At 62.2% G+C, this 45,957-nt stretch carries 44 protein-coding genes (1 of these 44 only partly in view); 22 read left to right on the top strand and 22 right to left on the bottom strand.

Features of this window, described 5'->3' with window-relative positions:
• The 3 genes in view from J1N02_RS12920 to J1N02_RS12930 are tightly spaced (at most 10 nt apart) and all read left to right on the top strand, a layout consistent with a single transcriptional unit that may run on beyond the window.
• Positions 1 to 287, top strand: partial view of an FMN-binding negative transcriptional regulator gene (locus tag J1N02_RS12920; protein ID WP_027608230.1) — the 3' portion only. The gene continues 352 nt to the left of window position 1, outside the view; the window shows 287 of its 639 coding nt (coding positions 353-639); its start codon lies off the left edge, out of view; it ends in the stop codon at positions 285 to 287.
• Positions 284 to 730 (top strand): GNAT family N-acetyltransferase, encoded by a 447-nt coding sequence (locus tag J1N02_RS12925; RefSeq protein ID WP_027608229.1) that lies wholly within the window; start codon positions 284 to 286, stop codon positions 728 to 730. Before J1N02_RS12920 ends, J1N02_RS12925 begins: the two co-directional genes overlap by 4 nt.
• Before the next feature lie 10 nt (positions 731 to 740).
• On the top strand, positions 741 to 1,421 hold the full coding sequence (locus tag J1N02_RS12930) for a GNAT family N-acetyltransferase (protein ID WP_027608228.1): 681 nt from the start codon (positions 741 to 743) through the stop codon (positions 1,419 to 1,421).
• A gap of 3 nt (positions 1,422 to 1,424) precedes the next feature.
• Here the strand turns inward: J1N02_RS12930 and J1N02_RS12935 are convergent, their stop codons facing one another.
• Positions 1,425 to 2,324 (bottom strand): homocysteine S-methyltransferase family protein, encoded by a 900-nt coding sequence (locus tag J1N02_RS12935; RefSeq protein WP_421147396.1) that lies wholly within the window; start codon positions 2,322 to 2,324, stop codon positions 1,425 to 1,427.
• Positions 2,325 to 2,436: 112 nt separating this feature from the next.
• On the opposite strand from J1N02_RS12935, the gene J1N02_RS12940 reads away from it, so the two are divergent.
• From J1N02_RS12940 to J1N02_RS12955, 4 genes are all read left to right on the top strand, one after another.
• On the top strand, positions 2,437 to 3,258 hold the full coding sequence (locus J1N02_RS12940) for an ABC transporter substrate-binding protein (RefSeq protein WP_027608226.1): 822 nt from the start codon (positions 2,437 to 2,439) through the stop codon (positions 3,256 to 3,258).
• Between the two features lie 29 nt (positions 3,259 to 3,287).
• On the top strand, positions 3,288 to 4,058 hold the full coding sequence (locus J1N02_RS12945) for an amino acid ABC transporter permease (RefSeq protein WP_027608225.1): 771 nt from the start codon (positions 3,288 to 3,290) through the stop codon (positions 4,056 to 4,058).
• Positions 4,059 to 4,224: 166 nt separating this feature from the next.
• A complete protein-coding gene (locus J1N02_RS12950; RefSeq protein ID WP_421147397.1) occupies positions 4,225 to 5,535 on the top strand; it encodes an autotransporter outer membrane beta-barrel domain-containing protein in 1,311 nt (436 codons plus the stop codon).
• Between the two features lie 108 nt (positions 5,536 to 5,643).
• Positions 5,644 to 6,813 carry a hypothetical protein gene (locus J1N02_RS12955; RefSeq protein WP_027608223.1) on the top strand — a complete coding sequence of 390 codons (1,170 nt, stop codon included), beginning with the start codon at positions 5,644 to 5,646 and terminating at the stop codon, positions 6,811 to 6,813.
• A gap of 66 nt (positions 6,814 to 6,879) precedes the next feature.
• Here the strand turns inward: J1N02_RS12955 and oadA are convergent, their stop codons facing one another.
• Positions 6,880 to 8,688, bottom strand: a complete 1,809-nt coding sequence (gene oadA, locus J1N02_RS12960; RefSeq protein WP_027608222.1) for a sodium-extruding oxaloacetate decarboxylase subunit alpha — start codon at positions 8,686 to 8,688, stop codon at positions 6,880 to 6,882.
• A gap of 11 nt (positions 8,689 to 8,699) precedes the next feature.
• On the bottom strand, positions 8,700 to 10,115 hold the full coding sequence (locus J1N02_RS12965) for an acetyl-CoA carboxylase biotin carboxylase subunit (protein ID WP_027608221.1): 1,416 nt from the start codon (positions 10,113 to 10,115) through the stop codon (positions 8,700 to 8,702).
• A 195-nt stretch (positions 10,116 to 10,310) separates the two neighbouring features.
• Between J1N02_RS12965 and J1N02_RS12970 the strand changes: the two genes are divergently transcribed.
• Positions 10,311 to 11,285 carry a LysR family transcriptional regulator gene (locus J1N02_RS12970; RefSeq protein WP_027608220.1) on the top strand — a complete coding sequence of 325 codons (975 nt, stop codon included), beginning with the start codon at positions 10,311 to 10,313 and terminating at the stop codon, positions 11,283 to 11,285.
• On the opposite strand, the gene J1N02_RS12975 is transcribed toward J1N02_RS12970, so the two are convergent.
• The 3 genes from J1N02_RS12975 to J1N02_RS12985 form a co-directional block, all read right to left on the bottom strand.
• Complete coding sequence (locus J1N02_RS12975) at positions 11,215 to 11,412, bottom strand: PA3496 family putative envelope integrity protein (RefSeq protein ID WP_098480691.1); 198 nt, start codon at positions 11,410 to 11,412, stop codon at positions 11,215 to 11,217. The two genes, J1N02_RS12970 and J1N02_RS12975, sit on opposite strands and share 71 nt — an antisense overlap.
• Positions 11,413 to 11,636: 224 nt before the next feature.
• Positions 11,637 to 12,503 (bottom strand): transcriptional regulator HexR, encoded by an 867-nt coding sequence (hexR, locus tag J1N02_RS12980; RefSeq protein WP_010168370.1) that lies wholly within the window; start codon positions 12,501 to 12,503, stop codon positions 11,637 to 11,639.
• 161 nt (positions 12,504 to 12,664) lie between these two features.
• Positions 12,665 to 15,538: an EAL domain-containing protein gene (locus J1N02_RS12985; protein WP_414887654.1), complete on the bottom strand. Its 2,874-nt coding sequence runs from the start codon at positions 15,536 to 15,538 to the stop codon at positions 12,665 to 12,667.
• 279 nt (positions 15,539 to 15,817) lie between these two features.
• Here J1N02_RS12985 and uvrD point away from each other — a divergent pair, with 279 nt between their 5' ends.
• From uvrD to J1N02_RS13000, 3 genes are all read left to right on the top strand, one after another.
• Complete coding sequence (gene uvrD, locus J1N02_RS12990) at positions 15,818 to 18,001, top strand: DNA helicase II (protein ID WP_027608218.1); 2,184 nt, start codon at positions 15,818 to 15,820, stop codon at positions 17,999 to 18,001.
• A 189-nt stretch (positions 18,002 to 18,190) separates the two neighbouring features.
• The gene (locus J1N02_RS12995; protein ID WP_027608217.1) at positions 18,191 to 19,060 is read left to right on the top strand and encodes a Tim44 domain-containing protein; all 870 of its coding nucleotides are present in this window, start codon (positions 18,191 to 18,193) and stop codon (positions 19,058 to 19,060) included.
• Positions 19,061 to 19,193: 133 nt separating this feature from the next.
• Complete coding sequence (locus J1N02_RS13000) at positions 19,194 to 19,601, top strand: SMI1/KNR4 family protein (RefSeq protein ID WP_017739032.1); 408 nt, start codon at positions 19,194 to 19,196, stop codon at positions 19,599 to 19,601.
• Positions 19,602 to 19,676: 75 nt separating this feature from the next.
• Here J1N02_RS13000 and J1N02_RS13005 read toward each other — a convergent pair whose 3' ends face one another.
• Positions 19,677 to 21,440, bottom strand: coding sequence for a cation:proton antiporter (locus tag J1N02_RS13005; RefSeq protein ID WP_027608216.1), 1,764 nt, complete (start codon positions 21,438 to 21,440; stop codon positions 19,677 to 19,679).
• A 291-nt stretch (positions 21,441 to 21,731) separates the two neighbouring features.
• Here J1N02_RS13005 and J1N02_RS13010 point away from each other — a divergent pair, with 291 nt between their 5' ends.
• Positions 21,732 to 22,217 carry an acyl-CoA thioesterase gene (locus tag J1N02_RS13010; RefSeq protein WP_003177014.1) on the top strand — a complete coding sequence of 162 codons (486 nt, stop codon included), beginning with the start codon at positions 21,732 to 21,734 and terminating at the stop codon, positions 22,215 to 22,217.
• 54 nt (positions 22,218 to 22,271) lie between these two features.
• Here J1N02_RS13010 and pdxY read toward each other — a convergent pair whose 3' ends face one another.
• The gene (pdxY, locus tag J1N02_RS13015) at positions 22,272 to 23,144 is read right to left on the bottom strand and encodes a pyridoxal kinase PdxY (RefSeq protein ID WP_065926771.1); all 873 of its coding nucleotides are present in this window, start codon (positions 23,142 to 23,144) and stop codon (positions 22,272 to 22,274) included.
• Between the two features lie 117 nt (positions 23,145 to 23,261).
• Here pdxY and J1N02_RS13020 point away from each other — a divergent pair, with 117 nt between their 5' ends.
• Positions 23,262 to 23,657, top strand: a complete 396-nt coding sequence (locus J1N02_RS13020) for a DUF3301 domain-containing protein (RefSeq protein ID WP_065926772.1) — start codon at positions 23,262 to 23,264, stop codon at positions 23,655 to 23,657.
• On the opposite strand, the gene J1N02_RS13025 is transcribed toward J1N02_RS13020, so the two are convergent.
• From J1N02_RS13025 to dksA, 4 genes are read right to left on the bottom strand one after another with little or no spacing between them, the layout of a single operon-like run.
• A complete protein-coding gene (locus J1N02_RS13025) occupies positions 23,651 to 24,613 on the bottom strand; it encodes a CobW family GTP-binding protein (RefSeq protein WP_421147398.1) in 963 nt (320 codons plus the stop codon). The two genes, J1N02_RS13020 and J1N02_RS13025, sit on opposite strands and share 7 nt — an antisense overlap.
• A 44-nt stretch (positions 24,614 to 24,657) precedes the next feature.
• Positions 24,658 to 25,302 (bottom strand): DUF1826 domain-containing protein, encoded by a 645-nt coding sequence (locus J1N02_RS13030; RefSeq protein WP_027608212.1) that lies wholly within the window; start codon positions 25,300 to 25,302, stop codon positions 24,658 to 24,660.
• Positions 25,302 to 26,507, bottom strand: a complete 1,206-nt coding sequence (zigA, locus tag J1N02_RS13035) for a zinc metallochaperone GTPase ZigA (protein ID WP_414887655.1) — start codon at positions 26,505 to 26,507, stop codon at positions 25,302 to 25,304. The genes J1N02_RS13030 and zigA overlap by 1 nt, the downstream gene beginning before the upstream one ends.
• Before the next feature lie 27 nt (positions 26,508 to 26,534).
• Complete coding sequence (gene dksA / locus J1N02_RS13040) at positions 26,535 to 26,939, bottom strand: RNA polymerase-binding protein DksA (protein WP_065937939.1); 405 nt, start codon at positions 26,937 to 26,939, stop codon at positions 26,535 to 26,537.
• A 126-nt stretch (positions 26,940 to 27,065) separates the two neighbouring features.
• Between dksA and J1N02_RS13045 the strand changes: the two genes are divergently transcribed.
• Complete coding sequence (locus J1N02_RS13045) at positions 27,066 to 27,434, top strand: glutamine synthetase (RefSeq protein WP_421147399.1); 369 nt, start codon at positions 27,066 to 27,068, stop codon at positions 27,432 to 27,434.
• On the opposite strand, the gene J1N02_RS13050 is transcribed toward J1N02_RS13045, so the two are convergent.
• Entirely contained in the window at positions 27,431 to 28,642 is a 1,212-nt protein-coding gene (locus tag J1N02_RS13050) for an N-acetylmuramoyl-L-alanine amidase (protein ID WP_027608208.1), read from the bottom strand. The two genes, J1N02_RS13045 and J1N02_RS13050, sit on opposite strands and share 4 nt — an antisense overlap.
• Positions 28,643 to 28,770: 128 nt before the next feature.
• On the opposite strand from J1N02_RS13050, the gene folE2 reads away from it, so the two are divergent.
• From folE2 to J1N02_RS13085, 7 genes are read left to right on the top strand one after another with little or no spacing between them, the layout of a single operon-like run.
• The gene (folE2, locus tag J1N02_RS13055; RefSeq protein ID WP_027608207.1) at positions 28,771 to 29,661 is read left to right on the top strand and encodes a GTP cyclohydrolase FolE2; all 891 of its coding nucleotides are present in this window, start codon (positions 28,771 to 28,773) and stop codon (positions 29,659 to 29,661) included.
• Positions 29,658 to 30,326 (top strand): metal ABC transporter ATP-binding protein, encoded by a 669-nt coding sequence (locus tag J1N02_RS13060; protein ID WP_414887656.1) that lies wholly within the window; start codon positions 29,658 to 29,660, stop codon positions 30,324 to 30,326. Before folE2 ends, J1N02_RS13060 begins: the two co-directional genes overlap by 4 nt.
• Positions 30,326 to 31,192, top strand: a complete 867-nt coding sequence (locus J1N02_RS13065) for a metal ABC transporter permease (RefSeq protein WP_027608205.1) — start codon at positions 30,326 to 30,328, stop codon at positions 31,190 to 31,192. Before J1N02_RS13060 ends, J1N02_RS13065 begins: the two co-directional genes overlap by 1 nt.
• Positions 31,193 to 31,203: 11 nt before the next feature.
• Positions 31,204 to 32,082 carry a metal ABC transporter substrate-binding protein gene (locus J1N02_RS13070; protein WP_414887658.1) on the top strand — a complete coding sequence of 293 codons (879 nt, stop codon included), beginning with the start codon at positions 31,204 to 31,206 and terminating at the stop codon, positions 32,080 to 32,082.
• A complete protein-coding gene (gene hisI / locus J1N02_RS13075; RefSeq protein ID WP_027608203.1) occupies positions 32,079 to 32,492 on the top strand; it encodes a phosphoribosyl-AMP cyclohydrolase in 414 nt (137 codons plus the stop codon). Before J1N02_RS13070 ends, hisI begins: the two co-directional genes overlap by 4 nt.
• Positions 32,489 to 33,049, top strand: a complete 561-nt coding sequence (locus tag J1N02_RS13080; RefSeq protein WP_027608202.1) for a DapH/DapD/GlmU-related protein — start codon at positions 32,489 to 32,491, stop codon at positions 33,047 to 33,049. Before hisI ends, J1N02_RS13080 begins: the two co-directional genes overlap by 4 nt.
• 3 nt (positions 33,050 to 33,052) lie before the next feature.
• The gene (locus tag J1N02_RS13085; protein ID WP_414887659.1) at positions 33,053 to 34,390 is read left to right on the top strand and encodes a dihydroorotase; all 1,338 of its coding nucleotides are present in this window, start codon (positions 33,053 to 33,055) and stop codon (positions 34,388 to 34,390) included.
• On the opposite strand, the gene J1N02_RS13090 is transcribed toward J1N02_RS13085, so the two are convergent.
• Positions 34,387 to 34,908 carry a DUF3617 domain-containing protein gene (locus tag J1N02_RS13090; protein ID WP_421147400.1) on the bottom strand — a complete coding sequence of 174 codons (522 nt, stop codon included), beginning with the start codon at positions 34,906 to 34,908 and terminating at the stop codon, positions 34,387 to 34,389. The genes J1N02_RS13085 and J1N02_RS13090 overlap by 4 nt on opposite strands.
• A gap of 130 nt (positions 34,909 to 35,038) precedes the next feature.
• Here J1N02_RS13090 and cls point away from each other — a divergent pair, with 130 nt between their 5' ends.
• Positions 35,039 to 36,478, top strand: a complete 1,440-nt coding sequence (gene cls, locus J1N02_RS13095) for a cardiolipin synthase (protein ID WP_108573491.1) — start codon at positions 35,039 to 35,041, stop codon at positions 36,476 to 36,478.
• Between the two features lie 41 nt (positions 36,479 to 36,519).
• Here cls and cfaB read toward each other — a convergent pair whose 3' ends face one another.
• From cfaB to hflK (J1N02_RS13135), 8 genes are all read right to left on the bottom strand, one after another.
• Positions 36,520 to 37,704, bottom strand: a complete 1,185-nt coding sequence (gene cfaB / locus J1N02_RS13100) for a C17 cyclopropane fatty acid synthase CfaB (RefSeq protein WP_027608198.1) — start codon at positions 37,702 to 37,704, stop codon at positions 36,520 to 36,522.
• 87 nt (positions 37,705 to 37,791) lie between these two features.
• Complete coding sequence (locus J1N02_RS13105) at positions 37,792 to 38,580, bottom strand: putative DNA-binding domain-containing protein (RefSeq protein ID WP_414887660.1); 789 nt, start codon at positions 38,578 to 38,580, stop codon at positions 37,792 to 37,794.
• Positions 38,571 to 39,416, bottom strand: coding sequence for a DUF692 domain-containing protein (locus J1N02_RS13110; protein WP_027608196.1), 846 nt, complete (start codon positions 39,414 to 39,416; stop codon positions 38,571 to 38,573). The genes J1N02_RS13105 and J1N02_RS13110 overlap by 10 nt, the downstream gene beginning before the upstream one ends.
• A 66-nt stretch (positions 39,417 to 39,482) precedes the next feature.
• Positions 39,483 to 39,734, bottom strand: coding sequence for a membrane protein (locus J1N02_RS13115; RefSeq protein WP_027608195.1), 252 nt, complete (start codon positions 39,732 to 39,734; stop codon positions 39,483 to 39,485).
• Positions 39,735 to 39,850: 116 nt separating this feature from the next.
• Complete coding sequence (locus J1N02_RS13120; protein WP_092355971.1) at positions 39,851 to 41,737, bottom strand: cation-translocating P-type ATPase; 1,887 nt, start codon at positions 41,735 to 41,737, stop codon at positions 39,851 to 39,853.
• Positions 41,734 to 42,768 (bottom strand): protease modulator HflK, encoded by a 1,035-nt coding sequence (hflK, locus tag J1N02_RS13125; RefSeq protein ID WP_092355974.1) that lies wholly within the window; start codon positions 42,766 to 42,768, stop codon positions 41,734 to 41,736. The genes J1N02_RS13120 and hflK (J1N02_RS13125) overlap by 4 nt, the downstream gene beginning before the upstream one ends.
• Positions 42,765 to 43,751, bottom strand: a complete 987-nt coding sequence (hflC, locus tag J1N02_RS13130; protein ID WP_027608192.1) for a protease modulator HflC — start codon at positions 43,749 to 43,751, stop codon at positions 42,765 to 42,767. Before hflC ends, hflK (J1N02_RS13125) begins: the two co-directional genes overlap by 4 nt.
• Positions 43,752 to 43,763: 12 nt before the next feature.
• Positions 43,764 to 45,668, bottom strand: coding sequence for a protease modulator HflK (gene hflK / locus J1N02_RS13135; RefSeq protein ID WP_092355977.1), 1,905 nt, complete (start codon positions 45,666 to 45,668; stop codon positions 43,764 to 43,766).
• Positions 45,669 to 45,957 lie beyond the last annotated feature (289 nt).

Here is a 45,957-nt window from a genome sequence, read left to right on the forward strand (position 1 = left end):
CCGATGCCGAGCGCCTGCTCGGCGTGGTCAGCGCCCTCACTGACCGCCACGAGGACAATCGCGCCCAGCCATGGAAGGTCAGCGACGCCCCGGCTGATTACATTGACGGCATGCTCAAGGCCATTGTCGGCTTCAGCCTGCCGATCGAGCGCCTGATCGGCAAACGCAAACTCAGCCAGAACCGCAGCGCGGCGGACATCGCCGGCGTGCGCGACGGCCTGGCCGCCAGCGCCGATATACGCGACCAGACCCTCGCGCGCTTTATTCCCCAAGGAGTTTCAGAATGAGCCAGATCGAGATCCGCCAGGTCACCGCAACCGACCACGCCGCCTGGCTGCCGCTGTGGCAGGCGTACTTGACGTTCTACAACACCGAACTGCCGGACGCCGTCAGCCAAAGCACCTGGCAGCGCCTGATCGATGCCCATGAGCCGACCCACTCTGCGCTGGCCTGGCAGGACGGCAAGGCGGTGGGCATGGTCAACTTCATCTACCATCGCTCCAACTGGAGCATCGAAAACTCCTGCTACCTGCAGGATCTGCTGGTGGACCCGGCCCAGCGCGGCACCGGTGTCGGCCGTAAACTGATCGAGTTCGTCTACGCCACTGCCAAGGCCGACGGCTGCTGCAAGGTGCACTGGCTGACCCACGAGACCAACGCCACCGCGATCCAGCTCTACGAGCGCATCGCCGAACGCCCTGGCTTCATTCAATTTCGCAAAGGTCTTTAAGGAGCGCAGCATGTCCACTTCCCTCGCCGACTGGAAAGGCGCCCCGGCGCCCACCGCGCAACTGCTCGAAGGGCGCTTTATCCGCCTGGAAAAACTCGATCCGGCCCGCCACGCCGACCAACTGTGGCAAGCCCTCGAAGGCCCCGGCGCCGACCCCAAGTTGTGGGATTACCTGCCTTACGGCCCGTTCGCCGAACGCGCCGCGTTTGATGCGTGGTTGAACAACCATGCGGCGAACAGCGACCCGTATTTCTTCAGCGTGGTCGACCGTGCGTCCGGCCAGGTGCAGGGCATCCTCAGCCTGATGTCCATCGTCCCGGCCCAGGGCCGTATCGAAATCGGGCATGTCACCTTCGGCGCGCCGATGCAGCGCTCACCCAAAAGCACCGAGGCGGTGTACCTCCTGGCCAAATACGCGTTCGAACAGGGTTACCGCCGCCTGGAGTGGAAGTGCAACAACGGCAATGCCCGCTCCAAATATGCGGCGGAGCGGTTGGGGTTCAGCTTTGAAGGGGTGTTCCGCCAGCATATGGTGGTGAAGGGGCAGAACCGCGATACGGCGTGGTATTCGATTTTGGATTCGGAATGGCCGACGGTGGGCGCGGGGTTTGAGGCGTGGTTGTCGGAGGCGAACCAGGCAGGTTCCGGGCAGTTGAAGGGCCTGGCGGAGTGTCGCCGCCAGGCGCTTTAAGGCTTACCCCAGCTTCTGGGCCAGCACCGCAATATGCTCCGGCCCGATCCCGCAGCACCCGCCCAAGTGGCTGGCACCGCGCTTTTGCCAGTCCGCGGCCCACTGCAGGTAGCCCGGCGGGTCGAGATCTTCGCGCAAGGGATCCAGGCCGTCGTTGGCCGTGGCTTCCTTGGGCTGGGGCGGGAAGGCATTGGCATAGGCGCCGATCTGAATCGCCACGCCCAACCGTTCGAAGGTCTGGCGTGCGGCATCGATCGCCGCGCCGATCACTTCCGGCTGGCTGCAATTGAACAGCAACACTTGCACGCCCAACTGCGCGGCGGCTTCGGCCGCGTCCGCCACCGGTTCGCCGGAGCGCAGGCGCGGTACTTCGTCGGTGTCTTCGTCTTTCAAGGTGAAAGACAGCCAGAACGGCTTGCCATCCTTCGGCAGGCCCGCATGAATCGCCCGCGCTTCGACGATTGAGCTCTGGGTCTCCGCCAGCCACAGGTCGACATGGGGTGCCAGGCCCTGCACCAGTGGCGTCAACAACTCAGACTCGCGCTGCGGCTCGAACAGATCAGGCCGATACGAACCAAACAACGGCGGCAACGAGCCGGCCACACGCACGGCCTTGCCCGAAGCCTGCACCGCCCGTCTGGCCAATTCACCCGCCAGCGCCGCCAGGGCCTGGCCTTCGGCAGCAAAGCGCGCCTCGCCGATATGGAACGGCACCACCGCATAGCTGTTGCTGGTAATCACGTTGGCGCCACTGTCGATATAGGCCGCATGCACCGCCTCCACCGCCTGCGGTGCTTCGCTCAATGCCAGCGCGGACCACTCCGGCTGCCTGAAGGGCGCACCGCGGCGTTGCAGTTCACGGCCCATGCCGCCGTCCAGAATTACTGTGCTTACTGCGCCCATATGCTTTTTACTCATAAGCTTATGAAAATAACTCACTATGAGAGTCGTTCTTATAACTATTTAATACGTTCCGTTCGGTTCATAACAACCTCTTTTTTATTCAGGTGCCTCCTTGAAACTTAAACCGCTATTGGCCTTGGGCCTGACGATACTGGCTGCCTCCACCCAAGCCTTTGGCGGCGCGACCCTGGACCGGGTTGAGAAGAAAAAAGAACTGGTGGGCGTGCTGATGGAAAGCTACCCGCCGTTCTCGTTCCTCAACGAGCAAAACCAGCTCGACGGCTTCGATGTCGATGTGGCCAAGGCTGTCGCGCAAAAGCTCGGTGTGAAACTGCGCCTGGAAACGCCGTCGTGGGACGTGATCGCCGCCGGCCGCTGGAGCGGTCGCTATGACATCTGCATCTGCTCGATGACCCCGAGCAAGGCCCGCGCCGAGGTCTTCGACTTCCCGGTGGAGTATTACGCCTCCCCTGCCGTGATCGTGGTCAATGCCAAGGATGACAGCATCCACGGCGCCAAGGACCTGAGCGGCAAGAAAGTCGGCCTCACCAGCGCCTCCAGCTACGAGAGCTACCTGAACAAGAACCTGGTGATCGAAGGCGCCGAGGACACCCAGTTGCAGTACCCGTTCGAGAACGTGCAGATCGCCCCGTACGACACCGATAACGTCGCCTTCCAGGACCTTGGCCTGGGCGCCGGTGTACGCCTGGATGCAATCCTCACCAACCTGGTCACCGCCCAGCCGCGCCTGAACGAAGACAAACGCTTCAAGCTCGCCGGCACGCCGCTGTACGCCGAACCCAATTCGGTCGCCATCGAAAAAGGCGACGCCCAGTGGGACGCCAAGGTGCGTGAGGTATTTGCCCAGTTGAAACAGGACGGCACCCTGAGCAAACTGTCGCAAAAATGGATCGGTGCCGATATCAGCCAATGAGTGTTCCCCCAAAACCTGCGCGCGCCCTGCTGGGCTTTCGCACGCGGCTTTACCTGACCTGGGCGGCGCTGTTCGCCCTGTTTGCCAGTTTCTTCCTGAGCTTTGACCTGAAGTTCTCGATCATTCTCGACAAGCTGCCCAACCTGGTCGGCCTGCACCTGGCACCCAATGGCTTCCTGCAAGGCGCAGCGCTGACGCTGTTCCTGTGCCTGTGTGCGATTGCCGCCTCGTCGGTGCTGGGCTTTATCACCGCGCTCGGGCGCCTGTCCAAAAGTGCCGTGGCCTTTGGTATCGCCAGCTTCTACGCGTCGTTTTTCCGTGGCACGCCGTTGCTGATCCAGATCCTGCTGATCTATCTGGGCCTGCCGCAGCTGGGCCTGGTGCCGGGCGCCATCGTCGCGGGGATCATCGCGCTGTCGCTGAACTACGGCGCGTACCTGAGCGAGATCTTCCGCGCCGGCATCCTGGGCGTCCCTCATGGACAACGGGAAGCCGCATTGGCCCTGGGCATGCGCGACAGTGCGATCTTCTGGCACGTCACCCTGCCCCAGGCCATGCGCACCATCGTCCCGCCGGCGACCAACCAGTTCATCTCCATGCTCAAGGACTCGTCGCTGATCTCGGTGATGGGCGTGTGGGAAGTGATGTTCCTGGCGCAATCCTACGGGCGCTCCAGCTACCGTTATATCGAGATGCTCACCACCGCTGCGATCATTTACTGGGTGATGTCCCTCGGCCTGGAACTGATCCAGGCACGCATGGAGCGGCACTATGGCAAGGGGTATGCGAGGCGAGAGTGAGGTCATTGAAGTCACTATCGCCCTCAGGCTTACTGCGCCAATCGAGCTGAATTTTTATCGCATCGGACTAGAGACATCTCCCGCAAACACGCGGTGCTTGGCCTGACAGTTATCCCCCGGGTGCCCCGCTAAATTCCCCGCCTCATACATCAGGAGGTGGGTTTACATGCCACTCATTCAGAAACAACTCGTACTCGCCATCACGCTCGCGCTGGGGGCCACCTGTGCTCAGTACGCACAGGCCCGTGAAGACATGCAACCCGACAGCGAGTGGTTCGAACAGATTGCGAAACATCACCAGAAAACTCATTTCGACCCGGCCACTCCCACCCCCGAAGACTTCTATTTCATCGACCGAGCCAACAGTCGTAACGGCCTGAGCGTTGCCCGCGTGCTGGACTCGGCAGTGGATGCCGCGCTGGCATCGGAGGAGTTGAGTGACTGGGAAAAGTACCAGCGTGAAAACTACGGGCGGTACTTGAGCAGCCTGGAGCCAGGTCGCTTGGGTATGCTGCTGGAGCAATTGGCCGGCAGCCAGAACGCCAACCTGGGCACGGCCACTCAAAACAGCATGAAACGCTGGCACGCCAGCCTGCTGACAGCCATACGCCAATTGGATAACCACACCGGTGAGGACGGGCGTGTCTGGGTCCAAGGCCTGGCCAGCAGCGGTGCCCTCGATGCCCAACACGGCAGCGCCGGCTTGAAACAAAGCAGCCAGGGCCTGTTGCTGGGTGCAGATGGAGCAATCGATGACGCCTGGCGGGTCGGCGTGGTGGGCGGCAAGTCTGGCAGCGACCTGAGCGCCCGGCATTTCAACGGTGAAGTGGACAGCTGGCACCTGGGCGCCTATGCGGTGCGCCAGGACGGTCCATGGGCTTTACGCCTGGGCGCGCTGTACAGCAGCCATTCCGGGCAGAACACGCGCAGTGTGGACTTCGACTTCATCGATTACCGCGAACGCCTCACGGGCAAGTACAAGGCCCAGAGCCAGAACGCATTCGCCGAACTGGGCCATCGGTTCGTCACCGACGGCTTGCATGCCGAACCGTTTGCCGGAATCGGCTTCCAGCGGTATCACCGTGACCGCTTCTCCGAGAAAGGTGGCCATAGCGCGTTGAACGTGGGCACCCAAACCCAGCAAAACCTCAGCAGCACCTTCGGCCTGCGCTTGAGCCGCGACATCGCAGTGGCCGACCGGATCACCCTCAAGCCGCACCTGAGCGTCCATTGGAAACACTTGTATGGCGACACCAACAGCCGCGTACGCCAATCCTTTGCCAGGGAAACCCGCGAGGACTTCAACAGCGCGTTCAGCATCGGCGGTACCTCGCTGGACCGAGATAACCTGGCCTTGCGCACGGGGCTGGACATGCGTCTTTCGGAGCACCAGACCCTGAGCATCGCGTACACCGCCGAAGTGGGCGACAACAGCCGCAACCATGGACTAATGGGCCAATGGCAAAGCGCGTTTTAAGACAGAAACTGAAGAACCTTCACACTCACACAGGTCTTGAAGGCTGACATTAAGCACCACTTTTTGCTGGCTACACTCCGGTCTCCTATACAAAAGAGGCCGGAAATCATGATATCGACACTTTCGTTTTTCCCTCCCCTTGGTGCACTTTTCGCACAAAGCGCCAACGCCTTCGCCGAGGCTGCCACTCCGCCCGCCGCAGCACCCGAGCCACACACCGCGCCTCCAACCACTCCGCGCTCGTTCGGGCACGCCGCCCGCCAGGCCTCAAATGGCCAGCTCGACACCAATATTGTCAAAGTCATCACCACGCCTAACTCCCCGCGCCGCGACGGGATGAATATCGACGAGATCGCCGGCCTCACCCAAACCCCGTCCAACCTTGAGAAGTCACACATCATCAAAGCCGTCGACATCGTCAACAGCCCGGACGTGCACATCAATTCACCGGGTCATGGCCTGAGCAGCTCCGGACTTACCTCTGTCTGGCTGGAGAATCGAGGAAGCATCACGGCCCAATCCGGCACAGGTGTGGCCCTGAAGGGAGAAAAGGCCGATGAGGTGATCAACCATGGCCTGATTGCAGGTGGCAATGGAGTCGCCCTGGACATGGGCGGCGGTGACGACCTGTTGGTTGTCAAAAATGGCAGCCGCTTCAAAGGCGAAGTCGATGGCGGCAGCGGTACCAACCAGGTGGTTCTCGAAGACACCAAAGGCGGCACGTTCGAAGGTGCGACCCGAATGCAACACCTGTGGGTCGGCAAGGGCGCCTGGGAACTGACCGGTGCACTGCACGACAATCGGCACGGCAAGGTGTACGGCGATGCTGCCTTGACCAACCGCAGCGTTATCAAGGGGACCCTGGATATTGATGCGGGCGGCAGCTATTCCGGCGGCACCGTCGACTCCCTTAATGTCGCGGGTACCCTGCTGCTCGATCCTGAAAATACACCACGGACCCGGATCAGGAAGGATCTGCACCTCAAACCAGGATCGACCATGGCGTTCAAAGTGGGCGCGGACCAAGCCCACTCCACGCTGAAAGTCGGCAATACGTTAACGCTGGATAACGCCACCCTGAAACTTGATGTACAGCCGGAAAGTGAAGCACTGCTCACGCGCCAGCTACGTATCGCGGATGCGGCATCCATCAAGGGAACATTCAGCGCCGTTACCAGCAACCTGACCACCCTGGAACCTGAACTGCTCTACAAACCTGAAGGTATTTTTGTCGGCTTCAAGCGCAAGCAGAGCGCCGCACCCTCCGTTGACCATTAAAAAATCGGCAAAAAAAAGGGGGGCACCTGCCCCCCCGAGGATTAAACGGTCGTGTCGAAGGCTGGATCAGCCTTCGATTTCAATCAGGATTTCGCCAGGGTTCACCCGGTCGCCCTTGGCCACGTGAACGGCGGTCACCTTGCCGGCAATCGCAGCCTGCACTTCGGTTTCCATCTTCATCGCTTCGGTGATCAGCACGGCCTGGCCGGCCTTGACCACGTCGCCTTCCTTGACCAGCACATCGACGATATTGCCCGGCATCGCCGTGCTGACATGCCCCGGCTCACTGGCCTGCTTGCGCTTGCTGCTGCCGCCGCCGACGAATTCGTTGAGCGGTTCGAACACCACTTCTTCCGGCATGCCGTCGATGGACAGGTAGAAATGGCGCTTGCCTTCGGCTTTCACACCGACACCGGTGATGTCCACGCGGTAGCTTTCGCCGTGCACGTCGATGACGAACTCGGTCGGCACGCCTTCGCCACCGGCACGGGCCACGCCGCCGGCTTCAGGGATAGGCAGCAGCACCTCAGGCGTAAGGGTGCCGGCGTCGCGTTCCTCGAGGAACTTGCGCCCGATGTCCGGGAACATGGCGTAGGTCAGCACGTCTTCTTCGGACTTGGCCAGTGCGCCGATTTCGCCGCGCAGCTTGGTCATCTCCGGCTTGAGCAGGTCGGCCGGGCGCACGTCGATCACTTCTTCGCTGCCGATGGCCTGGCGACGCAACTTCTCGTTCACCGTGCCCGGCGCCTTGCCATAGCCGCCTTGCAGGTACAGCTTCACTTCGTTGGTGATGGTCTTGTAGCGCTCACCGGCCAGCACGTTGAAGAACGCCTGGGTGCCGACGATCTGCGAAGTCGGGGTCACCAGCGGCGGGAAGCCGAGGTCTTCACGCACCCGTGGAATTTCAGCCAGCACTTCGCTCATGCGGTTCAGAGCGCCCTGCTCTTTCAACTGGTTGGCCAGGTTGGAAATCATCCCGCCCGGCACCTGGTTGACTTGCACACGGGTGTCGACGGCGGTGAATTCGCTTTCGAACTGGTGGTACTTCTTGCGCACGGCATAGAAGTACAGGCCGATCTCTTGCAGCAGCTCCAGGTCGAGACCGGTATCGAATTCGCTGCCTTTAAGGGCGGCGACCATAGACTCGGTGCCCGGGTGGCTGGTACCCCAGGCGAAGCTGGAGATCGCGGTGTCGATATGATCGGCACCGTTTTCGATCGCCTTGAGTTGGCACATCGCGGCCAAACCGGCGGTGTCGTGGGAGTGGATAAAGATCGGCAGGCTCTGCTCGGCTTTCAGCGCCTTGACCAGTTCACCGGTGGCGTACGGGGTCAGCAGGCCGGCCATGTCCTTGATCGCGATCGAGTCGCACCCCATGGATTCCAGCTGCTTGGCCTGGGCCACGAAGGCCTCGACGGTGTGCACCGGGCTGGTGGTGTAGGCGATGGTGCCCTGGGCATGTTTGCCGGCGGCTTTGACCGCTTCGATGGCCACACGCAGGTTACGCACGTCGTTCATGGCGTCGAAGATGCGGAATACGTCGATACCGTTGACGGCAGCCTTGGCCACGAAGGCCTTGACCACATCGTCGCTGTAATGGCGGTAGCCCAGCAGGTTCTGGCCGCGCAGGAGCATTTGCAGGCGCGTGTTAGGCAACGCGGCGCGCAGTTTGCGCAGGCGCTCCCACGGGTCTTCCTTGAGGAAGCGTACGCAGGCGTCGAAGGTGGCGCCGCCCCAGACTTCCAGGGACCAGTAGCCGACTTTGTCGAGCTTGTCGCAGATCGGCAGCATGTCGTCGGTGCGCATGCGGGTCGCCAGCAACGATTGGTGGGCGTCGCGCAGGATGGTGTCGGTTACGAAGATTTTTTTAGTCATTGGAATGTTCCTCACAGGCCTGCGTGGGCGGCGATGGCGGCGGCGATGGCCAGGGCCAGCTCTTCGGGTTTGCGCTTGATCGAGTAGTTGGTCAGCTCAGGGTGGCTTTCCACAAAACTTGTGTTGAACTGGCCGCTGCGGAATTCCGGGTTACGCAGGATTTCCTGGTAATAGGCGGCCGTGGTCTTCACGCCTTGCAGGCGCATGTCGTCCAGGGCACGCAGGCCGCGGTCCATGGCTTCTTCCCAGGTCAACGCCCAGACCACCAGCTTCAGGCACATGGAGTCGTAGAACGGCGGGATGGTGTAGCCGGTGTAGATCGCCGTGTCGGTACGCACGCCGGGGCCGCCGGGCGCGTAGTAACGGGTGATCTTGCCGAAGCTTGGGAGGAAGTTGTTCTTCGGGTCTTCGGCGTTGATGCGGAACTGCAACGCAAAACCACGGTGCTGGATGTCTTCCTGTTTCACCGACAACGGCAGGCCCGAGGCGATGCGGATCTGCTCGCGGACAATGTCGATCCCGGTGATTTCTTCGGTGATGGTGTGCTCCACCTGCACCCGGGTGTTCATCTCCATGAAGTACACCTCGCCCTCGGCGAGCAGGAACTCCACGGTGCCGGCGTTCTCGTAGCCCACGGCCTTGGCCGCACGCACCGAAAGGTCGCCGATGTAGGCGCGCTGTTCCGGGGTGAGCTGCGGGCTCGGGGCGATTTCGATGAGCTTCTGGTTACGGCGCTGGATCGAACAATCGCGCTCGAACAGATGCACCACGTTGCCGAAGCTGTCACCGAGGATCTGCGCCTCGATATGCTTGGGATTGACGATGCATTTTTCCAGGAACACTTCCGCCGAACCGAACGCCTTGGTGGCTTCGGAGATCACGCGGGGGAAGGCTTGCTCGAGTTCTTCGCGGCTGTTGCAACGGCGGATACCGCGACCGCCACCACCGGAGGTGGCCTTGAGCATCACCGGGTAACCAATGCGGTCGCCTTCGGTGAGGGCCTCGGTGATGTCGGCGACGTTGCCTTCGGTGCCGGGCGTGACCGGCACACCGGCCTTGATCATGCTGCGGCGGGCTTCGGTCTTGTCGCCCATGCGGCGAATCACTTCAGCCGAAGGGCCGATGAATTTGATTCCACGTTCGGCGCAGATGTCTGCCAGCTCGGCGTTTTCCGACAGGAAGCCGTAGCCGGGGTGCAGCGCATCGCAACCGGTTTCCACCGCCAGGTTCACCAGCTTGCGCGGGTTCAGGTAGCCGGCCAGCGGCTCGGCACCAATGCTGTGGGCTTCGTCGGCACGCTTGACGTGCAACGCATGGCGGTCGGCGTCCGAGTAAACCGCGACCGAGCGAATGCCCATCTCGGCGCAGGCACGCACGATTCGTACGGCAATTTCACCACGGTTGGCGATCAGGATCTTTTTTATCACTTGGAAATTCCCTTGAGCCGATTGCTGCGTTCTTCGACCCGCTGGAGCCGGGTCGGCGCGTGACTAAATGTTTCAAGCCAGTCGCAGCCACACACTAAGCCCGTGGAGGGATTAACAAAAATCAATAATTATTGGGTCGCTCATAAGTAAAGACTTATAGTTGGCCGGTCGACCTGGGGCGAGAGGATTTAAATAATGCGTAAGTCACTGATGCGTATGACATTGCGTCAATTGCAGATCTTCAATGAGGTGTGCGATTTGCGCTCTTACAGCCGCGCGGCCGAGGAAATGTCTCTCACCCAACCGGCCGTGAGCCTGCAAATTCGCCAGCTCGAAGAGCTGGTCGGCCAGCCGCTGTTCGATTATGTCGGCAAGAAGCTCTACATGACCGAGGCGGCCGAAGCCCTGCAACGGGCCAGCCGGGATATTTTCGGGCGCCTGGAAAACCTCGATATGCAGCTGTCGGACATGCAAGGCTCGTTGCAGGGCCAGTTGAAGCTCGCGATTGAATCCAGCGCCAAGTACTTCGTGCCGCACCTGTTTGCGGCGTTCAAACGCCAGCATCCCGAGGTGCAACTGCACCTGACCGTAGTCAACCGCGCCCAGGTGATCCGCCGCCTCTCCGACAACCGTGATGACCTGGTGATCATGTCCATGGTGCCCCAGGACATGGGCCTGGAATTCCTGCCATTCCTCAACAACCCGATCGTGGCCGTGGCGCCCCCCGATCATCCTTTGAGCCTGCAAGGGCCGCTGCGTTTGCAGGACCTGGAACCCTACACGCTGTTGCTGCGCGAACCGGGCTCCGGCACGCGACTGGCCTGCGAGGAGTATTTCAAGGAGAAACGCGTGCACTTCACCCAGACGGTGGAAGTGGCCTCGGCCGAGGCGCAACGTGAATGCGTGTGTGCCGGGCTGGGCGTGGCCTTGCTGACGCGCCACGCGGTCAATATGGAACTGGCCACCGGCGGGCTCAAGGAGCTGCCGGTGGAAGAACTGCCGCTGTACCGCAGCTGGTGCCTGGTGCAGGCCAAGGCCAAGCGCCTGTCACCGGTGGCCCATGCGTTCCTGGGCTTTATCCGCAGCGAACGGGTGCAGATCAGCGCGTTGGCTGAACGTTTCGCTGGGCAGCCGCGGGTGCCTGCCAGTGGAGTTCCGGGTAGTCACTGATGCTCTGCTGCAGCTGGCGCTGGTCGCAGCGGTCTTCGATTGCGCGACGGAACGCCATGCGGCGCTGGTCTTCCTGTTGACGACGGGTCTTGACGGAGCTGCTGCTGTCTTCGTAGGGCCGGGCCATTTGGAGTCTCCCAATGCGAGTACGGGGAGTACAGGATGGGTTGTAGCGATGACGGTTTAACGGCGCGGGGGTTACAGGACGATGAATCTTACGAATAGGTAGACAATCCAAATGTGGGAGGGGGCTTGCTCCCGATTACGGTACATCAGCAGATTTCTCTTTGACTGACCCACTGCTATCGGGAGCAAGCCCCCTCCCACATTTTGAGCGTGTATGGCCCTGGATCAGTCGTCGAGGGCTTTGACGGACTTGGGCGACAACCGCAGGCTGCGCAAGCTGCGCTTCACGCTCTTGAGGTGGTTGACCAGGCTCGGGCCCCGCGCCATGGCAACGCCCATGGCCAGCACGTCGATCACCACCAGGTGCGCGATACGCGACGTCAGCGGGGTGTAGATCTCGGTGTCTTCGTGCACATCGATCGCCAGGTTGACCGTGGACAGCTCCGCCAACGGCGTCTGGCTCGGGCACAAGGTAATCAATGTCGCGCCGCTTTCACGCACCAGGTTGGCGGTGATCAGCAGGTCTTTGGAGCGGCCCGACTGGGAAATGCAGATCGCCACGTCGGTCGGCTTCAAGGTCACCGCCGACATCGCCTGCATGTGCGGGTCGCTGTAGGCCGCGGCGGTGAGCAGCAGGCGGAAGAACTTGTGCTGGGCATCGGCAGCCACGGCACCGGAAGCACCGAACCCGTAGAACTCGACGCGCTGGGCCTGGGACATGGCGGTCACGGCCTTTTGCAGCTCCACCGGGTCAAGCTTCTCGCGCACCTCCATGAGCGTGTGCAGGGTGGTGTCGAAGATTTTCAGGCTGTAGTCGGCGACGGAATCGTCTTCGTGGATCGCAAACTGGCCGAAGCTCGCGCCGGCGGCCAGGCTCTGGGCCAGCTTGAGCTTCAAGTCCTGGAACCCGGAGCAACCGATGGCGCGGCAGAAGCGCACGATGGTCGGCTCGCTGATGCCCACGCTGTGGGCCAGGTCGGCCATGGAACTGTGCATCACGGCCGCAGGGTCAAGCAGCACGTGATCGGCAACCTTGAGTTCCGATTTGCGTAACAGGTGGCGCGACTGGGCGATATGTTGCAACAGGTTCAAAGGGCAGGACTCTTGTTATTGGCAGGGCCAGGGATGTAGCAAGCTTGTAGTTATACTACAAGAATTGCCGTTTTGCCCGCCCGATGCATCACTAAATCGCCCTGATGCCCTTTGAATCAGCGGGCAGCTGCCTTGTAGCCATATGGGCGTGCGGACTGTCTTCAGGGAAAATCTGCATTGTTGCGTAACAAATCTGCCAGCCCTTCGGCCTCCATCGGCCGACTGATCAGGTAGCCCTGCACCTCATCGCATCGTTCTGTACGCAGGAAATCCAGCTGCTGCTGATCTTCCACGCCTTCGGCCACCACCTTGAGCGCCAGACCGTGAGCCATCGCAATGATCGCTCGGGTAATGGCGGCGTCTTCCCGTCCCTGGCCGAGGCCGCGGATAAAGGTCTGGTCGATCTTTACGTAATCCACAGGGATACGCTTGAGGTAACTGAGGGATGAATAGCCGGTGCCAAAGTCGTCGATCGCCAGCTTCACGCCCAGGTCGCGCAGTTGCTGGAAGGTCGCAATGATGTGTTCAACACTGTCGAGCAACTGGCTCTCGGTCAGTTCCAGTTCGAGGTATTGCGGGTCCAGGCCGGTCTCTTCCAATACCTGGCGCACCAGGCTGACCAGCTTGCCCTGGCGCAACTGGTGCACCGAGAGATTCACCGACACGCGGATCGGTGGCAGCCCCTGGCGCTGCCACTCACAGGCCTGCCAGCACGCCTGGCGCAGCACGAATTCGCCCAGCGGTACGATCAGGCCCGTTTCTTCGGCCAGGCCGATAAAGTCGCCTGGCGGCACCATGCCCCACTGCGGATGCTCCCAGCGGATCAGCGCTTCGGCAGCGTCAAGCTTGCCGGTGGCCAGGCACAGTTTCGGCTGGTAGAACACCGTGAGCTGACGCTCATCGATGGCTTTGCGCAGATGGTTTTCCAGCTGCAAACGCTCCAGGGTGCTGGCTTGCAGGCTGTCGGTGTAGAACTGGAAGTTATTGCCGCCCAGGTGCTTGGCGTGCTGCATGGCCATGTTCGATTGACTGACCAGCGCAGAAATTTCCCGCGCGTTATCCGGCAACAGGCTGATGCCCATCGACGCACTCACCACCAACTCATGCCCTTCCACCGTCACCGGTACCCGCAGCTTGGCCAGCAGCCGCGTGGCCACCCGTGCCAGGCTCGACAGGTTGCCGTAGGCGTCGAACAGCACGGCGAACTCATCGCCGGACAAACGCGCGATGGTGTCGGCCTCGGGCAAGGCATTGATCAACCGACGGGCCATCTTTTGCAGCAACTGGTCGGCCACTTCATGGCCCAGGCTGTCATTGAGCAACTTGAAGCGGTCGAGGTTGATATGCAGCAACGCCAGGCTGCGCCCGCCTTGGCGTACACGCTGATGGGCCTCGCGCAGCCGTTCGCGGAACAGCGAGCGGTTGGCCAGGCCGGTCAACTCATCGTAGTGGGTGAGGTAGCGCATGCGCTCCTCGGATTCGCGCCGCGCTGACAGATCGGCGAAGAAGCCCACGATATGGCTGACCTTTCCCCGAACATCACGCACTACATTCAGTTGCAGCCACTGCGGGTACAACTCGCCGTTCTTGCGTGTTTCCACCAGCTCACCCTGCCAGGTGCCATGGCTGAGCAAGGCTTGGCGGATGACCGGGAAGTGGCGCCGGGCATCACGGCTGCTGGGCAGCTCCACGACGTTGCGGCCGAGCATGTCATCAATGTCAAAGCCGGTGACGCGACTGAAAGCCTGGTTGACCGCGATCAGCGCGTAGTCCGGGTCAAGGATGACGATGCCTTCGCTGGCTGCCTCGAATACGGTCGAGGCCAACCGCTGCTGCTCTTCCAGGGCCTTGCCGGCGCTGATGTCGCGGCGGGTGCCGAGCATTCGAATCACTCGCCCGCTGGGTGCACGCTCCACGGCGCGACCGCGGTCTTCGATCCACACCCAGTGGCCATCCCCATGGCGCACGCGGTATTCCACCTGGTAATCCTCAGTGCGCCCCTTGAGGTGCTCCACCAGTGCCCGCTTGAGCAGCGGCAGGTCGTCGGGATGCAGGCGCGGCTTTAGGTGGCCGAGCATGGCCGTGACGTACTCGGGCTCGAGGCCGAACAGCTCTTTGAGCTGGGTGTGGTGAACCTCATCGGTTTGCAGGTTCCAGTCCCACAGGCCCAGCTCACTGGCTTGCAGGGCCATGGCCAGGCGCGCCTCGCTTTTATTCAGGGCCAGGCTGGCGGCGTCCAGTTCCTGGCTGCGTTGCGCCACGCGGTCCTGCAGGCCGATTTGCGCATCCCGCAACTCCTGCTCGACCTGACGCCGCTGCTCGACTTCGCGCACCAGATCCTGATTCAGTTGCTCGCTGCGTTGCTGTGCCTGCTGCAGATGCTCGATCAATGCCTGGTTCTGGAAGCGCCGCAACAGCCCACGCTGGATCAGGCGGTTGACCTGCCACGCCACCACGCTCAGGGAGGCCAGCAGGATCAGGCCGAGCACACCCCAGCCCTGTTGCTGCGGCGCCCCATTCCAGAACAGATAGGCAATGGCCGGCACCAGGCACGGCAAGGCAAAGGACAGGAACGCCGGCAGGCTCACGGCGTAGGCGACACTGGCTGACAGCGTCGCCGCCCCGATCAGGCCGAACACCCAGGCCTGTTGGATAAAGCTGTCCACCGGCACCAGGGCAATGGCCGCGGTGGCCAGGGTCAGGCCACTGACCGCCGAGCCGAGCATGAACATGCGCCGCCAGATCGGTTGGGCCTGGCGGCTGGGCATGGCCGAATCAAAGGCCGCCACCTGGATCACGCGCATGGCCACCAGGGCCAGCAGCCACACCAGCCAGACGCTGTCGAGCAGGTATTGCCTGGGGTTCCACAGCAGCCAGGCGCAGACCAGGCCGTTGACTAGCATTAATAAGGTGGGCAGCAACGAGCCCTGATAGAGCAGGCGTGTGCGCTCGACCGCCATCTCGGTAGCGTAATGTTTGCGGATAACCTGCGCGGGCGCCGCCGAGGGGCCGAGCAGGTCGGTGCTGAGAGTCATAGGCAGTGTTCTTATAATGGTGAGCCCGAAACGTCGACGGAGCATACACAAGCAAGCGCTTGGGCCAAACTGCTCCAGATCATAAAAGTCACCCTGTGAACAGCCGCAAACCTTGGGGCCAGACCCCTTGAGCGAGGCCCGGCGCGGGCTGTGGCCCATGACTTACCGGTCATCAGCCCTGCCAGAATGTTTGCCCGGCCGGGACCACGCGAGACGTTTTGCGTCGACCACCCGGCATTGGGATTTGCCCGAGCCCCCTTAGGCCCATAGAATGCGTCGATGCGCGATGATCTCTCTCTTTTGCTGAACTCCCTCAACGATGCCCAACGCCAGGCCGTAGCGGCCCCCGTTGGCCGTCAGTTGGTCCTGGCCGGTGCCGGCTCCGGTAAAACCCGAGTGCTGGTGCACCGTATCGCCTGGTTGATCCAGGTCGAGAACGCGTCCCCGCATTCGATCCTGTCGGTGACTTTCACCAACAAGGCCGCTGCCGAGATGCGCCACCGCATCGAGCAGTTGATGGGCATCAGCCCGGCCGGCATGTGGGTGGGCACCTTCCACGGCCTGGCGCACCGCCTATTGCGGGCACACTGGCAGGAAGCGGGCCTGGCCCAGACCTTCCAGATCCTCGACAGCGATGACCAGCAACGCCTGGTCAAGCGCGTGATCCGCGAGCTGGGTCTCGACGAGCAGCGCTGGCCGGCGCGCCAGGCCCAGTGGTTTATCAACGGCCAGAAAGACGAAGGCCTGCGCCCGCAGCACATCCAGGCCAGCGGCGATTTGTTCCTGGCCACCATGCGCAGCATTTATGAAGCCTACGAGGCCGCCTGCGCACGCGCCGGCGTCATCGACTTCTCCGAGCTGCTGCTGCGCGCCCTCGACCTGTGGCGCGACAATCCGGGTTTGCTGGCCCATTACCAGAAACGCTTCCGTCACATTCTGGTGGACGAGTTCCAGGACACCAACGCCGTGCAGTACGCCTGGTTGCGCCTGCTGGCCAAGGGCGGCGACAGCCTGATGGTGGTGGGCGACGACGACCAGTCGATCTACGGCTGGCGTGGCGCGAAAATCGAGAACATCTACCAGTATTCCGAGGACTTCCCGGACGCGGTCACCATCCGCCTGGAGCAGAACTACCGCTCCACCGCCGGCATCCTCAAGGCCGCCAACGCCTTGATCGCCAACAACACCGGGCGCCTGGGCAAAGAGCTGTGGACCGACGGCGGCGAAGGCGAGGCGATCAACCTGTATGCCGCGTTCAACGAGCACGATGAAGCGCGCTACGTGGTGGAAACCATCGAAAGCGCGCTGAAAACCGGGCTTGCCCGTAGCGATATCGCGATTCTGTACCGTTCCAACGCCCAATCGCGGGTGCTGGAAGAAGCCTTGCTGCGCGAGCGCATCCCGTACCGCATTTATGGCGGCCAACGCTTCTTCGAGCGTGCGGAAATCAAGAACGCCATGGCTTACCTGCGTTTGCTCGAAGGCCGTGGCAACGACGCGGCACTGGAGCGGGTGATCAATATCCCGGCCCGTGGCATCGGCGAGAAAACCGTCGAGGCGATTCGCGACCACGCGCGCCATGCCGATGTGTCGATGTGGGAGTCCATGCGCCTGCTCATCGCCAATAAAGGCCTGACCGGCCGTGCTGCCGGGGCACTGGGGGTGTTTGTCGAATTGATCGAGAACCTCGCGGCCAAGTGTTCGGAAATGCCCCTGCACCTGATGACCCAGACGGTGATCGAGCAATCCGGGCTGATTGCCTATCACGAAGCGGAAAAAGGCGAGAAAGGCCAGGCCCGGGTAGAAAACCTCGAGGAACTGGTCAGCGCCGCCCGCGCGTTCGAAAACACCGAGGAAGACGAAGAGCTGACCCCGCTCGCCGCCTTCCTCGGCCATGCATCCCTGGAAGCCGGCGACACCCAGGCCGATGAGCATGAAGACAGCATCCAGTTGATGACCTTGCACAGCGCCAAGGGCCTGGAGTTTCCGTATGTGTTCCTGGTGGGCATGGAAGAAGGCCTGTTCCCCCACAAGATGAGCCTGGAAGAGCCCGGCCGTCTTGAAGAGGAACGCCGCCTGGCCTATGTGGGCATCACCCGCGCAATGCAGAACCTGGTGATGACCTACGCCGAGACCCGACGCCTGTACGGTAGCGAGACCTACAACAAGGTGTCGCGCTTCGTACGTGAAGTGCCGAAGGGACTGATCCAGGAAGTGCGCCTGTCCAACAGCGTCAGCCGTCCGTTCGGCGGGGGCCAGCAGCAGAACTCCAGCAGCATGTTCGCCGGTTCCGAGATTCCGGAAACCCCATTCAGCCTGGGCCAGCAGGTCAGGCATGCGATCTTCGGCGAAGGCGTGATCCTCAACTTCGAAGGCGCCGGTGCCCAGGCTCGGGTACAGGTGAACTTCGCCGAAGGCAGCAAATGGCTGATGATGGGCTACGCGAAGCTCGAAGCGGTCTGAAACATTTGCCTGCATGAAGGTTATTGGCCCGCCCTTGTTTTTAATGAGCGCGGGCCAATATCTGTAATACGTCCTACAGACCATTCTGTTTCGGTCTTACGCAAAAGCCCGAAACATTATGTCGCTAGCCACTGTCACTACACCTGTGCAACATGGCGCGCGTGCAATCCACAAATGGGAATTCCCTTTATGAAACGTTTTCTTAGCATCGCCATGGCGTTGTGCATCGGCCTGACGATGAGCCTCGACGCCAACGCCAAACGCTTCGGTGGCGGCAAAAGCTCGGGCGCGGCGCCGACTCACCAGACCAGCCAAATGGCTCCATCCGCCGGTGCCGGCGGTGCTGCCGCTACCGCAGGCGCAGCCGGTGCTGCCGGCGCCGCTGCCAAGGCCGGCGGTGCTTCGCGCTGGTTGGGCCCGCTGGCCGGTATCGCGGCCGGTGGCCTGCTCGCTTCCATGTTCATGGGCGGCGGCTTCCAGGGCATGCAGATCTTCGACATCCTGATCATGGCGGTCATCGCCTTCCTGGTCTTCCGTTTCATCGCCGCCCGTCGCCGCAAGCAGCAGGAGCACATGGCTCCGGCCGGCGCGCCGATGCAGCGTGAAGTGTTCGAGCAGAAGCCAGCCATGGGTTCGATCTTCGGTGGTTCGGCAGCGCCTGCCGCAGCCCGCCCGGTGATCAACGCACCGGCGTGGTTCAACGAAGAGCGTTTCGTCGAAGCGGCCCGCAGCCACTTCCAGTCCCTGCAGCAGCACTGGGACGCCAACGAAATGGACAAGATCTCCGAGTTCGTGACCCCGCAACTGCTGGAGTTCCTCAAGCGCGAACGCGCCGACCTGGGCGACGGCTTCCAGTCGACCTATATCGACGACCTGCACGTGCAACTGGAAGGTGTGGATGATCGCGCCGACAAGACCATCGCAACATTGACCTTCAGTGGCGTGTCGAAGACTTCGCGTTTCGACCAGGGTGAAGCGTTCAGCGAAAGCTGGAACATGGAACGTGCCCAAGGCGACAACCAGCCATGGCTGGTCGCCGGTATCCGCCAGAACGGCTGATACCCACGCGCTTGAGCAAGCCGTAACAAAACCCCGGACCTGTCCGGGGTTTTCTATTTCACGGTTGCACTTATGGCGAGCTACTGTATAAAACGCCCCTATAAACCGCGCCATCAGCAAGAGGATCCCGGCCGTGGAAGAAATCATCGAACAATTGCGTGAAGCCAATGAACCGGTCCCGGTTCCTCTGGAGTTGCCTGACGAAGATCAACTGGTGGAAATCGAGGAACAGCTGTTCATCGACATCCCGTTTGTCTTTCGTGAATTCCTGCTGACCGTCAGCGATGTGGTGTACGGCAGCCTGGAGCCGGTGACCGTCACCGACCCGCAATCCCACACCTACCTGCCGGACGTGGCTGCCAACGCCTGGGATGCCGGTGTTGACCGCAGCATGATCCCGATCTGCCAGGACGGTGACGATTACTACTGCGTCGAAGAAGACGGCACCGTGGTGCTGTGGTCCGGCGAAGAAGAACTCGTCACCGAAGAGACCTGGGAATCGGTGTGGCACTGGGCGCGGGACGTCTGGCTGGAAAGCTGACACCTGACCCCCGTGGCGAACGGGCTTGCGGTGGTGAGCGGGCTTGTCCCGCGCCGGGCCGCGTAGCGGCCCCCACTAGTGCTCCGGCGTATCCTTATGGTTATCCAGCGTCTCCAGCAAGGCGACCTGCATCCGCGTATGCACACGGATGAACCATCGCCAGAGCACGGCCGCCACCGCCGCCGTGACCACGGCAATCAGTACCAGCAACTTGTTGGTCGGCAGAATACTGGCCGACAAGGCTGCCAATAGCACAAAGATCACCAGCAGCGACAAAATCGGGATCAGCTCCGCAATCACCCGTCGCACACGCTGGGTATGCCGCCCGGCCATTTCCGGCTTCACGCTCATCTCCGCCAGCAACATCGACAGCGCCTTGAGCTTGCGGTACGCCGCAATCAGGAACGGTAGCGACAACAGCAAGGCCCCACCCCAGATCAACGCCTTCTGCCAGCTTGGATCACTGATCCAACCTTCCAGATACCCACCAATGCGCACCGCGAAAAAGCTTCCAGCGAAGAAAATCGCGATCACCAGCGCCAGGTTCACGCCCACCTGCAGGATGATCTTGCGGATCATCGACGCCAGCATGGCGCCCTCGCCTTGCGGCTGAATACTGCGTAACCATTCGCCGTACATGCCGAACACCCGGCTCAGGCGCTTGGGCATCACGGCGGCGATCTTCAATGACAAAGGGTCGGCGCCGCGAATCAGGTACGGCGTGAGCAGCGTAGTAATCGCCGAAACGGCCACCGCCACCGGATACAGGAAGTCGCTGGTCACCTGCAAGGTCATGCCCAGCGCGGCGATAATGAAGGAAAACTCGCCAATTTGTGACAGCCCCATGCCTACGCGCAGTGAGGTACGGCCGTCATTGCCGGCAATAAAGGCACCCAGGCCGCAGGACAGCATCTTGCCCAGCACCACGGCCACGGTGATCACCGCGATCGGCCAGGCGTATTGCAGGAGGATCTGCGGGTCGATCATCAAGCCGATCGCCACAAAGAAGATCGCGCTGAACATGTCGCGAACCGGCTCGATCAGGCGCTCGATCTTAACCAATTGCCGGGATTCGGCCATGATCGCGCCGATCAGAAACGCCCCCAGCACCATGCTGTACTCCAGCTTGACCACCAGCAGGCAGAAACCGAAACACAGGCCCAGTACGGTGATCAGCAGCATTTCGTTGCTTTCGAATTTGGCCACGTAGGCCAACAGGCGCGGCACCAGCAAAATACCGATGACCAACGCGACAATCATGAACAGCGAGAGCTTGCCGACCGTGGAGAACACCTCGCCGGAACTCACCGTACCGCTGACGGCGATGCTCGAGAGCAAGGCGATGATGCCGATGCCGAGGATGTCTTCCACAATCAGCACGCCAAAAATAAGTTGGGCGAAGCGCTGGTTTTTCATCTTCAGGTCATTGAGTGCCTTCACGATGATGGTAGTGGAGGAAATCGCCAGGATCGCGCCGAGGAACAGCGAGTCCATGGTGTTCCAGTCGAACCAGCGGCCAATCTCGTAGCCGATCCAGATCATCAGGATGATTTCCAGGAAGGCCGCGATAAACGCCGTGGCCCCCACCTTGAACAGCTTGCGCAGGCTGAACTCCAGGCCCAGGCAGAACATCAGGAAGATCACCCCCAGCTCGGCGAGGGTCTTGATGGTGTCTTCGTCGTGGATCAGGCCGAACGGCGGGGTGTGCGGGCCAATGATGAAGCCGGCGACGATGTACCCCAGCACTACGGGTTGCTTGAGGCGGTGAAACAGGACGGTGACCACCCCTGCCACCAGCATGATCACGGCCAAGTCCTGGATAAAGCTGATGGCGTGCATGGCGAGGGGCTCCTTGAGGGTACTGGCGCTTTTCCCACTTCCGCACGCGCCTTTGAAAAATCGCAAAGTGCGGAAGGAAAAGTCTGCCTTGATCGTAAGAAATGCCCTGAGATGGGCTTTTGAAGGTTAACACCGCGACTTCCGCCGGAAAGCCGGTGCAATATATGGAAACAGATCGGTGAACGCGTGACGGCAAGCCGCCCACCGGCGTCCCGTAAGGGATGGCGCTGCAAAGATCCCAGCACCCGCAGAGGTGCCCCCCAACCAATGCCTACAACCCGTGAGTGTGCTATGGAACCCGGAAACGCCCAGCTGTCGATGACGGTATTGATGACCCCTGACATGGCCAACTTCTCAGGCAATGTCCATGGCGGCACCTTGCTCAAGTACCTCGACGAAGTGGCCTACGCCTGTGCGAGCCGTTATGCCGGTCGCTATGTGGTGACGCTGTCGGTGGATCAGGTGATTTTTCGCGAGCCGATCCATGTCGGCGAGCTGGTGACATTCCTTGCATCGGTCAACTACACCGGCAATACGTCGATGGAAGTGGGCATCAAGGTGGTGACCGAGAACATCCGCGAGCGCTCGGTGCGTCATACCAACAGCTGCTTCTTCACCATGGTGGCCGTGGACGACCAGCGCAAACCCGCTGCCGTGCCACCGCTGCAACCCCATAACAGTGAAGACAAGCGCCGGTTCGTGCAGGCCCAGCAGCGCCGGCAGATCCGCCAGGAACTCGAGAAGCGCTACCAGGAAATCAAGGCTGACGCGCTGTAAGTCCAACCAAAAATGGGGGAGGTTTGCCCCCCTCCCACATTGGGTTCTGTGTACTTACAGGCTGATCGGCGTCGCCTCGAAACGTACGCGAGGATGGGCGATGCGGTCCTGGGCGCGGACCAGTTCCAGCTCGTAACTGGCGCAGGCCTGGGTTTCCAGCAGTACTTCGTGCACCGCCGCGGCCGTGAACTCAAAAGCCGCCAACAGACTGTCGCCCAGCAACACCCGCGCCAGGAACAGCCCCGACGTCAGGTCGCCCACGCCCACCGGCTGGCGCGGGAACGCCAGCAGCGGCCGACGCAGGTGCCAGCTGCCCTCAGCGGTTACCAGCAGCATCTCGAAACCATCCGGCAACTTGCCCGGGTAATCCAGGTGCTTGACCAGCACCGCCTTCGGGCCACGGGCCAGCAATGCCTTGGCCATGCCCAGGCAGTCGAACAGCGATTGCGGCTTGCGCCCGGCAAAGCTGTCCAGTTCCAGTTGGTTGGGGCACAGGAAGTCGGCCATGGCCGCCGCTTCATCCAGCAGGAAATCGCTGACGTCCTGCGGCACGATGCAGCCCTTTTCCGGATGGCCCATCACCGGGTCGCACAGGTACAGGGCCTTGGGGTTGATGGCCTTGATGCGCGCCACACCGGTAAGAATCGCGCGGCCCTGATCCGCACTGCCCAGGTAGCCAGACAGGATCGCATCGCAGTTGCCCAGCTCGCCGATGGCGGCAATGCCTTCCACCAACGCAGGAATCTGCTGCGGCGCCAGCACTTCGCCCGCCCACTGACCATACTGGGTATGGTTGGAGAACTGCACCGTGTTCAGCGGCCAGACGTTCACCCCGACCCGCTGCATGGGGAACACGGCGGCGCTGTTTCCGGCGTGGCCAAAGACCACATGAGACTGGATCGCAAGCAGATGAGGTGTGCGTTTCATGCAGGAGATTTCCGTAAAGCCATTGAAATTCTGGCCGCGCAGTATGCGACTAAACGCAGCCTGTACGACAGACCGACGACACAGTTAAGCTGCTCTCACTTTGTTGGAGTTTTTCGCATGCTGACCCTGGGAAACATCTTCGTGTTGATGCTGCTGGCGACCGGCGCCGCCTGGGTATGGCACAACCACGGCCTGCGAGAGCGGGCGTTGGCGCGGGTCAAGCAGCATTGCGCCAAGCTCGATATCGAATTGCTCGACGGCGCCGTGGCGTTGAAGCGCATCGGTTTTGTGAAGGATGCCAACGGTCGGCGACGTCTGGCGCGTATCTACAATTTCGAGTTCACCGTCACGGGCGAGACCCGTCACAGCGGGACCATCACGCAATTCGGCGCCCACAGTGCGCAGATCGAACTGGCGCCCTACCCGTTCGAAGTCAAGGAAGCACTGCCCAGCGCCAATGTGATCGAGCTGAGCCAATGGCGCCAGGACCACGCCACCAAGAACCGTCAGTAACGACAGGCAGCCAGTGCGGCCTGCAATGCGGCTACGTCCTGGGGTGCACTGAAGATCAGTTCGATACGTGAGTCGCGACGCCATTCGCTGGGTTGCCAGGCAAGCGGGCTGTTATCCACCGCGTTGGCCGAGATCCATCCATCACGGCTGTGGATAACCAGTTTGGCGCGGCGCCACTCAAGGGATGTCAGCCACAGGTGCAGACGCTCGGAATCGAATTGCTGGCTCGGGTGCCAACGCCAACCGATACTCCAACCGCCCTCCTGGGCCTGGCTCAGGCAGATCGGCACTGCTGGATCGCTCCAGATAGCCGGCAATTGAGCCAGCCCCTTAGGCACGGCAAAGTTATCCACAGCCGCTTCAGCCTGCGCATTCAAGCCTGGCAGTTTGCCGAGCGGCACGTGCGCCTGGCGCGTCCAATAAATATCGCGGTCGGGTAGCTGTCGTTCGACGGCCTCGCGTTGCGCAGCATCCAACCCTTCATCCTTGTTCAACACCAACAGCCCGGCACTGGCCAGCGCTTCCTGCTGCGCTGGCGGCAAGGGTTTGCCCGCTGCCAGCGCCTGGGCATCCAGTACCAACACACAGGGCTGAACCGCCAGCACCTGCTGCCACGGCGCTTCGCGCAACTGCTTGAGCAACTGTGCAGGATGGCCCAGGCCCGAGGGTTCGATAAACAACCGATCCGGCTTGGCCTTACGCAGCAGCCGGCCCAGGCCTACCTGAAACGGTGCGCCATTCACACAACAGAGGCAGCCACCGGCAACTTCACCCAGGGCAATGCCATCGTCATCCAGGCTCAGCAATGCAGCGTCCAGGCCGATCTGGCCGAACTCGTTGATCAACACCGCCCAGCGCTCGTTGGCCGGGCGTTGGGCAAGCAGGTGCCTGATCAGGCTGGTCTTGCCGGCGCCCAAGGGCCCGGCAATCACGTGGGTGGGAATGTTCTGCAGCATGGGTGCCATCGTTCGGACCGTGTAGAGGGTTTGATCCTACGCGGTTACGCGAGCCAATCCAGCGTCAGAATCAATCGGCGCTCATCCGCTTTCAGCGCGGGGGAGCGATGGATCAGGCCGTGATCTTCGTTGCCATGCCATTTGCTGCCTTTGAGCAGGGCCACTTCACCGCACTGGATCTGTTCGATGCGCTCACTCGGTTCGGCGTCCGGTTGGCTGAGCTTGCGGCGGTCCATCACCCCTTCGCGCAACCACTGGCTGCCGATGCCGGCATAGGTGGTGATCAGCCGTACCGGCACATGGTCAACGTGAAAACGCGGGCACATGGCTTTATCCAGCAGCCGCAGGCGCACACCGATGCGCTTGGCGCCGAGCAGGCACGCAAAGGCGCTGACCAGCCACGACACATCGGCGACAAAACCTTCGTAGCCTTCAAGATCGCGGCAACTGGATGCCAGACCGCACAGGTTCGGCTCGGCGTCTTCGTTGTTGAGTTCGATCACCAAGGACTCGGCCAACGGCTCATTGAGCGCCACCAGCAAGGCGCCGAACTCGGCGATATGCAACGGCAATTGGCGCTGCCACAGCGCCAGGTTCACGCCGTCTTCGAGAATATCGGACAGCGCCAGCGGGGTTTCACCACGGGTCTGGCGAACCATCGGGCGCAAAGGGATAAGCGGTGCCAGCATCAGGCGGCCTCTTCATACCAGGGACCAAACGGATCAGCCAGCAGGCGCCAACCTTCGACACCCAGGGCCAGTTCTTCATCGGTGAGCAAGCACGCGTCCAACTCGGCACGCATCCGCGCGAAGTCGATGTTTTGTCCGATAAACACCAGTTCCTGACGGCAGTCGCCGGTACTGAGCTGCCAGTTGCCCATGATGGCGGCGACGCTTTCTTCGTCCTGGGGCCATTGGCTTTTCGGCACAAAGCGCCACCAGCGCCCGGCAAAGCCATGGCGCATCAAGCCACCGGCCTGGGACCAACTGCCCGCATCCTGGTGCTTGCTGGCCAGCCAGAAAAAGCCCTTGGAACGCAGCAATTTGCCGTTGACCCAAGGCCGGTCGATAAAGTCGAAGAAGCGTTGCGGGTGGAAGGGCCGACGTGCGCGGTAGGCCGTGGAGGCGATGCCGTACTCTTCGGTTTCCGGTACATGTTCACCCCGCAACTCCTGCAACCAGGCCGGCGCCTGCGCGGCGCGTTCGAAGTCGAAGCGGCCGGTGTTGAGGATCTTGTGCAGCGGCACCTCGCCCATGACCATCGGGATGATTTCCGCCTGGGCGTTGAGGCGTTCAAGGATCGCCATCAGTTCCTCGCGCTCATGGCTGCTGATCAGGTCGATCTTGCTGATCAGGATCACATCGGCGAATTCGATCTGCTCGATCAACAGGTCGGTGATCGAGCGTTCGTCTTCCTCACCGAGGGTTTCGCCCCGTGAGGCTAGGCCTTCGGCAGCCTGGTAGTCGATCAGGAAGTTCATGCCGTCGACCACGGTGACCATGGTGTCCAGGCGCGCGATGTCGGCCAGGCTTTGCTCGTTTTCATCACGGAAGGTGAAGGTTTCAGCCACCGGCAACGGCTCGGAGATACCGGTGGATTCGATCAGCAGGTAATCGAAGCGACCTTCCTTGGCGAGTTTTCCGACTTCTTCGAGCAAGTCTTCACGCAAGGTGCAGCAGATACAGCCGTTGCTCATCTCCACCAGTTTTTCTTCGGAACGGTTGAGGGTAACGTCGCGCTGTACCTCGCTGCCGTCGATGTTGATTTCGCTCATGTCGTTGACGATCACCGCCACGCGCAGGTGTTCGCGGTTGCGCAGGACGTAGTTGAGCAGCGTGCTTTTACCGGCGCCGAGAAAGCCGGACAACACGGTAACGGGGAGACGATTGGGCATCAGGTAATCCTCATCAGGGTTGGCCGGTCAAATCGCCCGTTTATGGCGTTCGCGCAGCTCTTGACGTTCTTTGGCTTCGATACACAGGGTGGCGGTGGGGCGCAGCAGCAGGCGTTGCAGGCCGATGGGCTCGCCCGTTTCGCGGCACCAGCCGTATTCGCCGCGGGCCAGCAGCTCGAGGGCGTCGTCGATTTTGTCGAGCAGCTTCTTTTCCCGCTCCAGCAAGCGCAGTTGCCACTGGCGCTGTTCTTCGGCGCTGCCCACATCGGCCGGGTCGCTGTTGGGCTCCTGCTCGCGCAGCACCAGGAATTCGCCCTCGATGCGCGCTTGAAGTTCATGGCGCTGAGTCAGCAGCAGTTCGCGAAAAAAGCCCTGCTGGGCTTCATTCATGTAGTCGGCGGGCGGTTGGGCCAGCAGGTCTTGTTCGGTCATGGGGAGCGGTTCACGGGTCAGGCTGTGCATTTATGTTATAGTATAACAATACAAATAAGCCAATCCCCCTTGCTCATTACGATGAAGGGCGCAATGCTTGAACACTTCCCAGCCCCGAGCCCCCCTATGAAATACCTGGTGTGCGCCCTGTTACTGGCAGTCGCAGGGCCTGCCTGTGCCCAAGCGCCAAGCTTGCTGGCCACGTGCACGCGCAGCGCCAACCTGTTGGCCTGTGTGGACCCCCTGGGCAATGCCTACAGCGTGGCTACGGTGGGCACCACCATGTATTTGCGTGGTTTCGAGGTGATCGGGAAACGTTATTGGGCACAAACCAACAGCCGCTACGGGCAACTGACGTTCTTTACCGGCCTGGCGTCGGATGGAGAGGCATGGGTCGGTTACACACGGCGGGTGGGCTGGACTACGATCAACCGGTTTTCCAGCTCCGGTGGCGCCACTGCCAAATTCACGTGCAGCCGAATTACCGGCTGTTAGGCCTGGGCATTCTTCTGTTCCTGAACCCAGGCCATATAGCTGTTCATCGGCGGGTTCTTCTGGAAGTAATTTTTCAGGCCTTCGAACAAGCCATCCGCAACCGCTTGTTGATGACGCGCCGTCACCAGGCGCTGGGCGTCCTGGGCATTGGAGATAAAGCCGGTCTCCACCAGGATCGACGGCACGTCCGGTGACTTGAGCACCGCGAACCCCGCCTGTTCCACACGCTTCTGATGCAGGCTGGTGATGCTTTGCAGACTCCCCAGCACCGAGCTGCCCAGTTGCAGGCTGGAGGCGATGGTGGCGTTCATCGACATATCAAGAATCACCCCGGCCAGCATCGGGTCCTTATCCTTGAGGTTGAGCAAGGTGGTGGCGCCCAGCAAATCCGCGCCGTTTTCACGCTGGGCCATAAAGCGCGCCGTGGCCGAGGTCGCGCCGCCCTCCGACAGCGCATACACCGAGGCGCCCGAGGCCGTGAGCCGTGGCGCGGCATCGGCATGCACCGAGATGAACATATCGGCCTTGTGCTGACGGGCGATGTCCACACGCTTGCGCAGCGGCACAAAGAAGTCGTCGTTACGTACCAGTTTCACGTCAAAACCCTTTTCGCGCTTCAAGCGCTTGGCCAGCAGTTGGGCGATAGACAGCACCACGTCTTTTTCGCGCTGGCCCTTGGACCCGACAGCGCCGGGGTCTTTGCCGCCGTGGCCGGGGTCGACCACCACGATAATGTCGCGCTTGGGGTGCGCCTTGTTCACCGCGGCCACCAAGGGCACCGCCTCAGCCGCGATTTGACGCGGTGCACGGGTGGCGCTGGTCAGGTCCAGCACCAGGCGATGCCCCTGCCCGTCCTGAGGCGGCAATACAAAGCTGTTGAGCTGCATCGGCGCGGCAAGGTCGAGCACGATGCGCGTATCCGCCTTGCCGAAATGCCCCGAGCGAATCGAGGTGATCCCGCTGTTCTTCAGCTCAAGTTGAGAAAAGTCACCACTGAGACCCGCGCCGCTCAGGTCGATGATCAGGCGTTCCGGAGCAGTCAGGGAGAAGGTCTTGTATTGCACTGGGCCGCTAAGGTCGAACACCAGGCGCAGCTTATCGTCCGAGCGCCACAGGCGTGCATTGCGGATCTGGGTCGCGTGGGCGGCGAACGGCAAAGCAAACAAAGGGCTGGCCAGGAGCAGGTTGAGGAGCTGACGTCTGTGCATGACAAATACCGCAAATGGAGGAGCGTCCGTACTCCACATGAGTGAAAAAAGGCCGGGGCAGAAAATTCATCGTCGATTCTATTGTTATACTATAACATGTCGAATTATTTCCAACGATGGACCTGCTTATGAATGCGCTGACTCTGCCGGATATTGCCGCGCAGGCTTCACGCCAAGCCTTGCCACTCGACTGGGTGGGCATGTGCGGCATCGCCCTGCCGATCCTCATTGACGGCCAACGCCTGAGCGCCAGCGCCGATGCCGGCGTCAGCCTGGACGATGGCGCCGCCCGTGGCATTCATATGTCACGCCTGTACCTGGCACTGGAGATGCTCGAACAGCAGCCCGTTACGCCTGCACTTCTGCGCAATGTACTGCAGCGGTTTCTCGACAGTCATGAAGATTTATCTAAGAACGCCTACCTGCGTCTGCACACGAATTTACTGCTGAAACGCCCAGCACTGGTCAGCCCATTGGCCGGCTGGAAGGGCTACCCGGTGAGCATCGAAGCGCGCCTGGAAAACCAGATGTTCCACGTGGAACTAAAAATTGACGTTACCTATTCTTCAACCTGCCCCTGTTCCGCCGCCCTCGCCAGGCAGTTGATTCAGCAGCAATTTCTCCAAGACTTCGGTAACACGCCGTTGCAGCATGAAGACGTGCTGTCCTGGCTCGGCAGCGCCAACGGTATCGTCGCCACGCCCCACAGCCAGCGCAGCAGCGCGCAGTTGCACGTGCACCTGCAAGGCGAGCATCTGGCGCTGACCGAGCTGATCAACGCGGCCGAAGCCGCCCTCGGCACCGCCGTACAAACCGCCGTAAAACGCGCGGACGAACAAGCCTTCGCCCTGGCCAACGGGCAGAACCTGATGTTCTGCGAAGACGCCGCCCGCCGCCTTAACCTCGCCTTGAAACGCTCGGATGCGGTCAAAGCCTTCCACCTCAAAGTGATCCACGCCGAAAGCCTGCACGCGCACGATGCCGTGGCTGAAAGCCGCTGGACGAGAAACCCTGCATGATCACCTGCACCGCTTTACGCTGGGGCGCCCCTGGCCAACCGCTCACTCCCGCCGTGGATTTCACCCTGGAAAAAGGCAGCCTCACCGGCGTGATCGGCCCCAACGGCTGCGGCAAAAGCAGCCTGCTCAAAGTCATCGCCGGCCTGCAAAAACCGTTGGCGGGCAAAGTGACCGTGGATGTTCCACGCCGAGGTGGCCTGTCGTTCCTGCCACAGCAACAACACCTTGACCGCCAGTTCCCCATCAGCCTGCAAGAACTGGTCGCCGCCGGCTTCTGGGGCACGCGCCTCACCCCGCAGCAAAGAAGCGAGCGCCTGCAAAAAGTGTTGGAAGACTGGTGCCTCAGTGGCCTGGAACAGCGCCCGCTGATGGCGTTGTCAGGCGGCCAACTACAACGCGCATTGCTCGCTCGCATGAGCCTTGCCGAGTCGCCAGTGTCACTGCTTGACGAGCCCCATGCCGCTCTGGACGAAGAAGGCCAGGCGCTGTGCTGGAGCCATATCCACGCCTGGCACGCCGAAGGCCGGACGTTGGTGGTGGTGTGCCATGACCTGGCTTCCGTACGCCAACACACCCAACAAGTGGTGCAGATCAAAAGCAGCGGCTGCGTGTTCGGTTCCAGCAAAGAGTTGATCCGCCCGCAGCCGCACATGCAGGTGGCCTGATGCACTTCGCCGCCCATCTGTGGATGCCCTTCCTCGACTTCGTCTTCATGCGTCGCGCCCTGATCGGCGGGCTGGTGCTCGCCTGCAGCACCGCTCCGCTCGGCGTATTTCTGATCCTGCGCCGCATGAGCCTGATCGGTGACGCCGTCGCCCACGGCATATTGCCCGGCGCCGCACTGGGCTTCTGGTTCGCGGGCTTGAGCCTCCCCGCGCTGACCATCGGCGGCCTGGGCGCTGGCCTGGGCATGGCCGGCCTGTCGGCGTGGATCACCCGCCGCACCGGCCTGCGCGAAGATGCCAGCCTGGCGGCTATCTACCCCATCTCCCTCGCCGCCGGCGTGTTGATCCTGGGTCTGGCCGGCAAGCGCCTGGACCTGCTGCACCTGCTGTTCGGCTCGGCCCTGGCCGTCGACGAAACCACCCTGACCGGCATGCTCTGGGTTTCCGGGTTCAGCCTGATCGCCATGGCGCTGATCTACAAACCGCTGCTGCTGGACACCCTCGACCCGCTGTTCCTGCAAACCGTCAGCCGCCTTGGCCCCCTGGCCCACGGCTTGTTCCTGACCCTGGTGGTCCTGAACCTGGTGATTGGCTTCCAGGCCATCGGCGCCTTGATGGTGGTGGGTTTGATGATGCTGCCGGCCATCGCTTCACGCTTCTGGAGCCGGCGCCTGCCGGTGTTGATCGCGGTATCGGCGGTGCTGGGATGCCTGTCGGTGTGGTTGGGTTTATTGCTGTCGTTCTACTTCTCGCTGCCCAGCGGCCCGGCGATTGTGCTGGTGGCTGGCGGTGGGTACCTGCTGTCCGTGGTCTTCGGTCCGGTGCACGGCTTGCTGCGCCGCCCGCCTTTGCTTACATCCCAATGAGGTGTTTCCCGATGCGCGCTCTACTCGTGCTGTTCAGTCTGCTGCTGCCGTTGTCGATGGCCCAGGCCGCCGACAAACTCCAGGTGGTTACCAGCTTCAGTATTCTCGATGACATCACCCACCAGATCGGTGGCGATCACATCCAGATCAGCAACATGGTCGGCCCCGACGCCGATGCCCATACCTACGAGCCAACCCCGGACGACGCCAAGGCGCTGCTCAAGGCCAAGCTGATCATCAAGAACGGCCTGGGCTTCGAGCCGTGGCTGGACCGCCTGGTCACCAGCACCGAAACCAAGGCCACGGTGGTCACCGCCAGCAAAGGTGTGATTTCCCACACCATGGAGGAAGACGGCGAAACCATCCCCGACCCGCACGCCTGGCACAACCTGGCCAACGCCGAAATCTATGTGAACAACATCACCAAGGCGCTGGTGGCTGCCGACCCGGCCAACAAGGCCGACTACCTGCGCAACAGCCAGGCCTACCTGAAAGAAATCTACCGCCTGCTGGCCGAAGCCAAGACCAAGTTCGGCGCGCTGCCACCGGGTAACCGTCGCATCGTCACCTCCCATGACGCCTTCGGTTACCTGGGCCAGGCCTATGGCATCCAGTTCCTGGCGCCGCAAGGCCTGTCCACCGAACGTGAACCTTCGGCCGCCGAAGTCGCAGCGCTGATCACCCAGATTCGCAAGGACAACGTCAAGGCCGTGTTCATGGAAAACATCAAGGACTCGCGCCTGCTCAAACAGATCGCCGATGAAAGCGGTGCGCAGATTGGCGGCACGCTGTACTCCGACGCCCTGGCCGCAGAAGGGCCGGCGAGCACCTTCACCGGGCTGTTCGAGTACAACCTCAACACCCTGTGCGCAGCGTTGAGCAAGCCGTGACCCTGAGCATGCTCGAACTGGAAGGGGCTGCCGTTGGCAGCCGCTTTCCACTCGCCGCCGTGCTCGACGCCCTGCCGTGGAACAGCGACGGTCTGATCGCCGCCATCGCCCAGCAACACGGCAGCGGCGAAGTGCTGATGCTGGCCTGGATGAACCGCCAGGCCCTCAACGAAACACTGGATACCGGGCAGGTCTGCTATTGGTCGCGCTCGCGTCGACAGCTGTGGCGCAAAGGCGAAAGCTCCGGCCACTGGCAACAGTTGGTGGAAGCGCGCCTGGATTGTGACGGCGACGCGGTACTGCTGATCGTCGACCAGCAAGGCCCGGCCTGCCACACCGGCCGCCCCACCTGTTTCTACAACGCCATCGACGGCGCCTACGTTCACATCATGACGGAGCCAGTTGCATGATCCGCAAGAACCCTTCCGGCGATCTGCCGGTGATTGCCGAATCGGCCTACGTCGACAAGACCGCGATCATCTGCGGCAAAGTCATCATCGGCGAGAACGTGTTTGTCGGCCCCTACGCCGTGATCCGCGCCGACGAAGTCGACGCCGGCGGCGCCATGGACCCGATCACCATCGGCGCCAATTCCAACATCCAGGACGGCGTGGTCATCCACTCCAAGTCCGGCGCCGCCGTGACCATCGGCGAATTCACATCCATCGCCCACCGCTCCATCGTCCACGGCCCCTGCACCGTCGGCGACCGGGTGTTTATCGGTTTCAACAGCGTGCTGTTCAACTGCGCCGTCGGCGATGGCTGCGTGGTACGCCACAACTCGGTGGTCGACGGCCGTGATTTGCCCGCCGCCTTCTACGTACCCTCCACCACCCGCATCGGGCCGAATACCGACCTGTCGCAATTCCCGCCGGTGAGTGTCAGCGCCTCGGAGTTTTCCGAAGACGTGGCACGTACCAACGTCGACCTGGTGCGCGGTTACAAAGCCCTGCAAAACGAGTTCTGAGCCATGAGCCGCCTGCTGATCCGCAACGCCCGCCTGGTGAACGAAGGCGAGGAATTCGACGCCGACGTGCTGGTCGCCCATGGCCGTATCGAAAAGATCGCCAGCAGCATCGGCGGGAATGCCGCGCCCGTGTCCATCGACGCCCACGGGCAGTGGCTGCTGCCGGGCATGATTGACGACCAGGTGCACTTTCGCGACCCCGGCGCGCCGGACAAGGGCAGCTTCTACAGCGAGTCCCGCGCAGCGGTAGCCGGCGGCATCACCAGCGTCATGGACATGCCCAACACCAACCCGGCCACGCTGAACCTGGAAGCCCTGGCCGATAAAAAGCGCCGCGCGGCCCTGCACTCGGTGGCCAACTACGGCTTTCACTTCGGGGTCAGCAACGACAACCTCGACACCGTCGCCGCCCTCGACCCGCGCGAAGTGGCCGGGGTCAAAGTGTTCATGGGCGCCTCTACCGGCAATATGCTGGTGGACCACCCACGGATCCTGGAACGGCTGTTTGCCGAAGTGCCGACCATTCTGCTGGCCCACTGCGAACACACGCCGAGCATCCAAGCCAACGAGCAGCGCATGCGTGAGCGCTTTGGTGACAGGATCCCCGCCGTCGCCCACCCGCTGATCCGCGATGCCGAAGCCTGCTATCGCTCATCCTCCTTCGCGGTGGAACTGGCCAAGCGTCACGGCACACGCCTGCATGTACTGCACCTGACCAGCGCCCGCGAGTTGGTATTGTTCGAAGACAAACCCCTGGCGCAAAAACGCATTACTGCTGAAGTCTGCGTGCACCACCTGCTGTTCGATGACCGTGACTATCACCGCCTCGGCCACCAGATCAAATGCAACCCGGCGATCAAGACCCGCGCCGACCGCGACGCCCTGCGCCTGGCCTTACTGAGTGATCGTCTGGATGTGATTGGCACTGACCATGCGCCGCATACCTGGGCGCAAAAACAGCTGGGGTATCGTGAAGCGCCCGCGGGTCTGCCCCTGGTGCAACACGCGCTGCCAGCGTTGTTGGAATTGGTGGCCGATGGGCTGCTGCCCCTGACCACCCTGGTGGCCAAGACCAGCCACCGTGTCGCCGACCTGTTTGCCATCCCGGACCGGGGTTACCTGCGCGAAGGGTATTGGGCCGACCTGGTGCTGATCAAACCGGAGCCCGAAGGAAAACCGGTCAGGGACGAGCCGATTCTTGCCCGCTGCGGCTGGACGCCGTTCGCCGAACGCAGCTTTCGCCACAGCGTGAGCACCACCCTGGTCTCCGGCCACCTGGCCTGGCACAACGGCCAGGTGGTCGATAGCTGCCAGGGTTTACCGCTGTACTTTCTGCGTTAAGCGCGAGGCTTGACCGTGCCGCAATCGGTGCCCAGCCATTGGGCGTGGGTATCCAGGCTGCCCTTCTGTTGAACGCCGGTGGCATTGAAGGTGCCGTTGACGGTGGTGGTGAATTCTTTCTGGCTCTGGAAGGTAGCGACGCCGGTGCCCTGGGCTTTCGGGCAACTGAAACGGAATTTCCACTGGTTACCGGTCTTGTCGGTCACTTCCTGTTTGCAGCCCGATTGCGGGTCGGTCAGGGGGATCGAATCAGAGGCGACTTGTGCCGGGGTGAGGCACACCTGCACGCCTTTGCCGGCTATGGTGATGCCTTGTTTTTCCAGCATGGCGCGCTGTTCGGGGGTCATCTGTTGCTTGAGCTGACCGAGGATCAGCGACAGGTCCGGCAGGTCCTGGTTATCGACTTTCATATTGCTGGTGGTCAATTCCCACAAGCCCGGCGCCAGCATCTGCGCCTGCGCTGCCAGCGGCAACGACAAACCTACAACCATGGCCAAACCAAGCAGACGAGCATTCATCGGGTAACTCCTGGGCAATTGTGGGCGTTAGACGCCGCAAAAGTGCCAGTGTTGCACGGCAAATAAAATAGCGACATTCGCAGCCGTTCATGGTCTGTTAGGCATTGGATTGTCTGGAGTACCGTCGTCCATGGATTTCTTTGGCCCGCACCTGCTCGCCTACTTCATCGCCACGCTGCACTTGCTCGGGACTCTCGCCGCGATCCACGCGGTGCTGACCGTCAGGACCGCCCAAGGCTCGATCGCCTGGGCCCTGTCACTGATGTTCATGCCCTATCTCACCTTGATCCCCTACCTGATCTTTGGCCGCAGCACCTTCGACGCGTATATCCAGGCCCGTCGCCAGGCCAACCAGGAAATGCACACCGCGATCACCGAGCTGAACTGGCGCCCGTGGGTCGAGGAGGCTCTCGCCGCGCGCAACTCCAGTGCCTACGCGTCGTTGCGCGCCATGCCCAAGCTGGGCCGCATGCCGTGCCTGGCAAACAATGAAGTGCACTTGCTGATCAACGGCGAGGCCACTTTCAGTGCAATCTTCGACGCCATTCGCAATGCCAAAACCGCCGTGCTGTTCCAGTTCTTCATCATTCATGACGATGAACTCGGTCGTCAGTTACAGGCGCTGTTGAAGGAAAAGGCTGCCCAAGGCGTGGGCATCTACGTCATGTACGACCGAATCGGCAGCCACGCCCTGCCCCATCAGTACGTGCAATCGCTGCGCGACGCCGGGGTGCAGGTCAAGGCGTTCGCCACCCGCAGCGGTTGGCTCAATCGTTTCCAGGTCAACTTCCGCAACCATCGCAAGATCGTGGTGGTGGACGGTGTCACCGGGTTTGTCGGTGGGCACAATGTGGGCGATGAATACCTGGGCAAAAAACCGCCGCTGGCGCCGTGGCGCGATACCCATGTGCAAGTTACCGGCCCGGTAGTGGCCTGCCTGCAGGAGTCGTTTGCCGAGGACTGGTTCTGGGCTGCGCGCGAGCTGCCGCCGCTGATCCTGCCGGACGCCTACCCCGAAGACGGCGTGCTCTGCCAATTGCTCGCCAGCGGCCCGGCCGATCCCTATGAAACCTGTTCGCTGTTTTTCGTCGAGGCCATCCATGCGGCCACCGAGCGCGTGTGGATCACCAGCCCGTATTTCATCCCCGACGAAGCGGTGTTCGCCGCCCTGCGCCTGGCGGTCCTGCGGGGCGTGGACGTGCGCCTGCTGTTGCCATCGCGGCCCGACCACCGCATCGTGTACGCCGCGTCCAGCCTGTATGCGATCGAGGCGGTGCGCGCCGGTGTCCGGGTGTTCCGCTATACGCCGGGTTTTTTGCATCAGAAGGTGGTGCTGGTGGACAACGAGATCAGCGCCATCGGCAGTGCGAACATGGACAACCGTTCATTCCGGCTGAATTTCGAAGTGATGTTGCTGACGGTCGACGAAGCCTTCGCCAAGCAGGTTGAACAGATGCTGCTGGACGACTTCGCCCAGGCCCATGAAGTGAGCCAGGAAGAAAGCCGCGAGACCCGCCGCCTGCAGCAACTGGGCATGCGGGTGGCGCGCTTGATCTCACCGATTCTGTAGGAGCGAGGCGTCCCCCTCGCTCCTACAGTAATCATTCACTTTCAGCGATAAATGTCTTCCCGCGTCCACGGCAGTTCATGGCTGCCATCCGCGTGAGGCTTCACCGCGAGGATCTGGTGCAGGTTGATCCAGCCCCGCGCAAACGCATAGGCACACCCGGCCAGGTACAGCCGCCAGATGCGCAACGCCTGCTCCGGCACCAGCTTCGCCGCCGCTTCCAGGTTGTCTTCCAGGCGCTCGCTCCAATGGTCCAGGGTGCGCGCGTAATGCAGGCGCAGGCTTTCGACATCGACCACTTCCAGCCCGACTTCGCTGATCTCGGCAGTCATCATTGCCAGGTGCGGCAGCTCGCCGTTGGGGAACACATAACGCTCGATAAACTCCCCGGCGCCACGGCCTACGGGCCGGCCGTCGGTGTGCTTGGCGGTAATGCCATGGTTCATCACCAGGCCGCCTTCGCGTACGGCACCAAACAGGGTCTTGCAGTATTGCGCCAGGTTGGCGTGGCCGACGTGCTCGAACATGCCCACGCTCACCACTTTGTCGAAACGACCATCCTGGGGCAGATCGCGGTAGTCGAGCAGTTGCAGGTCGATCTGGTCTTCCAGGCCCTCGGCTTTCACCCGCTCCTTGGCCAATGCCAGCTGTTCCTTGCTCAGGGTGATACCAAACACTTTCACCCCGAACTCACGCGCCGCAAAACGTGCCAGCCCGCCCCAGCCACAGCCTACGTCGAGCAGGTACTCGCCGGGCTGCAAGCGCAACTTGCGACACAGGTGGCGGAATTTGTCTTGCTGGGCCTGGTCGATGGATTCGCTGCCGGTTTCGAAATACCCGCAGGAGTACGCCATGTCCTGGTCCAGCCAGAGCTGGTAGAACGCGTTGGACAGGTCGTAATGGTAGGAAATAGCCGCGGCGTCGGTGACCTTGTCGTGAATCGAGCGCACCGGCAGACTCCCGCCCTCATCCTCGACCAAGGCATGACTGAGCTCATCACAGACCCGGATCACTTCACTGATGGAGCCTTCCAGCTCCAGTTTGCCCTCGACGAAGGCTTCGCCCAACGAGTCGAGCGTGGGGTGGGACAGTTTGGGTACGACCGTGGGGTCCTTCACCACGATGGTCACACTGGGCTCGGGGCCCAAGTTGAATTCATGGCCATCCCAGAGTCGAAGACGCAGCGGCAGCTGTAGATTCTGTAAGGCCGGTGGAAGTTGCGCGAGCATGAGTAGTCCCCCCTTGTTTCAGACGTCTGGAATGAGGGTAGACCATCCCGATAAAAAGTAGGAGGCTATCGATTTGATAGCGTTCTTCTATGGGGCCCGGCGCTGGAGCAAACCGTCCTGGATCCACTGTTTCAGCCATGTCACCGCTTGCAGTGGTGCACCCTCTCCATAAGTGACTGCCAGTTGCGCACACAGTTCTGCGAAGCGCCAACCGGTCGTCACCATCCCCGCCAGCGCAAACGCCTCGGCCGGTCCCAGGCTGCGATAACGGCACACATTCTGATCGCGCCATACCAGGCAGATCTGTGCGAAGTCCAAGGTGTGGCTGTCGGGGAAATCCGCGCCATCCTTGCTGGCACGCCAGATGGCCACGGTGTTGAAGTGGCAAAGCCGCTGCTGCACCGATGGTGTCAGGGAGACCTGCAAACCGGGCCAATCCTCGGGCGGCAGCACCGCCATATCATCCTGGGTCAGCGGCTCACCCTGCGGCGCATCGAACGCCAGGGTGAAGGCCCACTCCAACTGGGCCAGTTCAACCAGCGGCGCACTTTGCTCGGCCACCAGGTGCTCGTGGATAAACGCCGGAAACCGTTCGCCCAGCCAGCGCAGGCTGTAGTGAGCCGAGGGATAACGACGCACATAGGCTTGCGTCAGCAGCGCAAACTCATCATCCCCCAGCCAATACCGGATGGCGCTGAAGTCGTGCCGCAACACCTCCTGCAGCCGTGCCAGATAAGCGTTGTGGTAGATCGCCAGGCCGGTGTCCACGTCCAGCGTCGGCCCACCCAATAACGTGGCGGCAAAGCCATTGGTGGTATCTGGCGTCTGCGCTGACAGGTGCTGTTCAAAGGCCAACTGCCAGTCGATCAGGCGCATAACGACCTCCGGGCCAAGGCTGCGGCGCCTAGCTTGCGGGCCTTTTCCAGCTCGGTGAGGAGCTCTTCGAACGGCGGGAAATGGTCATCGCGCTCCAACAGCGTTGAGACCGGCCCGAAATGCTCCAGGGTCTGTTGATACAACGCCCACACCGGATCGCACACCGGATGGTCGTGGGTATCGACCACGTAGTCGCCGTAATCCATATGCCCTGCCAGATGCAGCTGGCGGATGCTGTCGGGCGGCAGGTTGCGGATAAAGGTCCAGGCATCGAAGCCATGGTTGCGCGCACTGACATACACATTGTTAACGTCAAGCAGCAACTGGCAGCCCGACAGGTGGGCCAGGGCATTGAGGAATTCCCATTCGGTGAATTCATCCGCCTTGGCACGCACATAACTGGAGACGTTTTCCAGCACCAGCGGGCGCTGCAACACATCCTGCACTTGGCGAACGCGAGCAGCTACGTAGTAGAGGCTTTCTTCGGTGTAAGGCAGGGGCAGCAGGTCATGCAACTGGTGCGCGCTGCCACGGCTCCAGCACAAATGATCGGAAATCCACGCGGGCTGGATGCGCTCCGCGAGCTGCTTGAGGTGTTTCAGGTAGTCCATGTCGACGGGGTGGGGGCCGCCGATGGACAGGGACACACCGTGCATCACCAACGGGTAACGCTCGGCTATCGCATCCAGGTAGTACAAGGCTTTACCGCCCTGCACCAGATAGTTCTCGGAGATCACTTCGAACCAATCCACGGCCGGAGCTTGTTCAAGGATCTGCTGGTAGTACTCACTGCGTAAACCCAGGCCGTAACCCAGACTTGGAAGGGACGCGGACATGACTCGCTCCTGGGCAAAGTGTCCGCAGCGGTGGGGGCTGCCGCTGCGGTTGCACTCGTTTGCCGGTTATTCGCCGACTTTGCCGCCCGCTGCGTCACAGGCGGCCTTGGTCATGGCCTTGAAGCCGTGGCCCTTGCACACCGCCTGGCCTTTGCAGGCGTTTTCAGCGGTTTTGCAGTCGTTCATGCCTTTGCAGGACGTCACGCCGTAGCAATGCACTTGCGCATCGGCGGCTTGTACCTGGGTCGCAACACCGGCAAACATGGTGGCGGCGGCCATCGCCAGGGCAGCACCAGCAGCAGCGGATTTAATCTTCATTCTCGTATTCCTCATGATCGGTAGTGGCGTCGGTCTGAACGGATTGCCCAGTCTCGACACAGCACTAGAGTGAGGCCCCTTATCGGCGTTACAGCCGTGTGCAAATATTTCTGAAATTAATCCTCAAGCTTCGACAGCGGCTCCTGAAACCGCAGCAAACGCCCGGCATTGCCCAGTACCAGCAAGGTGCTGAGGTTATGCAACACCGCCGCAATCATCGCCCCCGCAGCGCCCAACCAGCCAAAGGCGGCAAACACCACGATGGCCAGGGTCCAGCCCAGGCCGATGACCACGTTGACCTGCAACGTACGCCGGCACTGGCGACTCAAGCGCACACAGGTGCCCAGGCGCCGCAGGTCGCTGCCGATCAACACCACATCCGCCGAGGCCAGCGCAATGTCCGCCCCGCCCGCGCCCATGGCCACGCCGACCACGCCCGCCTTGAGCGCCAGGGAATCGTTGATCCCATCACCGACCACCATGGGCCGGAAGCCGCTGCCGATTTCCCCCAGCACGCGGTTGAGCTTGTCTTCCGGCAACGCCTGGGCTTCGACATCGCTGATGCCCACGTCCAGCGCCAGGCTGTCGGCCACGCTTTGACGGTCGCCAGTCAGCAGCAGTTGGCGACCCAGGCCCAAATCCCGCAACTCTTGCAGGGCCTGGCGCGCCTCCGGCTTGACGCTGTCGGCCAGCAGCAGCCAGGCCAGGAACTGCCCGTTCAGGGCCAGCCCGGCAATCGGGCCGTCATGGTTGGGCACCGTCGTCGTGACAATACCCAATTGCTCGAACAACTCGGGACGGCCCAACGCCGCTTCGCCCTGCTCGGTCTGTGCCACAACGCCCAGGCCCTGGCGCTCGCGAATATCCGTGAGCGCCAGCAGTTGCGCCTGAGTCGCCAACCCCGCCAACGCACGGCTGACCGGGTGGCTACTGGCCGAACCGAGGCTGGCCGCCAGGTTGAGCAGCGCCTGGCGATCGGTCGACGAGGTCTCGATGGACTGCAAACGCAGGGTGCCAAAAGTCAGGGTGCCGGTCTTGTCCACCACCAGCGAGGTCAGGTCCGCCAACTCTTCGAGGAACGCCGAGCTGCGAATCAGGATCCCATGCCGGGCCGCCACGGCGATTCCGGCAATCGCCGTCGCCGGTGCCGACAGCACCAGGGCGCAGGGGCACGCCGCCACCAGCACCGCGAGCATCGCCTGGGCGTCATTGGTCACAAACCAGGTTACTGCCGCCAGCAGCAATACCAACACCATATAGCTGCCCGCGTAACGCTCCAGCAGCCGCGTGATCGGCGGCTTGGAACGTTCGGCGTTCTGCATCAGCGCGATGACTTTGCCCAGGGTCGACTCATTGCCGGTACGTGTCACTTGCAGGCGCAACAGGCCATCGAGGTTGATCGCCCCGCCAAACACCTGCACACCCACACTAGCTTCCAACGGCACCGACTCACCGGTGATCGGCGCCGTGTCCAGGCTCGCCTGGCCCGACAGCACCACGCCATCGGCGGGCACCCGATCACCGGCGCGCACCTCGACGATATCGCCGGTGCTCAGGGTGCCGTTATCCACTTCGATGATGCTGCCGTCGGCCTGCACCCGCCGCGCATGGCTGCGGGTCAGTTTGCCCAGGGCATGAATCGCCTCCTGGGAGCCGATCACACTGCGCTCTTCCAATACGTGGCCGAAGATCATGATGATCGGCAGCAGCGCGGCGGTGAGCAGATCGCCGGTGGCCCAGGCGCCGAGCATCGCCAGGGCGATCAGTTGGTCGGTAATGCCATGCAGGCTGGGAAAACGCAGGCTGTACCAGGCCGAGCGCATCACCGGCACCGCCACCAGCAACGAGGCCACACCGAGCAGCAACTGGCTGACGCCCGTCTGGTCCGGCGCCAGCCAGCGCCATACCAGGCCCAGCGTCAGCAAGCCCAGGGCGAGCATGGCCAGGGTCAATTGTCGGGCAGCGCTGCGCTGTTCGGCGGAGGTCAGCATGGGTGCGCTCATTGTTCGGCTCCCTGGATGATCAAGCGGGAGTCGTCTTTAGGATCGACCGTGGTCACCGAACCGGCCTGGCCGAGAATCTTCGGCATACGCTCGCGGTACAGGCGCAACAGCAAGCCCGGGTCTTTGACCTGGGCCAGGCTGGCGACCGTGGCCGTTTGCGCCTGGGCATTGGCCAGGCGTTCACTGGCCTGGGCGTGGGCAACCTGCACCAGGCGGTCGGCCTGCTGGTTGGCGGTCTGGGTGAGTTTTTCCGCTTCGGTCCGGGCGTTTGCCACGGCTTTGTCGGCTTGTTGACTGGCGGTGAGTACGGCGTTGAATGCGTTCACCGCCGGGCCCGGCAGGCTCGATTGCACATCGACCCGCGTCACCTCGATGCCCAGCCCCAGACCGGTGGCGGCCAACTCGGCCAGGCGCTTGTTGATGCCTTGCACCAAGTCACCCCGCAGCCGCTCGCGACGCTCGGCGGCGCCGTTGTCGGTACCGATCAATTCGGGGCGCGCCACCAGGATCGTGTCCAGATCGCGCGCCGCCGTCAGGGCCACGGCGCTGCGGGTCACCAGGCGATCCAGGGCCGGCAGCACATGCGCGCCCTGCAACACAAAGGCGTAGGGTTCGGTGACCTTGTAGAACACCCGCACATCCAGCTGCACCACTCCGGCATCGCCGGTCAGCAGGTAGCCGGAGCCGGCCAGGGCATCGCTCAAGGGCGTGGCGAAACTGGCCACACGATCAGCCTGCACCGCCGCATCGGAACGCAACAGGTTCTCCACCCGACGCTCGATCACCCGGTCGGCCGCCGGCAATAACACCACCTGCTCGAACGGCTGCGGCCAGGCCAGCAGCAGCCCGGCATTCTGGATGCGGTCGAGGGCGCCGAAGTGCAGCACCACCGCACGGTTCTGCGGGTCGATCTGCCGCACATTGGAAAACGCCCATGCCAATGCGGCCAACACCGTCACCGCGTACAACGCCAGGAACGTCAGGCGCCCGGCCTGGATCCAGGGGCTGTCCGGGCTGTCACGCTCGGTCATGGCTGAACGTCCTTGGGCCCGTCCACCAACGCGCGAAAGGGCGCGGCGTCGGTGCGCAGGATGATTTTGGTGCCGGGGGTCACGACCGTGCCCAGGGTATCCAGGGAGCGCAGCAGGTTATACAGCTGCGGATTGCCGGCGTAGGCACGCCCATAAATCTGCGCGGCTTCGACCCGCGACTGGGCTTCGATGTCGGCGGCTTTCACCGTGGCATCGGCCTGCACGATGCGCGCATCACGCTCAGCCGCGGAGCGAATCTGCGCGGCCTCGCGCTTGCCCACGGCCGTGCGTTCGGTGGCGATGGTTTCACGCTCGGCACGCATGCGGTCGACGGTGGCGGTCAGCGTGACCGACGGCAACGTCAGGCGCTCGATCCCCACCTGCGCCACTCGTACGCCATAGGTGGTGAGCAATTGTTGATCAATCTGCTGGCGCAACTGCGCCTCGAAATCGGCGATGCGCACCTGGCTGGCGTCGGTGTTGATCAAGCTCGACAGGTCAAAACTGGCCGCCGTGGTTTCCAGTGCCGAGCCGACGAAGGTGCGAATCTGCCGCGCCGCCTCATCCGGCTGGTTCTGCACCGCGCGCATAAAGCGCTGCACATTGTCGGCATCGCCCTGCACCTGCCACGCCACATAGGCCTGCACGATAATCCGCAGGCCGTCGCGTGTGCCCACATCCTGCAAGCCGCTGGAGGTGGTGCGCAGGCGCAAGTCCACCGGGATCGCCGCTTCGAACGGCGCCGGCCAGCGCCAGCCCAGGCCCGGTTCCAACAACACCCGCGACGGGTTGCCGAAGCGGGTAATCACCGTGGCTTCGCCGGAGCGCACCTGCACCAGGCTCGCCGCCGCCACCGCGAACAGCACCAGCAACACCGCCCAGGCCATACGCCGCCAAGGGAAAGGACCCGCCGCCTGTTCATCACCGTGATGAGGGTGATGGTGGCCGTGGTGGTGACCATGATCGTGAGAATGAGCGCTCAACAGACAGACTCCTTATTGAACGGCTTTACGCGGCAGCGAAGGGTCGGCCGGCAAAGTAAAAGAACGCAGATCAATCGTCGGTGCACCTTCGGCGCCCAGGCGGTGATCCAGAATAAGCAGCTTGGCGTGGGCCAGGCCCAGGCTGAGTTGGCCCAGGTACTGTTCCAGCACAAAGGCCCGACCGGCCGCGGCGTAGGCCTTTTGTTCGGCGGTAAAGCGCAGGTCGGCGGCTTGGGCACCGGCATTCACTTCGCGGGCGGTGGCCAAGGCCTGGTCGCGGGCGGTGCTGGCTTGCAGCAAGGCCTGGTTGGTGTGTTCGCTGGCGGCGCCGCGCTCGCGGGAGATCAGGGCCTGGGCGCCGATCTGCGCGGCTTGCACGCCGTGGTAGGCATTGGCCGCGCCGGCCGGTGGGTGGATGGCTTCCACGACAGTGGCGAGGATTTCCACGCCGCTGTCGAGTTTCTGCAAATCCGCCTGCACGGCGCGGCCGATTTCGTCGGCCAGGCGGGTGCGTTGTTCGCCGAGCAATTCGTCGAGGGTACGCGAGGCAAAATCGTGCACCAGGATGCGGCTGGCGGTGCTGCGGATCAGGGTCGGCACATCCGCGCTGTTATAAGTGGCGGCGAGTGCGGCCTGGTCGGTGAGGCCGATGCGGTAAACGAAGCGCACATCCATATTGACGATCTGGAAGCTCTGCTTGTCGCCGCTGCTGCTGGCGATCACCTGGGATTTGTCATTCACATGGCTGGCGTCCCACAGCCGATTGGCAACCAGCGGTGCCGGGCCTTCGGCTGACGCCAGCTCCGGTGCGGCGGCCTCGCTGACGCTGGTGGCCAACTCATGCACCACGCCGTTCTCGATGTTTAACACACGACCCAAAGGCCACGGCAACCCGGCATGCAGGCCAGGGCCGAACACCTCGACGGGTTTGCCAAAGCGCTCATAAATCCCACGGCCTTGCAGGGGCACTTCATGCACGCCGGTCAGCGCCCAGCCGACCGCCAGCACCACCAGCAGCACCGGCAAAAACGCCCGGCGCATGTAGGTAAACGCCCAGATCTGGCGCAGGTCGATGCCGAAACGGTTGTGTAATTCGCGCTGCAACGCCAGCAGCGGTTGTGGCGGCCAGCGCAGCAACCCGGCGATGAAGCTTTGCGCCATCAACCGTGGTTCAAGGCGCGGCTGGCGCGGGCTGAACAGCGACAGCAGGCCTCTTAATAGAAACTCCACCGCCACCAGCGCCGGCAACAGCCCGACCAGCACCGCCAGGCGCAACGGCCAGACCGACTCAGCCCCGGCAAACAGCAGGCAAATGGCACTGACCACCAGGCAGATAATCGCCACCCGACTCAACTGCGCCAGTTGCGCGGCTTCCGGCCACTGGGCCGTGGTTTCCTGAGCCAGGCGCCGTTCGAACACCAGCAAGCCAAACGCCAGGGCCAACGCCAATGCCGCCCCCACGCTGGCCGCTTGGCCGACAGGCGCCGAGGACAGGCCCAGGTTCCAGAATTCGATGATGCTGACCAGCGCCAGCAGCGACCAGCCGCCCAGCCACAAGACCGGGGCGCCGATCTGCCGGCCAAAGCGTTCCACAAGGCGCGCGTAGCGACCCGTTTCTTCAACGGGCAATTCGGCCGCCGGCGCCTCCAGCGCCTGGGCCCGCCAATCGGCCACCCACCACGCCGACTGCAGCCCTGCCACCAGCACCAGCAGGGCCGATGCGCAGTTGATCAACACCACCGGCCAGATCGACAACGGTGCAAACAGCGCGACAAACAACGCCAGCACCCAACCGACTACGGCCAGTACTGTCAGACTGATACCGGCTTGCCGCAATCGGCGGGCATGGAACAGCCCTTGCTGAAAACGCGGCAGGCCTTCCACCGAAGCGCCGTCCGCCTCTAGATCCACTTGCATCCACTCACGCCCGCTTGTACACAATTCGTTACGATATAACACGCGGCGTGAAATTTTTGTTCGTTAAACAGGGTTTTTGAACATGGCAGAAATCTCCTGTGGGAGGGGGCTTGCTCCCGATGGCGATGGGTCAGCCGGCACATGCATCAACCGGTAGACCGCCATCGGGGTGTAGAACCGTAGACATCGTTTACATCTGAAACCGGGGACATCGTTTACACATTTGAGGCCTGGACGCGGGTCATACCTCGTCCAAGCCTCCCCAAGGGATAATCACACAGGTACAAAT

The organism is Pseudomonas sp. NFX5, assembly GCF_049132125.1.
Lineage (GTDB): Bacteria > Pseudomonadota > Gammaproteobacteria > Pseudomonadales > Pseudomonadaceae > Aquipseudomonas > Aquipseudomonas marginalis.

Coding starts and splice junctions, on each gene's coding strand:
- folE2 (WP_027608207.1), top strand. CDS start 28,771: ATGAATGCGCTGACTCTGCCGGATATTGCCGCGCAGGCTTCACGCCAA.
- J1N02_RS12970 (WP_027608220.1), top strand. CDS start 10,311: ATGCGTAAGTCACTGATGCGTATGACATTGCGTCAATTGCAGATCTTC.
- hflK (WP_092355974.1), bottom strand. CDS start 42,768: ATGACCGAGCGTGACAGCCCGGACAGCCCCTGGATCCAGGCCGGGCGC.
- J1N02_RS12975 (WP_098480691.1), bottom strand. CDS start 11,412: ATGGCCCGGCCCTACGAAGACAGCAGCAGCTCCGTCAAGACCCGTCGT.
- J1N02_RS13065 (WP_027608205.1), top strand. CDS start 30,326: ATGCACTTCGCCGCCCATCTGTGGATGCCCTTCCTCGACTTCGTCTTC.
- dksA (WP_065937939.1), bottom strand. CDS start 26,939: ATGACCGAACAAGACCTGCTGGCCCAACCGCCCGCCGACTACATGAAT.
- J1N02_RS13090 (WP_421147400.1), bottom strand. CDS start 34,908: ATGAATGCTCGTCTGCTTGGTTTGGCCATGGTTGTAGGTTTGTCGTTG.
- J1N02_RS13005 (WP_027608216.1), bottom strand. CDS start 21,440: ATGCACGCCATCAGCTTTATCCAGGACTTGGCCGTGATCATGCTGGTG.
- J1N02_RS12930 (WP_027608228.1), top strand. CDS start 741: ATGTCCACTTCCCTCGCCGACTGGAAAGGCGCCCCGGCGCCCACCGCG.
- J1N02_RS13085 (WP_414887659.1), top strand. CDS start 33,053: ATGAGCCGCCTGCTGATCCGCAACGCCCGCCTGGTGAACGAAGGCGAG.
- J1N02_RS12935 (WP_421147396.1), bottom strand. CDS start 2,324: ATGGGCGCAGTAAGCACAGTAATTCTGGACGGCGGCATGGGCCGTGAA.
- zigA (WP_414887655.1), bottom strand. CDS start 26,507: ATGCCCAATCGTCTCCCCGTTACCGTGTTGTCCGGCTTTCTCGGCGCC.
- J1N02_RS12995 (WP_027608217.1), top strand. CDS start 18,191: ATGAAACGTTTTCTTAGCATCGCCATGGCGTTGTGCATCGGCCTGACG.
- J1N02_RS12985 (WP_414887654.1), bottom strand. CDS start 15,538: ATGACTCTCAGCACCGACCTGCTCGGCCCCTCGGCGGCGCCCGCGCAG.
- J1N02_RS13010 (WP_003177014.1), top strand. CDS start 21,732: ATGGAACCCGGAAACGCCCAGCTGTCGATGACGGTATTGATGACCCCT.
- cfaB (WP_027608198.1), bottom strand. CDS start 37,704: ATGCTCGCGCAACTTCCACCGGCCTTACAGAATCTACAGCTGCCGCTG.
- hflK (WP_092355977.1), bottom strand. CDS start 45,668: ATGCAAGTGGATCTAGAGGCGGACGGCGCTTCGGTGGAAGGCCTGCCG.
- J1N02_RS13105 (WP_414887660.1), bottom strand. CDS start 38,580: ATGCGCCTGATCGACTGGCAGTTGGCCTTTGAACAGCACCTGTCAGCG.
- pdxY (WP_065926771.1), bottom strand. CDS start 23,144: ATGAAACGCACACCTCATCTGCTTGCGATCCAGTCTCATGTGGTCTTT.
- J1N02_RS13110 (WP_027608196.1), bottom strand. CDS start 39,416: ATGTCCGCGTCCCTTCCAAGTCTGGGTTACGGCCTGGGTTTACGCAGT.
- J1N02_RS13050 (WP_027608208.1), bottom strand. CDS start 28,642: ATGCACAGACGTCAGCTCCTCAACCTGCTCCTGGCCAGCCCTTTGTTT.
- J1N02_RS13070 (WP_414887658.1), top strand. CDS start 31,204: ATGCGCGCTCTACTCGTGCTGTTCAGTCTGCTGCTGCCGTTGTCGATG.
- J1N02_RS12925 (WP_027608229.1), top strand. CDS start 284: ATGAGCCAGATCGAGATCCGCCAGGTCACCGCAACCGACCACGCCGCC.
- J1N02_RS13060 (WP_414887656.1), top strand. CDS start 29,658: ATGATCACCTGCACCGCTTTACGCTGGGGCGCCCCTGGCCAACCGCTC.
- J1N02_RS13115 (WP_027608195.1), bottom strand. CDS start 39,734: ATGAAGATTAAATCCGCTGCTGCTGGTGCTGCCCTGGCGATGGCCGCC.
- J1N02_RS13025 (WP_421147398.1), bottom strand. CDS start 24,613: ATGCTGCAGAACATTCCCACCCACGTGATTGCCGGGCCCTTGGGCGCC.
- J1N02_RS12950 (WP_421147397.1), top strand. CDS start 4,225: ATGCCACTCATTCAGAAACAACTCGTACTCGCCATCACGCTCGCGCTG.
- cls (WP_108573491.1), top strand. CDS start 35,039: ATGGATTTCTTTGGCCCGCACCTGCTCGCCTACTTCATCGCCACGCTG.
- J1N02_RS13020 (WP_065926772.1), top strand. CDS start 23,262: ATGCTGACCCTGGGAAACATCTTCGTGTTGATGCTGCTGGCGACCGGC.
- J1N02_RS12955 (WP_027608223.1), top strand. CDS start 5,644: ATGATATCGACACTTTCGTTTTTCCCTCCCCTTGGTGCACTTTTCGCA.
- J1N02_RS13080 (WP_027608202.1), top strand. CDS start 32,489: ATGATCCGCAAGAACCCTTCCGGCGATCTGCCGGTGATTGCCGAATCG.
- oadA (WP_027608222.1), bottom strand. CDS start 8,688: ATGACTAAAAAAATCTTCGTAACCGACACCATCCTGCGCGACGCCCAC.
- J1N02_RS13120 (WP_092355971.1), bottom strand. CDS start 41,737: ATGAGCGCACCCATGCTGACCTCCGCCGAACAGCGCAGCGCTGCCCGA.
- J1N02_RS13045 (WP_421147399.1), top strand. CDS start 27,066: ATGAAATACCTGGTGTGCGCCCTGTTACTGGCAGTCGCAGGGCCTGCC.
- uvrD (WP_027608218.1), top strand. CDS start 15,818: ATGCGCGATGATCTCTCTCTTTTGCTGAACTCCCTCAACGATGCCCAA.
- J1N02_RS13030 (WP_027608212.1), bottom strand. CDS start 25,302: ATGCTGGCACCGCTTATCCCTTTGCGCCCGATGGTTCGCCAGACCCGT.